The organism is Paenibacillus praedii (assembly GCF_049725345.1).
Lineage (GTDB): Bacteria > Bacillota > Bacilli > Paenibacillales > Paenibacillaceae > Pristimantibacillus.
In genome coordinates this window covers 115,343-172,146 of sequence record NZ_JBMWAM010000008.1, presented here as the reverse complement: position 1 = coordinate 172,146, position 56,804 = coordinate 115,343, and the positions used below count along the sequence as shown (strand labels likewise).

The 56,804-nt window shown below is 46.5% G+C and carries 59 protein-coding genes, 1 pseudogene and 1 riboswitch (2 of these 61 running past the window's edge); of the genes and pseudogenes, 42 read left to right on the top strand and 18 right to left on the bottom strand.

Annotated features, from left to right (window positions below; genetic code table 11):
* Positions 1–1,004, bottom strand: the 5' portion of a protein-coding gene (locus ACO9K6_RS10220) for an FAD-dependent oxidoreductase (protein WP_424767460.1). The gene continues 544 nt to the left of window position 1, outside the view; only the first 1,004 of its 1,548 coding nucleotides appear in the window; the start codon lies at positions 1,002–1,004; its stop codon lies off the left edge, out of view.
* Between the two features lie 266 nt (positions 1,005–1,270).
* On the opposite strand from ACO9K6_RS10220, the gene ACO9K6_RS10215 reads away from it, so the two are divergent.
* Positions 1,271–2,116 carry an MBL fold metallo-hydrolase gene (locus ACO9K6_RS10215; RefSeq protein ID WP_424767459.1) on the top strand — a complete coding sequence of 282 codons (846 nt, stop codon included), beginning with the start codon at positions 1,271–1,273 and terminating at the stop codon, positions 2,114–2,116.
* A 96-nt stretch (positions 2,117–2,212) separates the two neighbouring features.
* Here the strand turns inward: ACO9K6_RS10215 and ACO9K6_RS10210 are convergent, their stop codons facing one another.
* Both ACO9K6_RS10210 and ACO9K6_RS10205 read right to left on the bottom strand, forming a co-directional pair.
* Positions 2,213–2,359, bottom strand: coding sequence for a hypothetical protein (locus tag ACO9K6_RS10210; RefSeq protein WP_424767458.1), 147 nt, complete (start codon positions 2,357–2,359; stop codon positions 2,213–2,215).
* 118 nt (positions 2,360–2,477) lie between these two features.
* On the bottom strand, positions 2,478–3,644 hold the full coding sequence (locus ACO9K6_RS10205; protein WP_424767457.1) for an MFS transporter: 1,167 nt from the start codon (positions 3,642–3,644) through the stop codon (positions 2,478–2,480).
* Between the two features lie 316 nt (positions 3,645–3,960).
* Between ACO9K6_RS10205 and ACO9K6_RS10200 the strand changes: the two genes are divergently transcribed.
* From ACO9K6_RS10200 to ACO9K6_RS10185, 4 genes are all read left to right on the top strand, one after another.
* Positions 3,961–5,733, top strand: coding sequence for a LytS/YhcK type 5TM receptor domain-containing protein (locus tag ACO9K6_RS10200; protein WP_424767456.1), 1,773 nt, complete (start codon positions 3,961–3,963; stop codon positions 5,731–5,733).
* The gene (locus ACO9K6_RS10195; RefSeq protein WP_424767455.1) at positions 5,708–6,469 is read left to right on the top strand and encodes a LytR/AlgR family response regulator transcription factor; all 762 of its coding nucleotides are present in this window, start codon (positions 5,708–5,710) and stop codon (positions 6,467–6,469) included. Before ACO9K6_RS10200 ends, ACO9K6_RS10195 begins: the two co-directional genes overlap by 26 nt.
* 170 nt (positions 6,470–6,639) lie before the next feature.
* Entirely contained in the window at positions 6,640–6,963 is a 324-nt protein-coding gene (locus tag ACO9K6_RS10190) for a DUF485 domain-containing protein (RefSeq protein WP_424767454.1), read from the top strand.
* Positions 6,964–6,966: 3 nt separating this feature from the next.
* Complete coding sequence (locus tag ACO9K6_RS10185) at positions 6,967–8,502, top strand: solute symporter family protein (RefSeq protein ID WP_424767453.1); 1,536 nt, start codon at positions 6,967–6,969, stop codon at positions 8,500–8,502.
* 56 nt (positions 8,503–8,558) lie between these two features.
* Here the strand turns inward: ACO9K6_RS10185 and ACO9K6_RS10180 are convergent, their stop codons facing one another.
* Together ACO9K6_RS10180 and ACO9K6_RS10175 are read right to left on the bottom strand one after the other, a co-directional pair.
* Complete coding sequence (locus tag ACO9K6_RS10180; RefSeq protein WP_424767452.1) at positions 8,559–9,287, bottom strand: hypothetical protein; 729 nt, start codon at positions 9,285–9,287, stop codon at positions 8,559–8,561.
* A 70-nt stretch (positions 9,288–9,357) separates the two neighbouring features.
* Positions 9,358–9,486 (bottom strand): hypothetical protein, encoded by a 129-nt coding sequence (locus tag ACO9K6_RS10175; RefSeq protein ID WP_424767451.1) that lies wholly within the window; start codon positions 9,484–9,486, stop codon positions 9,358–9,360.
* 1,084 nt (positions 9,487–10,570) lie between these two features.
* On the opposite strand from ACO9K6_RS10175, the gene ACO9K6_RS10170 reads away from it, so the two are divergent.
* The 18 genes from ACO9K6_RS10170 (at position 10,571) to ACO9K6_RS10085 (ending at position 30,044) form a co-directional block, all read left to right on the top strand.
* Positions 10,571–10,855 carry a hypothetical protein gene (locus tag ACO9K6_RS10170; RefSeq protein ID WP_424767450.1) on the top strand — a complete coding sequence of 95 codons (285 nt, stop codon included), beginning with the start codon at positions 10,571–10,573 and terminating at the stop codon, positions 10,853–10,855.
* 165 nt (positions 10,856–11,020) lie between these two features.
* Complete coding sequence (locus ACO9K6_RS10165; RefSeq protein ID WP_424767449.1) at positions 11,021–11,776, top strand: YveK family protein; 756 nt, start codon at positions 11,021–11,023, stop codon at positions 11,774–11,776.
* Complete coding sequence (locus tag ACO9K6_RS10160; RefSeq protein ID WP_424767448.1) at positions 11,757–12,449, top strand: CpsD/CapB family tyrosine-protein kinase; 693 nt, start codon at positions 11,757–11,759, stop codon at positions 12,447–12,449. The genes ACO9K6_RS10165 and ACO9K6_RS10160 overlap by 20 nt, the downstream gene beginning before the upstream one ends.
* 213 nt (positions 12,450–12,662) lie before the next feature.
* Positions 12,663–13,565 (top strand): UTP--glucose-1-phosphate uridylyltransferase GalU, encoded by a 903-nt coding sequence (gene galU / locus ACO9K6_RS10155; RefSeq protein ID WP_424767447.1) that lies wholly within the window; start codon positions 12,663–12,665, stop codon positions 13,563–13,565.
* A 2-nt stretch (positions 13,566–13,567) separates the two neighbouring features.
* The gene (locus ACO9K6_RS10150; RefSeq protein WP_424767446.1) at positions 13,568–14,266 is read left to right on the top strand and encodes a sugar transferase; all 699 of its coding nucleotides are present in this window, start codon (positions 13,568–13,570) and stop codon (positions 14,264–14,266) included.
* Between the two features lie 18 nt (positions 14,267–14,284).
* On the top strand, positions 14,285–15,403 hold the full coding sequence (locus ACO9K6_RS10145; RefSeq protein WP_424767445.1) for a glycosyltransferase: 1,119 nt from the start codon (positions 14,285–14,287) through the stop codon (positions 15,401–15,403).
* Between the two features lie 19 nt (positions 15,404–15,422).
* A complete protein-coding gene (locus tag ACO9K6_RS10140) occupies positions 15,423–16,802 on the top strand; it encodes a hypothetical protein (protein ID WP_424767444.1) in 1,380 nt (459 codons plus the stop codon).
* Positions 16,799–17,968 (top strand): glycosyltransferase family 4 protein, encoded by a 1,170-nt coding sequence (locus ACO9K6_RS10135; RefSeq protein WP_424767443.1) that lies wholly within the window; start codon positions 16,799–16,801, stop codon positions 17,966–17,968. Before ACO9K6_RS10140 ends, ACO9K6_RS10135 begins: the two co-directional genes overlap by 4 nt.
* Entirely contained in the window at positions 17,969–19,090 is a 1,122-nt protein-coding gene (locus tag ACO9K6_RS10130) for a glycosyltransferase (protein WP_424767442.1), read from the top strand.
* A 4-nt stretch (positions 19,091–19,094) separates the two neighbouring features.
* Positions 19,095–19,667 carry an LbetaH domain-containing protein gene (locus ACO9K6_RS10125; protein ID WP_424767441.1) on the top strand — a complete coding sequence of 191 codons (573 nt, stop codon included), beginning with the start codon at positions 19,095–19,097 and terminating at the stop codon, positions 19,665–19,667.
* 15 nt (positions 19,668–19,682) lie between these two features.
* Entirely contained in the window at positions 19,683–20,714 is a 1,032-nt protein-coding gene (locus ACO9K6_RS10120; RefSeq protein WP_424767440.1) for a glycosyltransferase family 4 protein, read from the top strand.
* A 3-nt stretch (positions 20,715–20,717) separates the two neighbouring features.
* The gene (locus ACO9K6_RS10115; protein WP_424767439.1) at positions 20,718–21,617 is read left to right on the top strand and encodes a glycosyltransferase; all 900 of its coding nucleotides are present in this window, start codon (positions 20,718–20,720) and stop codon (positions 21,615–21,617) included.
* Between the two features lie 9 nt (positions 21,618–21,626).
* On the top strand, positions 21,627–22,997 hold the full coding sequence (locus tag ACO9K6_RS10110) for a lipopolysaccharide biosynthesis protein (RefSeq protein WP_424767438.1): 1,371 nt from the start codon (positions 21,627–21,629) through the stop codon (positions 22,995–22,997).
* The gene (locus ACO9K6_RS10105) at positions 22,981–23,937 is read left to right on the top strand and encodes a polysaccharide pyruvyl transferase family protein (RefSeq protein WP_424767437.1); all 957 of its coding nucleotides are present in this window, start codon (positions 22,981–22,983) and stop codon (positions 23,935–23,937) included. Before ACO9K6_RS10110 ends, ACO9K6_RS10105 begins: the two co-directional genes overlap by 17 nt.
* An 86-nt stretch (positions 23,938–24,023) precedes the next feature.
* Entirely contained in the window at positions 24,024–25,394 is a 1,371-nt protein-coding gene (locus ACO9K6_RS10100; RefSeq protein ID WP_424767436.1) for a sugar phosphate nucleotidyltransferase, read from the top strand.
* A gap of 32 nt (positions 25,395–25,426) precedes the next feature.
* Positions 25,427–26,770 (top strand): UDP-glucose dehydrogenase family protein, encoded by a 1,344-nt coding sequence (locus ACO9K6_RS10095; protein WP_424767435.1) that lies wholly within the window; start codon positions 25,427–25,429, stop codon positions 26,768–26,770.
* 25 nt (positions 26,771–26,795) lie between these two features.
* Positions 26,796–29,090: a hypothetical protein gene (locus ACO9K6_RS10090; protein WP_424767434.1), complete on the top strand. Its 2,295-nt coding sequence runs from the start codon at positions 26,796–26,798 to the stop codon at positions 29,088–29,090.
* A 93-nt stretch (positions 29,091–29,183) separates the two neighbouring features.
* On the top strand, positions 29,184–30,044 hold the full coding sequence (locus tag ACO9K6_RS10085; RefSeq protein WP_424767433.1) for a hypothetical protein: 861 nt from the start codon (positions 29,184–29,186) through the stop codon (positions 30,042–30,044).
* A gap of 1 nt (position 30,045) precedes the next feature.
* Here ACO9K6_RS10085 and ACO9K6_RS10080 read toward each other — a convergent pair whose 3' ends face one another.
* Together ACO9K6_RS10080 and ACO9K6_RS10075 are read right to left on the bottom strand one after the other, a co-directional pair.
* Positions 30,046–30,402, bottom strand: a complete 357-nt coding sequence (locus ACO9K6_RS10080) for a helix-turn-helix domain-containing protein (protein WP_424767432.1) — start codon at positions 30,400–30,402, stop codon at positions 30,046–30,048.
* Positions 30,403–30,546: 144 nt separating this feature from the next.
* A complete protein-coding gene (locus tag ACO9K6_RS10075; RefSeq protein ID WP_424767431.1) occupies positions 30,547–31,698 on the bottom strand; it encodes a hypothetical protein in 1,152 nt (383 codons plus the stop codon).
* Between the two features lie 140 nt (positions 31,699–31,838).
* Between ACO9K6_RS10075 and ACO9K6_RS10070 the strand changes: the two genes are divergently transcribed.
* On the top strand, positions 31,839–32,771 hold the full coding sequence (locus ACO9K6_RS10070) for a VanW family protein (protein ID WP_424767430.1): 933 nt from the start codon (positions 31,839–31,841) through the stop codon (positions 32,769–32,771).
* A gap of 40 nt (positions 32,772–32,811) precedes the next feature.
* On the opposite strand, the gene ACO9K6_RS10065 is transcribed toward ACO9K6_RS10070, so the two are convergent.
* Together ACO9K6_RS10065 and ACO9K6_RS10060 are read right to left on the bottom strand one after the other, a co-directional pair.
* Positions 32,812–33,549 carry a LytR/AlgR family response regulator transcription factor gene (locus ACO9K6_RS10065; RefSeq protein WP_424767429.1) on the bottom strand — a complete coding sequence of 246 codons (738 nt, stop codon included), beginning with the start codon at positions 33,547–33,549 and terminating at the stop codon, positions 32,812–32,814.
* Between the two features lie 11 nt (positions 33,550–33,560).
* The gene (locus ACO9K6_RS10060) at positions 33,561–35,486 is read right to left on the bottom strand and encodes a GAF domain-containing sensor histidine kinase (protein WP_424767428.1); all 1,926 of its coding nucleotides are present in this window, start codon (positions 35,484–35,486) and stop codon (positions 33,561–33,563) included.
* Positions 35,487–35,974: 488 nt separating this feature from the next.
* Here ACO9K6_RS10060 and ACO9K6_RS10055 point away from each other — a divergent pair, with 488 nt between their 5' ends.
* From ACO9K6_RS10055 to ACO9K6_RS10025, 7 genes and pseudogenes are all read left to right on the top strand, one after another.
* Complete coding sequence (locus ACO9K6_RS10055; protein ID WP_424767427.1) at positions 35,975–36,982, top strand: HD-GYP domain-containing protein; 1,008 nt, start codon at positions 35,975–35,977, stop codon at positions 36,980–36,982.
* Between the two features lie 34 nt (positions 36,983–37,016).
* A pseudogene (locus ACO9K6_RS10050) lies at positions 37,017–38,249 on the top strand (diguanylate cyclase); the annotation flags it as partial.
* Positions 38,248–38,336: riboswitch (cyclic di-GMP riboswitch) on the top strand. It overlaps the preceding pseudogene by 2 nt.
* 83 nt (positions 38,337–38,419) lie before the next feature.
* Positions 38,420–40,510: a flagellar assembly protein A gene (locus ACO9K6_RS10045; RefSeq protein WP_424767426.1), complete on the top strand. Its 2,091-nt coding sequence runs from the start codon at positions 38,420–38,422 to the stop codon at positions 40,508–40,510.
* Positions 40,511–40,527: 17 nt separating this feature from the next.
* Positions 40,528–40,845, top strand: a complete 318-nt coding sequence (locus ACO9K6_RS10040) for an STAS domain-containing protein (RefSeq protein ID WP_424767425.1) — start codon at positions 40,528–40,530, stop codon at positions 40,843–40,845.
* Positions 40,846–41,077: 232 nt separating this feature from the next.
* On the top strand, positions 41,078–41,365 hold the full coding sequence (locus tag ACO9K6_RS10035; RefSeq protein ID WP_424767424.1) for a HesB/YadR/YfhF family protein: 288 nt from the start codon (positions 41,078–41,080) through the stop codon (positions 41,363–41,365).
* A 41-nt stretch (positions 41,366–41,406) separates the two neighbouring features.
* Positions 41,407–41,622: a helix-turn-helix domain-containing protein gene (locus tag ACO9K6_RS10030; protein WP_424767423.1), complete on the top strand. Its 216-nt coding sequence runs from the start codon at positions 41,407–41,409 to the stop codon at positions 41,620–41,622.
* Positions 41,623–41,643: 21 nt separating this feature from the next.
* Entirely contained in the window at positions 41,644–41,772 is a 129-nt protein-coding gene (locus tag ACO9K6_RS10025; protein ID WP_424767422.1) for a 4a-hydroxytetrahydrobiopterin dehydratase, read from the top strand.
* A 76-nt stretch (positions 41,773–41,848) separates the two neighbouring features.
* Here the strand turns inward: ACO9K6_RS10025 and ACO9K6_RS10020 are convergent, their stop codons facing one another.
* The 5 genes from ACO9K6_RS10020 to ACO9K6_RS10000 all read right to left on the bottom strand — a co-directional run bounded on the left by ACO9K6_RS10020 (position 41,849) and on the right by ACO9K6_RS10000 (position 45,757).
* Positions 41,849–41,977, bottom strand: coding sequence for a DUF6254 family protein (locus ACO9K6_RS10020; protein ID WP_424767421.1), 129 nt, complete (start codon positions 41,975–41,977; stop codon positions 41,849–41,851).
* Between the two features lie 87 nt (positions 41,978–42,064).
* Complete coding sequence (locus ACO9K6_RS10015) at positions 42,065–42,919, bottom strand: SDR family oxidoreductase (RefSeq protein ID WP_424767420.1); 855 nt, start codon at positions 42,917–42,919, stop codon at positions 42,065–42,067.
* Positions 42,916–43,998 (bottom strand): mannonate dehydratase, encoded by a 1,083-nt coding sequence (gene uxuA, locus ACO9K6_RS10010; protein WP_424767419.1) that lies wholly within the window; start codon positions 43,996–43,998, stop codon positions 42,916–42,918. The genes ACO9K6_RS10015 and uxuA overlap by 4 nt, the downstream gene beginning before the upstream one ends.
* 21 nt (positions 43,999–44,019) lie before the next feature.
* Entirely contained in the window at positions 44,020–44,697 is a 678-nt protein-coding gene (locus tag ACO9K6_RS10005; protein ID WP_424767418.1) for a GntR family transcriptional regulator, read from the bottom strand.
* Positions 44,698–44,899: 202 nt separating this feature from the next.
* Positions 44,900–45,757, bottom strand: coding sequence for an alpha/beta fold hydrolase (locus tag ACO9K6_RS10000; RefSeq protein WP_424767417.1), 858 nt, complete (start codon positions 45,755–45,757; stop codon positions 44,900–44,902).
* A 217-nt stretch (positions 45,758–45,974) separates the two neighbouring features.
* Between ACO9K6_RS10000 and ACO9K6_RS09995 the strand changes: the two genes are divergently transcribed.
* The 8 genes from ACO9K6_RS09995 (at position 45,975) to ACO9K6_RS09960 (ending at position 50,890) form a co-directional block, all read left to right on the top strand.
* The gene (locus ACO9K6_RS09995) at positions 45,975–46,139 is read left to right on the top strand and encodes a DUF1328 domain-containing protein (protein ID WP_424767416.1); all 165 of its coding nucleotides are present in this window, start codon (positions 45,975–45,977) and stop codon (positions 46,137–46,139) included.
* A gap of 57 nt (positions 46,140–46,196) precedes the next feature.
* Positions 46,197–46,616: a YflT domain-containing protein gene (locus ACO9K6_RS09990; RefSeq protein WP_424767415.1), complete on the top strand. Its 420-nt coding sequence runs from the start codon at positions 46,197–46,199 to the stop codon at positions 46,614–46,616.
* Positions 46,617–46,736: 120 nt separating this feature from the next.
* The gene (locus ACO9K6_RS09985) at positions 46,737–47,873 is read left to right on the top strand and encodes a SpoIIE family protein phosphatase (RefSeq protein ID WP_424767414.1); all 1,137 of its coding nucleotides are present in this window, start codon (positions 46,737–46,739) and stop codon (positions 47,871–47,873) included.
* 131 nt (positions 47,874–48,004) lie between these two features.
* Complete coding sequence (locus tag ACO9K6_RS09980; RefSeq protein WP_424767413.1) at positions 48,005–48,568, top strand: hypothetical protein; 564 nt, start codon at positions 48,005–48,007, stop codon at positions 48,566–48,568.
* A gap of 11 nt (positions 48,569–48,579) precedes the next feature.
* Positions 48,580–48,906, top strand: coding sequence for an STAS domain-containing protein (locus ACO9K6_RS09975; protein WP_424767412.1), 327 nt, complete (start codon positions 48,580–48,582; stop codon positions 48,904–48,906).
* Positions 48,907–48,908: 2 nt separating this feature from the next.
* Positions 48,909–49,331: an anti-sigma B factor RsbW gene (gene rsbW, locus ACO9K6_RS09970; protein ID WP_424767411.1), complete on the top strand. Its 423-nt coding sequence runs from the start codon at positions 48,909–48,911 to the stop codon at positions 49,329–49,331.
* A 225-nt stretch (positions 49,332–49,556) separates the two neighbouring features.
* The gene (locus ACO9K6_RS09965; RefSeq protein WP_424767410.1) at positions 49,557–49,742 is read left to right on the top strand and encodes a hypothetical protein; all 186 of its coding nucleotides are present in this window, start codon (positions 49,557–49,559) and stop codon (positions 49,740–49,742) included.
* Positions 49,743–49,795: 53 nt separating this feature from the next.
* The gene (locus tag ACO9K6_RS09960) at positions 49,796–50,890 is read left to right on the top strand and encodes an LLM class flavin-dependent oxidoreductase (RefSeq protein WP_424767409.1); all 1,095 of its coding nucleotides are present in this window, start codon (positions 49,796–49,798) and stop codon (positions 50,888–50,890) included.
* A 71-nt stretch (positions 50,891–50,961) separates the two neighbouring features.
* Here the strand turns inward: ACO9K6_RS09960 and ACO9K6_RS09955 are convergent, their stop codons facing one another.
* Positions 50,962–51,846 carry a CheR family methyltransferase gene (locus ACO9K6_RS09955; RefSeq protein ID WP_424767408.1) on the bottom strand — a complete coding sequence of 295 codons (885 nt, stop codon included), beginning with the start codon at positions 51,844–51,846 and terminating at the stop codon, positions 50,962–50,964.
* Positions 51,819–54,572 carry a response regulator gene (locus tag ACO9K6_RS09950; protein WP_424767407.1) on the bottom strand — a complete coding sequence of 918 codons (2,754 nt, stop codon included), beginning with the start codon at positions 54,570–54,572 and terminating at the stop codon, positions 51,819–51,821. The genes ACO9K6_RS09955 and ACO9K6_RS09950 overlap by 28 nt, the downstream gene beginning before the upstream one ends.
* 172 nt (positions 54,573–54,744) lie before the next feature.
* Between ACO9K6_RS09950 and ACO9K6_RS09945 the strand changes: the two genes are divergently transcribed.
* Genes ACO9K6_RS09945 through ACO9K6_RS09935 form a run of 3 tightly spaced genes read left to right on the top strand, consistent with a single transcriptional unit; the run spans position 54,745 to position 56,435 of the window.
* On the top strand, positions 54,745–55,173 hold the full coding sequence (locus tag ACO9K6_RS09945; protein WP_424767406.1) for a DUF948 domain-containing protein: 429 nt from the start codon (positions 54,745–54,747) through the stop codon (positions 55,171–55,173).
* Positions 55,174–55,212: 39 nt separating this feature from the next.
* Positions 55,213–55,653 (top strand): anti-sigma B factor RsbW, encoded by a 441-nt coding sequence (rsbW, locus tag ACO9K6_RS09940; protein ID WP_424767405.1) that lies wholly within the window; start codon positions 55,213–55,215, stop codon positions 55,651–55,653.
* Positions 55,650–56,435: a sigma-70 family RNA polymerase sigma factor gene (locus ACO9K6_RS09935; RefSeq protein WP_424767404.1), complete on the top strand. Its 786-nt coding sequence runs from the start codon at positions 55,650–55,652 to the stop codon at positions 56,433–56,435. The genes rsbW (ACO9K6_RS09940) and ACO9K6_RS09935 overlap by 4 nt, the downstream gene beginning before the upstream one ends.
* Before the next feature lie 90 nt (positions 56,436–56,525).
* Here ACO9K6_RS09935 and ACO9K6_RS09930 read toward each other — a convergent pair whose 3' ends face one another.
* Entirely contained in the window at positions 56,526–56,666 is a 141-nt protein-coding gene (locus tag ACO9K6_RS09930) for a hypothetical protein (RefSeq protein ID WP_424767403.1), read from the bottom strand.
* Positions 56,663–56,804, bottom strand: partial view of a YtxH domain-containing protein gene (locus ACO9K6_RS09925; RefSeq protein ID WP_424767402.1) — the end only. 224 nt of this gene lie beyond the right edge of the window; only the last 142 of its 366 coding nucleotides appear in the window; its start codon lies off the right edge, out of view; the stop codon is at positions 56,663–56,665. Before ACO9K6_RS09925 ends, ACO9K6_RS09930 begins: the two co-directional genes overlap by 4 nt.

Genomic DNA, 56,804 nt, shown 5'->3' with positions numbered 1-56,804 from the left:
GACCATCTATACGTGACTTCCTTTAAGTCAAAATGTTCTTTGACATAGTTGTGCAGCTCTTCGTAATGGTTGATCGTACATACCCCTTGTCCTGTCTTGTGGCTTTGCCCGCCAACAAGCAGCAGCTTGTGATGACCCTCCATTTCAGCATAGCGAATGGATCGTTTAGGATCCTCGGCGCTTAAGTACATGCCGCCCGGATAATCCCCCTCGACCTTGATCCCAAGCACATAGGAGCGATCCGCATGCATCCTCGCAAAATAAAAGCCGCCGCCGTCGTGGAAGGGAAAGTGCGTGCAGGACACCACATGCTTGCATGCGATATGGCGCCCCTCGCTCGTAATCACTTTCGCTAACGTTCCGTCGTTCTCAACATCAACAGCAGTCGTGTTCTCGAAAATTTCACCACCAGCTTCCACAAATCCTTTGACGAGAGCAATTAAATAATGAAGAGGATGAAATTGAGCTTGGCCATTCATCTTAATTGCCGCTTTAGCGGGGATTTGTAAAGGGACATGGTCCATATAAGAGCCAGGTATCCCGAGAGTAGAATAAGCAAACATTTCTTTCTCCAAATGATTGATGTAGCTTTCCGAGTTGGTGTACACATAGGCGTCCTGAGTGGAGTAGCCGCAATTAATTTTCAAATGATCGATGGTATGCCGAATAAAACGGAGCGCTTCATCGTTTGCGTTGTAATATAGCGATGCCTTCTCTTTGCCTTCGCGCTTCATGAGCTCATCGTAGATTAAATCATGCTGAGCGGTTATTTTCGCAGTCGTATGACCCGTTGTGCCGTTCAGGAGCTTGCCCGCTTCCAGCAGAACGACTTTGAACCCTGCTTGTGTGAGCAAATAAGCTGATGTTATCCCGGATATTCCTCCGCCAACGACACAAATATCGGCATTTCTATCATTTTCGAGCTTAGGATAAGTGGGGAGGCTTGTTGTTGAATCGGACCAGTAAGACTCTGGAAACCGGGGAAAGGCTTTTGAACTTGTCATGAAATACCTCCTGCTTATAGAGAATCTGCTCCTTTAATTTGTACGAATTCATAAAAAATATTCGAAAATAATGTCAACATCCGACATTCATTAATCATATGGTAGACAAAGCGATTGAGCTTTCAGGCTATTACTTGCTAAAGCTATCCGAAAGCGGTGCGGCTGCACCGCCGAATTGCGATCCTGCAAAGCCGAGAATAGAATAAACGATTTATATTAGGACATTTTATGGGGGAGTGTGATGGAAAATAAGGAGGCGCGTGGCGATGGAAAGCTCATTTGAGCATACGATACTGCCGTTAACTTCGGTCGCGAGCGGAGAGGGTCTTGCTTATCGTCCGGATATTTTTTACTATCCTATACAAATTGTTAATATTTGTTTTGTCGGGAACCCTGATAAGAAAACGGACGGTTGGGTACTGATCGATGCCGGTATGCCAAGATCGGCCAAAAAAATAATCAAAGCGGCGGAAGCGCGCTTCGAGTCAGGGCCTAAGGCGATCATTTTAACCCATGGGCACTTTGATCATGTTGGTGCAATCATTGAATTGGTTGAGCATTGGAATGTACCTGTATATGCGCATGGGCTGGAGCTGCCATACTTAACAGGGAAGGAAGATTATCCGCCTGCAGACCCAACTGTAGATGGTGGTCTCGTATCGGAGCTGTCACGGTTCTTTCCTCATGACGGCATTAATTTAGATCAACGGGTGAAGCCGTTGCCTGCTGACGGGAGCGTGCCGGAGCTGCCTGACTGGAAGTACATTCATACGCCAGGCCATACCCCGGGCCATATTTCGTTGTATAGAGAAGAGGACGGCACGTTAATAGCCGGAGACGCATTTGTAACGGTTAAGCAAGAATCGTTATATAAAGTGATCACACAAGAGCAGGAGATTAGCGGCCCGCCAAAATATTTTACGACGAATTGGGGTTTGGCGGAGCAGTCAGTGAAGAAGCTGGAAGCTCTAAAACCTCATTTAGCTATCACCGGGCATGGTGAACCGATGTTCGGAGAGTCCCTTAAGGAGAACCTGAAGCTGCTTGTCGAGAAATTTCAAGAAATTGCCGTTCCTGAGCATGGACACTATGTGAATCAGAATATTCATTAAGAGAGCGTTTTGAATAAGCTGCCGACATCGTCGACAGCTTTTTTTTGAACAGTACTGTGTGCTATTCGGACAACAACAATCGGGCTTCTGTTATGATTATTTTTGATCTTGCTCGTTTTCTTGCTGCAAATTCTTTTCCTCCGGTTCTTCTTCTTTCAAGTATTGATCTTGGTCGCTTCCCCAGACATAATCATAATTCGTGATATCCGGGCGATAATCAGTTTTATTGTTCTTGTCATCCATTTTGCCCACTCCTTTTTAGGGAAGTATGTGATTTGTCATGGTTCCTTATTCAATAAATAACTATTCTATAGGCTATTCGTACAAATACGGTTGCTGTCAGGATTTTTTTTGTAAGCGCCTAAGTGTTTGCTTGCGCCTGTCGATCCTTCATTCTCCAGAAGAGGAGGCCGAAAATGCCCATACATACAAATGCGATGATGGAATTATACATAAATACGTTTCGCATTCCGAAGGCATGTGTTGCAATACCGCCCGCAAAGCTTCCTATGATCCGCGCGACGCCGAGATTCAGTAGACCGTTAAACGTTTGTCCGCTTGCCTTTAATTCTTTTGGTACAGATCGATTAATATAAGTTGCCATGGTGACGGTAAGGACGATGAAAATAAGCCCGTGCAACGCCTGAACGGGAAGCGCCCAGTACGGGGCATCAATTACAAAAAGCAAATACCAACGGACAGCGGTGGCTGCCGCAGCGCCTAATAAAATATAAGGAATCTTGATCCGTTTGAAGATTTTATCGGCAAACAGCAGAAAAGGAACTTCGCTTAATGACGAGATGACCATTGCCCATCCGAGGAGGATGTTGTCTCCGCCGAGCTCCCTGAAATACATCGGGAAGAAAGCGTAGTAATAGCCCATCGTCGTTTGAAGAATAAAGTTGATGCCCAAATAGAGCATCAGCGTATGATTTCGAAACAAGACGAGAATGGACATTTTGCGCCCTTGCGATTGATGACCCTCAATAACAGGGAACTTTAGAACCAGCAGGAAGCATACAAGCATGATGAAGGCATATACCGGAAATAAAGAGCCAATATGCTTCTGCGCAATAATGCCGAATAGGAGGGACATCACGGCAAAGCCGATCGTGCCTCCCAAGCGGATAAGCCCGAAGCTGCCTTTTTTGTTGCGGTCCAAAACTTCTAGCGTAATCGTATCGCTTATGGCAAAAATGGACGTTTGAAATAAAGTGAATATACAAATCATGAGCAATAAATAAGTATACTGCGTCGAAAGGGGATACAGCAGGGTCGTTAGACCAGTTCCCGTCAGAAGCAGCAGCAGAATAAAATTTTTGGTTCTGGCCCGGTCTCCCAGCGCGCCCCAGAGTGGTTGGGCTAGTATAGCCACTAGTGGACCTAAGCTGAGCAGGGTACCGATTTGGATGGAATGAAAGCCAATATCCTGCAAATAAACGGGGAGGAAAGTGCCATATACGGCATTGCCGGCATAAATGCACACATAAAAGAGCACAAAGTAATGCAGCTTGACTTTCATAGTCATAGGATCGCTTCTTTCACCATTTGCTAGTTGATATGAAATAGAAAAAAGCAGCTGCTCTCTATATCGAGGCGGCTGTATAATCAGAGAAATTGATGCCCTTGGTTGTATGACCTGGAGGTAATATACCATAAATGTCACTTCTATTAAAAGCTATATTCATAGCAATCTTTACAAAAAAGCGGCCATTTCAGAGGAAGGAAACGGTCGCTAGCATAAGTACCCGATTGCTTGGAATCATAGAAGAGGTTATGCTATTAGGATAAAAAAGATAGCGTTTACAGGCGTGCATTTTGGCTGAGCAGTAGGAGGAGTGTGTGTGGAGCAGCTCGCGCTGTTATTGTTCGAACGAATGGGAATGCTGCTCATTCTCATGTTTATTATGACGCGTATTCCGCTGTTTCGAACGATGTTGGATAAGGCGATCGATGCGCGAACGAGTATCTTGTATGCGGTACTATTCGGAATTATTGGCATCATGGGAACCTATGCGGGGGTGATCGTCAGTCCGGATAGAATGGATTCGTCCTTTTGGGTCACATCTCTTGCATCTGACGAAATGATGGCTCATTCCGCGCTTATCGGCGTTGTGATGGCCGGCCTGCTTGGAGGCGCATTTGTTGGTGTCGGTGCTGGATTTTTGACAGGGCTGCATGCATTTTTTCTTGGCGGCCTTGCTGGACCCTCCTATCTTGTTTCCTTCCCGTTGATTGGGCTTTTGGCAGGTCTTGTTGCAAGATTTTTCTACGAGGAGCGTATTATCGCTCCGATTAAAGCGATGTTCATCGGGGTATTTGCCCCTATTTTGCAGCTTGGCATATTGCTGGTATTCACAACATCTTCGGAAAAATCCATCGCCCTTGTCAATCAAGTGGGCGTCCCGATGGTCATCACGACGAGCATCGGGATCGCAATTTTCGTTGCTATGATACAGATTGCTTTCAAAGAGGAGGAGCGCGCGGGTGTGCTGGAAACCCAGCGAGCGCTTACGATCGCAGAGATGGTTCTGCCTCATTTGCAGCAGGGTCTAACCTGCGAGACGGCGGAAGCCACAGCAGTTATTCTCATGCGGGAGCTGCAGGCAGACGCCGTTGCTGTTACCGATACGGAGAGGGTCCTCGCTCACGTGGGGATCGGAGCATACCGTCATGTGCCTGGTGAGGCTGTGGCGGCGGAGATATCCCTCCAAGCAATCCGTACTGGAAAAATACAAACGGCATTGCGACGAGAGCTACTGCAGTCACTGCATGAGGCGCTGGGAGCGGCGATTATTTTGCCCTTTAAGCAATCTGGTCAAACAGCGGGCTTGGTTCAGCTTTATTACCGCAGTCCGAAGCAGATCCGCAAGGTAGAGCAGGAATTTGCGCAGGGCTTCAGTAAATTAGTTTCAAGCCAGCTTACGATTGCGGTGGCGGATAAGCTGGAAGCGTTAATGAAGGAAGCCGAGCTGCGTGCTTTGCAAGCGCAAATTCATCCGCATTTTTTGTTCAATACGCTTAATTCCATCGTGACCCTGATCCGGATTGATCCGAATAATGCCAGGCAGCTTACGGTGAAGCTGGCACAGTACATGCGGATGAGTCTAAAAATGCCGCAATCGCCGCTCATTCCGCTGTATCAGGAAATCGAGCATTTGAATACTTATTTGGCGATTATTCAGGCCAGATTTGAAGAGCAATTGCAGGTAGAGTGCCTAGTCGATCCGAATTTAGAAATGGTGCAAATTCCGCCATCCACGCTGCAGCCGCTTGTGGAAAACAGCATTCAGCACGGTTTTAAAAAAAAAATGAGCGGAGGCCGGGTTTTCATCACATTGAAGCAAGAGGGAGATCGCCTGCAAATTTCGGTAGAGGACAATGGAGCAGGCATTCCAGCTGATTATTTGGATAAGCTTGGCTCAGTCCCGATGAGCGGGAGCGGGAGCACCGGGATTGGCCTGCATAATGTGAATCAAAGATTAATCAACCTGCACGGAGCAGAATCCTCGCTTTCGTTCATGAACCGAACGGAGGGAGGAGCGAGAGTAGCCTTTTCTATACCGATCCAGAATGGGGGCAAGCGTGATCATGAAGCTTCAAGTATTAATCGCTGAGGATGAACGGCTGGCAAGGGAAGAGCTTATTTATTTGCTGTCCAAGGAGCCCGATGTTGAGGTGCTACAAGCTGCCGCAAGTGGCGCAGAAGCGCTTGCGTTGGCGAAGAGGCTTAGTCCGGATGCCGTCTTTCTTGATATTGAAATGCCGGAAATGAATGGTATTCAAGCAGCTCGCCTAATACAGGAGCTGAATCCAAAGCCATTTCTCGTATTTACAACAGCCTACGATCAATATGCCCTGGAAGCCTTCCAGCTGGAAGCGGTCGATTATTTGCTAAAGCCTTACGAGGAGGAACGGCTGCATCAGACATTGAATCGCATTCGCATGCGGAAGAACGAGCCGGGATATGGGTTAAAAGCAAAGGCACAGACGGATCAGCCTGGACCTTTGGCATTCCAGAAGCGCAAGCTTCTCGTTGATGATGGGGATCGTATGGTTGTGCTGGATACAGAATACTTCTTATACGCCGTCAAAGAAGAGAAGGTGACCCGTATCTCTATGGCAGATGGCCGTTCCTATACTACGAAGCAAACCCTGCAGGAGCTGGAGGAAAAGCTAGGCTCGTCATTTTTCCGGCCTCATCGAAGCTATCTCGTCAATTTGGAATACATCAACGAAATCGAGCCTTGGTTTAATGGTGCGTACAACGTCCTTCTTAAGGATGCTAATCGAACGAAAATACCTGTTTCGCGAATTGCCGCCAAGGACATGCTGCGATTATTGCAGGGATAGTATTCCTTCATTGCACCAACAGCCCGTTCAGGGCTGTTTTTTTGTACTTGAGGCATGTTATACGACATTTCGCGCCGCAAATCAATCGAAAAGAAGAGGTTAAGCTATAATAAATAAAGCGCTTTCATTTATGTGGAGCAGCTGAAGCATGTAATTTAGGAGGGATTGCGTTGTCAAAGAAACAGCTGACATACAGCGAGGTTGCAAGGTCGGAGCTCTTTCGTAAGCTGATGACCAAGAAAAAACGGTTTATTGTGCCACTAACCCTATTCTTCCTTGCGTTTTACTTCACCCTTCCCATTTTAACGTCTTTCTCCAATGTACTGAATGAAGCGGCAATCGGCTCGATTACTTGGGCTTGGGTATTTGCTGCGGCCCAATTTATTATGACCTGGGTTTTGTGCTCTATGTACTCCAAAAAGTCCGTCGAGTTTGACGCGATTTGCGAGGAGCTGAAGGACCAAGTGAAAAATAACGATAAAGAGGCGGGATGATCTATGAGCACAGCATTTTTACTTTTTCTTGTCATCGTTCTCGGTACCCTCGTTATTACTTATTATGCATCCAAAAAAACAAAAACAGCGAGCGAGTTTTATACGGCCGGAGGAGGCTTGACTGGTTGGCAGAACGGCCTTGCCATCGCCGGTGATTACATGTCTGCGGCTTCCTTCTTGGGCATTGCGGGAATGATCGCATTATACGGCTTTGATGGATTTTTTTACAGTATCGGATTTCTGGTTGCTTATCTGGTCGTGCTGTATCTGATCGCTGAGCCGCTGCGGAATTTAGGGAAATATACAATGGCAGATATGATCGCCGCCCGCTTTGATAACAACAAAATTCGCGGCGTTGCAGCGCTAAATTCGATCGTTATTTCGATCTTTTACATGATCGCCCAGCTGGTCGGGGCAGGAGCGCTTATCGCGCTGCTGATTCCAAGTCTCGACTACACGACTGCGGTGTTGATTGTAGGCATTCTAATGACAGTGTATGTCGTCTTCGGCGGGATGACGGCGACAAGCTGGGTACAGATTATAAAATGCGTCCTGTTAATAGCGGGGACATTCATTATTTCTCTTATTGTTTTCGCCAAATTTGATTTCAGCATTGGGAATATGTTCAATGAAATGCGGACAGCTACCTCGTTAAAGGAAGCTTTTTTGAATCCAGGCAACAAATTCGTCAATGGACTTGACACGATTTCACTTAATCTGGCGCTCGTGCTTGGAACGGCAGGACTGCCGCATATCCTCATTCGATTTTTTACAGTTAAAGACGCGCCTACTGCACGGAAATCCGTCGTTGTCGCGACTTGGATCATTGGCCTGTTTTATGTGTTGACGGTGTTTCTTGGCTTTGGTGCGGCGGCTTTTGTCGGGGAGAGCGCCATCATTGAAGCGAATGCTGCCGGCAATATGGCGGCGCCGCTTCTTGCCAGAGCTCTTGGCGGCGAGTTTTTATTCGCTTTCGTATCCGCGGTTGCCTTTGCAACGATTTTGGCTGTAGTGGCTGGACTGGTGCTGTCTGCAGCCTCTGCCTTTGCTCATGATTTCTATAACCATATTATCCGCAAAGGAAAAGCAGCAGAGAAGGAGCAGGTGAAAGCGGCTAAGCTCGCTTCTGTCGGTGTTGCGATCATTTCGATCATACTGGCGCTGTTCGCCCAGAAGCTGAATGTTGCGTTTCTTGTGGCGCTTGCCTTTGCTGTAGCAGCCAGCGCAAATCTGCCTGTACTTGTGTTCACTGTATTTTGGAAAAGATTCAATACAGCGGGGGCCATTACTGGGATGCTGCTTGGTTTGTTCAGCGCCCTTATTCTCGTTGCAATCAGTCCTAATGTGTGGAATCCAGTCGAGGGCAAAGCGATTTTAGTCGGCACGCCGCTCATTTCTCTTACCAATCCAGGCATTATATCGATTCCATTAGGCTTCTTGGGCGCATTTATTGGCACGTACTTCTCGTCCAAACGAGATGATGTTAAATATGATGAGATTCTAGTTAAAGCGAATACCGGCATCCGTGATTTAAAATAGGCGAGTAAGAAATAGAGGGGGAGCATGCGATTGCATGCTCCCCCTCTATTGGCTCTTTAAGCGTCTACCTTTGTAATCTTTGATGGATTATTGATTTTATAGGGGACGGGATGCTTGGTCAGTTTCTTGGCTGCGATTTTTGCTTCGAATGTAATTGTGTCCCCGATGGCAAGCTCCAGCTTTTTGATCGTGGCGCTATGGCTGGACCAGGCTGTACCGACCTCGGTTTGCGGCTCGGTAATGACAACCTCCTCATAAATAATGACTTCGTCATCATTATCGGAGAAATGGTTAGGCACCGTCGCAAATTCCTTTACTTTAGCGCTCATTTTAACCTTTTCCTCGGGAAGCTCGAGCTTTTGCGCTTTTGCTTTTTTTGGTTTTTCCTTCGGCGGCTCTGCTGCTTTGCTCTCTTTGCTCTCAATGGTCTCTGTTGCAACCGGAGCTACTCGGGCCTTGATCTCCGTCGCTGCGTCCTCGCGCGCTGCCGGTTTATCCGTTGAAGCCAAAGTCCTTTGGCCGTAGCTTGATGCCTGCATCTCCTTTAGGTAGGAGGGGTGGATACAGTGCAATTGGTTGTTGTCGAGTTGAATGACGGCAGCCATGTCATCGACATAACCTACTATGGTGCAGGATAGATTCATGCCGTTTCCTTTATAGAAAAACGACTTCGTTTTGGAGGCTTTCTCAGAAAGCAAACCCCATTCCTTGCATTTGTCGATCTGTTCCGCCTCGTCTTCGAAGGCGCTATACGTCTTTGGTTCAATGATGAAAGCATGTACCATTTCTTCCCCGCCTTTCTGATTATAAAAATTATTTTATCATATTTCATGAACGCTCTGCTTTCTAAACTGTTCACCGTTCAAGCTGCTGCTCCGGCACCTCATTCCAATAAAACGCGCTGGAATAAACGCGAATGCCGGCTAGCTTCGCTGTCTGCATGAACATTACTTCCGTATGACGCGAGCGTACATGAAGGATCAAGTGAAGTCCTGCGCTATCTCCGCTAACAGCGGCTTTATGAGGGAAGCGATGCTGGATGGACAGAACCAGCTGTTGATTTTTTTGCGGTAAACATTTCTCATTTTTCTGACATGCTTCTCCAAATAACCTGCATGAAATGCTGTAAGGTTTACCTTATGGAAATTGATGCGACGGGGAGATGCTGACAATCGATGCGCCGCTGACTCTTAACGCATTGTAGTTAATGCCTTCACTGTCTATTTGGATAGGTAGGACTGCTTCCGATCCGGTTCTTTTGTCCCAAGAGACTGCCAGTATCTTCTATGACCCTTCGAAATAACTAATGATTAAGCTGCAAGATTATGGTGCCTGAAACCTACTAAGCAGCCAACTTATAAAAGAGCAGAGCTGAGAACACTTCATTTTAATCGATATAAGCTGTTATTTTTAAAGCAAGTCTTGTCTTTTTTGACGGAGAATCTAGATTTTTATTAAAAAGCTGCAGTCTCGCATAATTAATTTATTGTTCATAAGCGGCAGAGGTAATGATGAAGAGCTGCTAAGTCGCATGTTTAAGTAGGACTTTAGTCAATAGTCCCGATTTCGAGCATGCATACGGCATCCTTTTGTAACCTATTTTAAATAATGACATAGGAATAGCCCGACATAATCCTTTATTTTACAAGGCTTGCAGTCAGTATATCTATATACTGACTGAGTATGAATCAGGAAGTCAAGAAAATTTTAAAGCGCTATCATTTTACGAAAAATTTTATAATCATATCTAAATGCCGATAAATAACTAACACTTAGCTCTATCAAGTAGGAGCGTATACTTATGAAGCCTGTTACGAAAATGAGCATGATAGTCTAATCGATTACATGTCTTTCTTCCCTCATGGATTACAAAAATCTGTGGCATACTTAGACTCAAAGTCGAAGAAAACCAAACGCATCGTATTGGATGAAAGACTAGACTTACCTTTTCAAATGGTAATTTCTTAATATGAGAACCTCCTAATTAAGCTTGTATCGAATGTCGAATTATAGCAATCTTATGTTACTGCGTATGAGTCGGCCACTGATTGAGAGGAGGATTACATAGGTGAACGTTTCAAATCAGGAGCAGAAGCGAATAATGCTAAAGCAATTTTTGAAAATATTATCTGAAGATCCTTCTATCACGCATCGAGACGAGCTGAAGCCAGCAAGACCGTTAATGGAGCTTCTTAAATTTACCGGTTATTCGTCCTGGAGCGGATCGATAAACATGGCAGAGCTCGTTACGCTGCTGCTGAAAAAAACGGGATTGGGGGCCTGCTCGGAAGAAATGATGGAATATATCATTAATGGCGGATCAGTCGACGAATTTATGAAAAGAGGAACATGAATAGCTGCATGACGAAACCGGGCTTTCTATGGCTGGTTGCAGCTAGTCATAAAACATGCCCAAAAGGTCGCGAATTGAATAATTTAAATAAAAATAAACCCGTATCGAATAATAAAAACCGAGGTTTCAAGGATAGATAACTTAACGAGTATCGGAGGAAACGATTTGGAACTAAAACAATATTGGATCATCGTCAAAAGAAGGCTATTACTAATCGCATTAATTATCGCAGTAAGCTGCTTGAGCGTTGGCATCTACTCGAACTACTTCATAGAGCCGCAGTATCAAGCATCCGCAAAGCTGGTCGTTAACCAATTTAAGGACAGCAGCTCTTTAATTCCAAGCATAGATGTGGGAGCCATTAATTCCACGATCGGGCTTATTAAAACCTATAAAGAAATTATTAAAACGCCCCGCATGATGAAGAGGGTCGTCAAGACTTACCCCGAGCTGGACGTAACGTATAACGAGCTCATCGGCAAGGTAAGTGTAAGCTCGGTTAATGAAACGCAGGTGATGTCTATATCCGTCCGTGATGAATCCTATGCGAAGGCGGCTAATATTGCGAACGCCGTTGCGATCGTTTTTCAAAAATCGGTTCCCGAGCTGATGAAGGTTGACAATGTCTCTGTGTTGGACCAGGCCGATCCGAATGAGCAGCACGGTCCGGTAGCCCCTAATCCCAAGCTGAACATTACCATCGCTTTTATTATGGCTTTAATGATAGGAGTGGGCATTTCCTTTTTGCTGGATTATTTGGATGACACGGTTAAAACCGAGGAAGATATCGAGGCGCTGCTTCAAGTTCCGATACTGACTTCGATTCCAAGATTCAGAGAGAGCGATGCCGCCGAGCGTAGCAGCATCGTTCCGCTAACCGACAAGGCTGGGAGGGGAAAAAATGTCTCGCTTGATTCCTAAATGGAACCTGATTACACAACGAAATCCGAAATCGCCGATTTCAGAGAGCTATCGGATGCTCCGGACGAACATTGAGTTTTCAACGATTAACCAAAAGCTGCAAATCATTATGGTCACCTCCTCCAAACCCAGCGAGGGAAAAAGCACAACCTGCGCCAATTTGGCCGTCGCGTTTGCTCAAGCAAGCAAACGGGTGCTGCTGATCGATGCCGATCTTCGGAAGCCATCACAGCATCATATATTTGGTACATCGAACCGTAACGGCTTGACGACCGCTTTGTTTAACCAAAATAGGCTTGAAGATGTCGTCCAGCATACGAGCACAGACAATCTGTTCATCGTGCATGCCGGCCCCACGCCGCCTAATCCGTCAGAACTGCTTTCCTCGGAGCAAATGGCTAATCTGCTCGATGAAGCAAGAAAGAAATACGATGTGATCCTCGTCGATACACCGCCGATTATGTCTGTAACGGATGCTCAAATCGTAGCTACCAAAAGTGATGGCGTCGTTCTTGTGATCGACTCGGGACAAGTGAAGAAAGAGTTGGTGCTTAAAGCAAAGGCAGCTCTGGAGCATGTAAATGCCAAGCTGCTCGGCGTCGTGCTTAATAATATTAATCGAAGAAACTCGGATTCCTATTCCTACTATTACGGAGCGGCAAACGACGAATAGCAACGTTCTTTCAATTAGAAAGAAAGGTAATGTCTCCTGTACCTTTACCACTGGAGGCACTCGGTCATGCTGTGGGCTAAACAGCCTTAGACGTTTATCGTCAAGGGTATGACGTGAGGCAGGGTTCGATGCCCTTGATCACAATACAGTACGACTCGCATTTTTGCATCTCGGTACAATGCGAACAAAAAACATAGGATAGGGTGAACGAAAATGAAAAAAGTGACAAAAGCCATTATCCCGGCCGCAGGACTCGGAACCCGTTTTTTGCCGGCAACAAAAGCAATGCCGAAAGAGATGCTTCCCATCGTGGATAAGCCAACCATACAGTACATCGTGGAAGAAGCGATTGAGTCTGGGGTTGAAGACATTATCGTCGTTACTGGAAAAGGAAAACGGGCAATTGAAGACCATTTCGATATTGCATTCGAGCTGGAGCATACGTTAGCGGAAAAAGGGAAATTCGACATTTTGGAAAAGGTTAGGAAATCATCTAATGTAAATCTTCATTATATAAGACAGAAGGAACCGAAGGGTCTCGGACATGCCGTATGGTGCGCACGTAATTTTATCGGCAACGAGCCATTTGCCGTTCTGCTGGGAGATGATATCGTAGAGTCCGAAGTGCCGTGCACCAGACAGCTGATCGAGCAATATGAGCGGACTGGACGCTCGGTCATTGGCGTGCAGACGGTATGCGTGGATCAGACGCACCGGTACGGAATCGTAGATCCGGGCAGCCGGATCGACAATTTGTACGAGGTCAATCGTTTTGTAGAGAAGCCGCAGCAAGGACAAGCGCCATCCAATTTGGCGATTATGGGCCGCTATGTTCTTACGCCCGAAATATTCGAATATTTGGGTAGGCATGAGCTTGGTGCAGGCGGTGAAATTCAACTTACCGATGCGATTCAGAAGCTGAATATGGAGCAGGGCGTTTATGCGTATGATTTCCAAGGCATACGTTATGACGTAGGGGAGAGGCTGGGCTTTATTTTGACGACGATCGACTTCGCGCTGCGAAATAATGAGCTCAAGTACGAGCTTATGTCGGAGCTTGAGGAACTAATGGAACGCGAGCTCCGCAAAAAATTAATTACTGGAAGGACGGAGTGAGCATGACACCTCCACAATATCGGGATGAAGCGGTAGTCGGTATTTCGGATTATTATACGAACGTTTTGACGCAGCAAGAGCTGCGTCGCGGTTTCTCGATATATTCGGTATTGAAACGCGCGATTGATATTGTCGGTTCGCTTATTGGCTTAGTTTTGCTTAGCCCGCTGCTCGCTTTCCTGGCACTCCTCATCAAGCTGGAGGATCCGAAAGGTCCGGTCTTCTTCTATCAGACGAGAATCGGCAAAAATGAAAAACAGTTTCAAATGTTCAAGCTTCGTTCTATGACCACTAACGCCGAAGAGAAGCTGAAGGAGCTTCTCGGACAGAATGAAATCAGCGGAGCGATGTTCAAGATGAAGAACGATCCGCGCATTACAAAGGTAGGAAGGTTCATTCGCAAGACGAGTCTCGACGAGCTTCCGCAGTTGCTAAATGTTCTTAGAGGCGAAATGTCCTTGGTCGGTCCAAGGCCTCCCCTTACGAGGGAAGTGGCCGAATATACGGAATACGATAAACTGCGCTTGACCGTTACGCCAGGCTGCACAGGTCTATGGCAGGTAAGCGGCAGAAACCGTCTTAGCTTTAAGCAGATGGTGGAGCTGGACATTGCATATATTGAGAAACGATGCATATGGTTGGACATCAAAATCATGCTGAGAACGGTGAAAGCCGTCGTTGCTTCTCACGATGCATTCTAGCGAACGGAGGAGGATAGGATGAGAAGGGTCCTTCATCTATCGGAGTTTACTAAGGGCGGTATTGAAACCCATCTGAATGAAGTATTGAAATACCAAATGGAGAGATACGATATCTTCCTGATGGTATCGGAGCAGAATTCCAGCAAGGAATCGCTGCATATCAGTCCGGAGCGCTTGTACATATACCCTTACAAGAGGAAGCTCTCCTATTTCTTTAAAGCAATGAGGTCGATCTGGCAGACGGTCAAGGAGGTTCATCCGGATATCGTTCATGTCCATGGAACGTTCGCTGGTTTCTTCCTGCGGACGTTGTTTTTTTTCAAGCGGCAGCGTCCCATCATCATTTATTGCGCTCACGGCTGGGCTTTTCTGATGGACACAGCTGCTTGGAAAAGGAAGATTTTCGCTATGGTGGAGAGGATGTTGTCGCTGCGCAGCGATTTCATTATCAACATTTCCAAGCATGAATATGAGATGGCGGTAAAATACGGCTTATCGTCCGAAAAATCGGTAGTCGTGTATAACGGAGTTTCGGATACGCCGCCAACGAAGCATCTGCCGTTCGCTACTGACGAAACAAAGATTAACCTGCTTTATGTAGGCCGGTTTGACAGGCAGAAGGGCTTTGATCTGCTGCTTGAGGTGTTCATCGGGCACGAGTTCCCAAACGTCAATCTGTATTTGGTCGGCGACACGGTATTGGAGGAAGCTGCTTCCTATGAGTATCCAGCCAATGCAGTCAAAATCGGGTGGGTGGATCATTCGGAAATTGACCGTTATATGGAAGCGTGCGACGCCGTTATCGTTCCCTCACGCTGGGAGGGCTTCGGTATCGTCGCCATCGAGGCGCTGCGGAACAAAAAACCCGTCATTGCCAGCAATCGGGGCGCGCTTCCAGAAATTATCCGGCACGGCGTCAACGGTTATATTTTTGATTTTGACCATAAGGAGGAGCTTGTGGGCATTGTTCAAGAGCTGGACAAAGACAGGCTGAGAGCTATGGGACAGACGGGAGAGCAAATATTTCATGAGAAATTCCATTCCGAACAGATGAACAAGCAAATTGAACGGCTGTACGAGGCTGCGATGAATAAACAAAGCACCCGGTATGCGGTCACTTCAAAAAAATATGTCTAGCTTCAAAGGATGAAAGATGATGAACGTTAGCCTGCATGGCAACTCAGAAGAAAAGATGACGAGAAAAACTGCTATGGAGCAGTCCTTTCTGGCACTGTATCTCATCATGCTGCTGGTGCTCACCGTCTATCAGGATTTTCCCTTGGTTAGAATGATCGGTGAAATAGGCAGATCGCCGATCATCCTACTGTTCCCGATTTTTATTTTTTGTGAAATCGCCATGCTTGTGAAGCACAAGCGGATTTTGAATGGCTCGATGCTGCAGAGGTACTTGTTCGCTTTTATTGTTTATCTGAGCTTTGTCAGCATCGCATACATTCTTTATCAATACCTGCAGGGCAACTACAGCTTCGGCTCGGAGAGCCTGCTTGGCAAAGCGGTGAAGGTGCTGATCTATTTTATATTAATTTTGTTCTACATTCGGCATATGCAGCTCGTATTCTCGAAAATCAATAGCTTTAAAGTGCTTTACGTCTGCTTTCTCACCGTGGTCACGCTGCTTGCGGCTATTATGATCGTGGAGCTGGCGAGTATGCCGAGCGCGCTCACCTTCCTGCACTCCGGCAGCAATCCCTATTGGAGAGTAAGGCTGCTTACCTCCGAGAGCAGTACGACCGGGTCGATTATCGTCGTCTATTCTTCGATTCTCGTTTATCTGACTCGTTATTTGAGCGGTATCGCTAAGACGCTGTCAATTTCCTATGCTGCTTCTTTTTTTCTATTTTATTTGCTCGTTACAGGCTCGAAGGGCTTTCTGATCGTAAGCCTGTTGACACTTGTCGTGACGATGCTCAAGTTTTTAGATTTTCGGAAAAAGAAAAATTTCGTTTTGCTTTTCGCGGTTGTTCTGGCCATGTACATGTTCATTACGAATTTTTCGACAGGACTGGTCAGCTCGTTCAGCAATGACATCGACAACTATACGTCGTCCTACACACGGATGGGAACGATCATTATCGCGATCATGACCGTCTTTCACCATCCGCTGGGAGTCGGTACAGGAGCTTTCTTATTGTATTTCGATCAATATGTGGGCGACTCGATCAGCCTGATGTCCGATTTCTATTACAAAACGTTTGGCGTTAGCCAAATTAATGCGGGAGAGCTGATGCAATACTCGGGCACGGATAAAAATGTGGGTGTCAAATCAGGTTTTTTCCAATGGTACATGTTCGGCGGCCTGTTCTCGGTCGTATTCTTCTACCTGTTGGCTAAAAATTTGATCGTGAAAGTGAAATCCAGCTCTATTCTGTTTCTGGCACTCGTATTCATTCTGTTCTCCCTGCTCTTTGTTGCGCTCGAAATCAAATATGAGGTTTGGCTGCTGTTCGCCTTTATCAGTCTGTATTTAGGCAAGAACCAAACGAATCATACCAAAATGACGGAGGCAGTCAAATGAAGATACTCGTTGTTTGCAGTGATTTTCCTTACCCTGCCGATCATGGCGGGAGGGTCGATACTTGGGGAAGAATCAAGGTGCTCGCCGAGCTCGGCTGGAGAATCCATCTCCTCGTGTGCGGCAAGCAGATGCCTGCCGAAGCGGACTTGAAGGTCGTAAACGAATATGTCGAGGATATTAAGTTGTGCGACCGCAGAAGCAGGCTATCGGATCTGCTGCATGCCTTTCCGCTGCAAGCCCGGTCGAGAAACGAGCTGAGCCGCGTCAGCCTCGAGGACGATTACGATTATGTGCTGCTCGAGGGCGACTATGTATACCCTATCCTGAATAATCCGAAGATCAGGCCTGACAACGTCATCCTGCGGGTCCATAACGATGAGGCGGTCTATTTTAAGGCGCTGGCCAGAAGCGCCAAAAATATTTTCCATAAAATGTACTATCAGATGGAAAGCAGCAAATTCGCATCATTACAGAAAAAAATGGTCGAAAGAGTAGACAAGTATTTGTTCATTTCAAGCAAGGAATTTGAAGCCTTCAAAAGTCAGCATCCAGCTGCCAAAAGCTTATTCCTGCCGCCGCCGGTCACCAAGGAGACGTTCGGAGCGAGCTCATTTCGAAGCAAAAATGTCGTATTTATCGGATCGTTGTTCATGCCCAATAACCGGGAAGCGATCGAGTGGTATCTCGGGCATATACACCCTAAGCTGCTGAAGGAGCCCGGTTACCAATTCATCGTTGCGGGCAACAGCAGGAAGCAGAGCTTAAGCTGGCTTGACCCTTACGATCTGACTAATGTCATCGTCTATGATACGCCGAAGAGCCTGGATGATATTTATAAGCAGGGTTATCTGTTCGTGAACCCGATGCAAAATGGCGCAGGCGTAAAGCTCAAGACGATCGAAGCGATTCAGAACGGGCTTCCAGTCATCTCGACCTCCATCGGCTATGAAGGGACAGGGCTTCTTGACAACGAGCATATTCTAATCGCCGACCGGCCGGAGCAGTTTTACCGGAAAATAAAGCAGTTGTTCGACGATCCCGCAGCTGCCAAAACGCTGCTCGAATGTTCGCAGCATTTCATACGCACGCATTACAACCATAAAGAGGTATTGAAAGGGTTCATGCATTCATTAAACCCAAGCTATCCGATGAAGCAGGTGCTGTAAATGAACAATAGAAAAATTAACGTCTTATTTGTGACCCACGCGGACAAGAAGGGCGGCGCCGAACAAAGCCTGATTCATTTGATTAATTATTTGGATACGTCGAGCTACCGCATTTTCTTATTATGCCCGGGCGATGCTTCGTATTTGAACGAAGTCAGAACGGAGTATACGCATTTTCCACTGCGCCTTAACAGCATAAAGAAGAAACTCGGTTTCGGTTATGTGGAAACCGTTATGCGGATTAAGGCGTTCGTCAAGAGAAATCGTATCGATATCGTTCACGCGAACGGTTGGCGCGCGCCGTGGTATACGGCACCGCTCAAGCTCATGACCGGCTGCAAGCTGGTCTGGCATCACCGGGACTATACACACCTCCGGATGTTCAATCAGGTGCTGCCGCGGTTTTTCGACCAGGTCATTTGCATCTCGCATTTCGTGGCGGACTCCATACGGGGCAGCAACAAAACGATCATTTATAACGGCGTAGATCCGGAGCTCGCTTTGACGATGAAAAGCCGGAGCTTCATGGAGGACGAAATGCTCGTCATCGGGACGTTCGGGCGGATCGTGGAGTGGAAGAGATATCATCTCGTCATTGAGGCAGTCAAGAAGCTGGCCGACAATCAGAAATACAATTGGAGGCTGCTCATTGTGGGCGACGCGTCCATCGACGGATCAGAGGCTTATTTCAACGACATGATTGAGAAGGTTATCTCTTACGGCTTAGAGCAGAACGTCATTTTCTACGGGTACAGCAAGAGGCCGCTCGACGTCATGAAGGAGTGCGACCTGACGATCAATTTCTCGCTGAACGAGCCGTTCGGCAGAGTCATTATCGAGTCGCTGCTCGTTCAGACGCCCGTCATTGTTTCGAATTCGGGCGGAGCGCCGGAGATCATTCATCAGACGAAAGGCGGCTTTATTGTGAAGGATGGCGATGTGGAGGACCTTTATGAGACCATTCAGCGCGTGTACGACAAGGCTGTCAACCATCAGGAGCTGTCGAATCAGGGCTATGCCAGCGTCATGAACGACTTCAACATGAGCACGATCGCAAGGAAGGTAGAGTCTACCTATTATTTGTTATTAGCCAAAAATATGAAGTCGGAAGCGGCGGGATGAGGTCATGAGCAGCCAATACAACGGAGTGAGCTTTAGCAAGCTGCTGGCCGTCCTGAAAGGAGCCGCGGTGCTGCCGGTAAAAACGAGCTCCGTCGGAAGGCTGGGCCGGATAGCGGGCAAGCTGCTTGTGAAAAACAAAGGTGAGTTCGTCGTCGGAAGGAATGTCTCCTTTCATGCAATGCCTTTTCCGTCGTCGATTTCCGTCAGCAGGCAAGCCAAGCTTTGGGTAGGCGATAATGTGTTTTTCAACTATGGCTTAGATATCGGCTGCACGAAGTCGATCCGCATCGGCAGCAATACGATTATTGGCCCTATGGTTAACATTATCGATTCAAATTTTCACCCTGTAGACGCGGATGACCGGTCCCACAGCAAAAACATCGTCGTTTCGGACAATGTGTGGATTGGCAGAGGGTCCGTTATTCTGCCCGGCGTAACGATAGGTCCCAATTCCGTTATCGCTTCCGGCAGTATCGTCACGCGGGACATTCCAGCGAATGTGCTGGCTGGCGGCACTCCCGCCAAAGTCATTCGCGACATTCATGTTCCGGATGACTGGATTCGCAGATACAACTGACGGGAGAGTAAAGCGATGAAAGTATGGATGTGGCCGAAATCCAGCGAATTGAATTATTACAATGATTTGCTGTCGAACGCTCTAAGCGGTGCAGGCATGGACATTATGGATTTAAAGCATGGCAGGGTGATGCTGCAGATTGGCGGAGCTAAACCAGGGGACATTGTTCATATTCATTGGATTCATCATGCGTATCAGAACGATAATCTGCTGTTCTTTATCGTAAAGTCCTTCATCTTTATTCTGACCATGCTTTATTTAAAAGTGCGGAATATACAGCTGATTTGGACGATTCATAACCTGTATCCGCATAACGCGAAGTACCGCCTCATGGAGCGCTTTATGCGCTCGCTCATCTGCCGGTTTTGCAGCAAGCTGATTGTCGCCTCCGAATCGATAAAACGTAAAGTGATGAAGGAGTTTGGTGTTCCGGCAGGCAAGCTGTCCGTTGTGAAGCACGGTCATTATTTGGGCGTGTATAAACCGCAGGGCATAAATTTCAGAAAGCATTACGGCATTAGCGCGGACGCGGACATTTATTTGTTTCTCGGAGCGATCAAGGCTTACAAGGGCGTCGAGGATTTAGTCGAAGCGTTCAACGCGATGAAGAAGAAACAATCGTACCTGATAATAGCGGGTAAAGCGGACAAAAAGATGGAGGCTTATCTGAAGCATGTGGAGGATACCGAAAACATCATTTTGGACTTGCGATTCATTCCTAATGAAGAGGTTGCCGATCTAATCAGCGCGGTAGACGTCATGGTGATGCCCTACAAGGAAATCACGACCTCGGGCTCCGCGATTCTTGGGCTATCGTTCAAAAAGCTGATCGTCATGCCGGACAATGAATTCATCGGTGAATATTTTAAGGAAAACATGGTTGTCAGGTATGATCCGAACGTTAACAACGGACTAGAAAATGCATTGAAGGCCGCCTTGAACGTGAAAAACGGGCAAATAGCACCAAGGTATGAAGAGGTGCTGAAGGAATTGGAATGGAGCGCAATCGCGCAGAAGATCAAAAAAGTTTATCAAGGATGGGGATGAACCATGAAGGTAACGGTGGCCATCTGCACCCATAACCGGGCGAAGGATACCGAAGAGGCGGTAGAGAGCGTCCTCGTCCAAAACTATTCCAAGGAAGAAATTGAAATTATCGTCGTGGACAACCGGTCAACGGACGATACCGCTTTTGTGGTAAAAGACCTGCAGCTTCTGCATGGTCCAAGGTTGCGCTACATATTCGAGAATAAGCTCGGATTATCGAATGCCCGAAACCGTGCGATTCGCGAAGCGAGGGGCGAATATATTTTGTTCTTGGACGATGATGCGATTGCCTCCCGAGATTGGGTGAGTAACATCGTCGACGTTTTTGCAATGGGCGCGGATATAGGCTGCGTCGGCGGGCGAATCGATCCGGTGTGGGAAGCGGCAGAGCCGGATTGGATTCCAGAGGAACATCGTTCCGTATTCACGATTCTCGATTATGCAAGCCGGGTGACGGAAATGCCGGCTCCGGCGATTCCTTATGGCGCGAATGTCGCGTTCCGGACAAACCTGTTCCGGCATATGAAGCCTTTTCGCGAGGATTTGGGCAGGGTGGGCAAAAACCTGCTGTCGAGCGAGGAAAGCGAGCTGATTGCGAGAATGCGGGAAACCAGCAAAGTGTATTATACGCCGCATGCGGCGGTCAAGCACAAAATCACGAAGGAGCGCACGACAAAGAAGTGGTTCCTGAAACGGATTTTCTGGCAGGGGGTGAGTGATGCGGTGAAGCGGCAGGATAAGAGCGTACTGGCAGTCGCGAAGCATACGATTCGTTTGCTGCAGGCGGTCGGAGCGTCGCTGCTTTCGATTTTCCACTTCAAGAGGTTTATCCGGCAGATTGTAAATATTTGTTATCGCAATGGATCGATTGTCGGCATCCTGCGCTATAACGGCAGGGGTTGATGCATAGCTATGGCACAATTGGCTATTCATAAAGCATGGAAGGAAAACGGGCTTGCCCAAACGATTTTTCGGACCAGCGCAGCTAATCTTCTGGTCATGATTTTCAGCACGCTGACCTCGATTGTGACGGCCCGCATGTTCGGGGTTGTCGGGAAAGGGGAATTCTCGGCTATTCTGTTCTGGCCGACGCTGCTCGCCGGACTCGTCTCGTTCGGACTGCCGACCTCGCTCATTTACAACATAAAGCAAAACAAAGGCAGCGGGGCTGCTTTTGTGAAGGCGGGCTTCCTGTTCCAAATACCGGTCAGTGTAATCGTCGGCGTCGTCGCCTGGAGCTGGATGCCGGCTTGGCTCGGCAATTATCCGGAAGCCGTCATTCAAACGGCCAGGTGGTATGCAGTGCTCATGCTGCCGGTTTATCTCGCTATTAATCTATTATCCGCGCTCGCGCAGAGCATGGGCAAATTCAACGTGTATAACGGCGTGCGGTTATACGTTCCGCTGTTCAATCTGGCTGGACTTCTAGTGCTTTGGGGAGCAGACGATCATAGCCTACGCTCTGCGGCGATCGTATTTTTGGCGACGAGCTTACTGGTCGTGACTTGGTCCTTTCATAGTCTAAGAGAGGTTCTTCGAATCGATTGGCTGAGGGACATCGGCAACCGGCTAGAGGCAAAAGCGCTGTTCGGCTACGGAAGCAAAGTATTCGGGGTCGAGCTGCTCGGCACCGTGTACGCTCAGTTCGATAAAATCATTATTCTCTCCATGTTGTCCGCAAGGGAGCTGGGGCTGTATACCGTCGTCTATGCGCTCTCCCGCGTGTTCAATGTCGTACAGATGGCGATAACGAATGTTGTGTTTCCGAAGATAACCGGCATGGAGAAGTCCGTCATTCTCGCTACGGTCGGCAGAGCTTTCCGGCTGTCTATGCTTTTGATGACGATTGTCGTGATTCCGAGCATCTTCATCGGCCGGTTCCTGATGGGCATTCTGTTCGGAGCGTCCTTCCTGGAAGCGAGCGGAGCCTTCTATTTATTATCCATCGAGTGCATTATCGGTGGGGGCTCATGGATATTGGCCTCTTCGTTCAACGCTATGGGGCGGCCGGGTCTAGTGCTCATTCGCCAGCTCATTGCGCTTGCGGCTACGATTGGGTTGTTTTTTATGCTCACTCCGCCGTACGGATTGAACGGCATTGCGCTGGCTTTATTGATTGGATCGGTGATCCGCTTAGCGGTAACGCTTGCGGCGATGCGGATCGTCTTTCAGACAGCGCTCGGAGGGATGCTGTTTGATAAAAACGATTACCGTTTTCTGATCGAGCGGCTAAAAGAAAAAAAACGACGCAAAGGAGCGGGCAAACATGCAAATGAAAGCTAACGTTCACCCGATGGACGTTTTGAAAGAGCAGCTTCGCCAAATTTTGAATGTGATCCCGCCGGGCTCAACCATTCAATATATCGATTATCCTGTGTACAACAACGGCGGGGATCTGCTGATCATGAAGGGTGCGGAGGCATTTTTCAAAGATAACCATATTCGTGTTGAGGCGCGTTACAGCGTCCACGATTTTCCCGACTCGTTGATCATCCCGAAGGATCAGATTATCGTTCTGCAGGGTGGAGGCAACTTCGGAGATTTGTATCCCGTGCACCAGAAGCTGCGCGAGAGGATCGTTGCCGGATATCCGCATCATCGGATCGTCATATTGCCGCAGACGATTTTTTATAAGAAGGAATCGGAATTCGACCGGACGGCTCAAATTTTTAACAAGCACAGCGACGTGCATCTATATGTTCGAGATCCGCTGTCTTATGAGCTTGCAGCGAGGAAGTTTCACAAGTGCTCTGTCTACCTCTCCCCTGACATGGCTCATCAGCTGTGGCCGATTGTGCCGAAGAGCAGCCCGGGAAAGGAGCTGCTCTGCTTCTTCCGCACAGACATTGAGAAGACGGGAGAGCAGGAGCAGCTTGAAACGGAGGGACGAGGCGATTTCTTGGATTGGGGCTCCCTCTATAACCGGTTCGAGAGGAAGTCGATCAGCATGATCGGCAAATGGATGAAGAGAGGAAGCGGACCGCTGCCAATGCAGGCGATTTGGAACAAATACAGCGATTACCTGGTAAACAAAGCGATCAAGCGCTTCAGCAGCTACAGGAGCGTGCAAACCTCCAGGCTGCATGGCCATATCTTATCCTGCTTGATGGACAAGCCCAATACGCTGCTCGATAATTCGTACGGCAAAAACTCCAACTACTATAACACCTGGACAAGAGAAATCCATTCGGCTCAATTAGTCGTCACGAACGAAGGGAGGTAGCCGGGCTCGAACGTTTCACAAATCAGCTAAGCCGACTTTGCTTGCGAAGTGATGATAGCTTCGACCAACTATTAGGAGGGATATTGATGAAAATGGTTCTTTTGTCCGGAGGCTCGGGCAAGCGCCTATGGCCGTTGTCGAACGAAACGCGGTCGAAGCAGTTTTTAAAGGTGCTGCAAAATACCGAGGGTGAGCGGGAGTCGATGGTTAAACGGGTTTGGGAGCAAATTTCCAATGCCGGTTTACGGGAGCATGCCTATATCGCGACCAGCAAAGCACAGGTGGAAATGCTTCAAAGCCAGCTCGGTAACGAAATTGAGATCATTGTCGAGCCGGAAAGAAGAGATACCTTTCCCGCCATTGCGCTCGCAGCCACGTACTTGTATTCGGTGCAGGGAGTGAGCTTGAACGAAACGGTCGTCGTCATGCCGGTCGATCCGTACGTCGAGGAATCCTTCTTCCATAAAACGAAGGAGCTGGAGCATGTGCTGAACGATTCCGGCGCAAGTTTGGCGCTTATGGGCGTGAAGCCGACATATCCATCGGAAAAATACGGATATATCATCCCGGATGCCGAAGCCGTAACGGGCGCTGCTTATGTCAACGTGCACAGCTTTAGGGAAAAGCCGCAGGAGAAAGAAGCGGCAGCCATGATTAAGCAGGCTGCACTTTGGAATTGCGGCGTGTTTGCCTTCAAGCTTGATTTTCTGATCAATATTTTGATCGCAAACGATTTCCCGATTCAATACGACGAAATGCTGAAGCAGTACGGCAGGCTTCCGAAAATCAGCTTTGACTATGAAATCGTGGAGAAATCGAATCATATCGCAGCGCTGCCGTACGAGGGAGATTGGAAGGATCTTGGAACGTGGAACACATTAACCGAGGAAATGGAAAGCTCCTTAATCGGGAGAGGAATTATTGCGGGAGATTCACATAATACGCATGTCATTAATGAGCTGGATATTCCGATAACGCTGCTTAATTTATCCAACGTTGTCGTAGCGGCCAGTCCTGACGGCATTCTCGTATCAGATAAATCGTTCAGCCCGATGATCAAGGAGGTCATGAAGCATTCCGATCAGCGTCCGATGTACGAGGAAAGGCGGTGGGGCCGTTACCGGGTGCTTGATTATTTGAAATACCCGGACGGCAAGGAAGTGCTGACGAAACGAATCTGCGTCATGCCCGGTCAAAATTTAAGCTACCAATATCATCAGCTTAGGAAAGAAGTATGGACGATCGTCTCCGGCCAAGGAACGATGGTGCTGAACGACCAAGTGTTCAAGGTGAAAGCAGGAGACGTCCTGTCGATTTCGAAGGAGAGCAGGCACAGTCTGCTGGCGGAATCGGAAATGGACATTATCGAGGTGCAGACCGGATCGGAGCTCATCGAAGAGGATATCGTAAGGCTCTCCTTCGATTGGAACGAAATTTTGCAAATTTGTACCGCTTAAAGGATAGGTAATTCATGCGAGGAGAGATGAGAATGAACATTACGGTAATCGGAACCGGCTACGTCGGACTCGTATCGGGCGTCTGTTATGCGGAGCTCGGAAACCAGGTCATCTGCGTGGATAAGGATCCCGGCAAGATTGACCTATTGAACGCCGGTGGCATTCCCATTTATGAGCCGGGACTGAAGGAGCTGGCTGCGGAGGCGCAGCTTAAGGGCAAGCTTTCGTTCACGACCGATTTGGCCGGCGCCGTCCGTCAATCAGACATTATTATTTTAGCGGTCGGAACACCTCCTCTTCCAAACGGCGAAGCCAATCTGGCTTATATCGATCAAGCGGCGCTGGAAATCGCGGATGCGATGAACGGCTACAAGATCATCGTCGTGAAGAGCACAGTGCCGGTCGGAACGAACGAGCGGCTTGCCGTGCTCATACGTTCCCGGACGGATATGTGGTTCGACAGCATTTCGCTGCCGGAGTTTTTGCGGGAGGGCTCGGCGATATACGATACGCTCAATCCGGACCGTATCGTGATCGGGGCCGATTCCAAGAGCGCGGCCGATACGATTGTCGAGCTGCATGATCGCTTGACCAACCACATTGTGGTAACGGATATACGCAGCGCCGAGATGATTAAATACGCATCCAATGCGTTTCTCGCCACGAAAATATCGTTTATTAACGAGATTGCCAACATTTGCGAGAAGGTAGGCGCGGATGTCTCTCAGGTTGCGGCAGGGATGGGCTACGACAGAAGAATTGGCCCGTCGTTTCTGAAAGCGGGGATCGGCTATGGGGGATCCTGCTTTCCGAAGGATACGCATGCCTTAATTCAAATCGCCGGTCATGTGGACTATGAATTCAAGCTGCTGCGTTCGGTCGTGGAGGTCAATCAAGACCAGCGCTTTAATATCATACGAATGCTGGAGACGATATTCGACGGCAGCCTGAAAGGGAAGACGGTTGCGATCTGGGGCTTATCGTTTAAGCCGAATACCGATGATGTGCGTGATTCGCCGGCTCTTGAAATTATGCATCATTTGATCGATAACGGCGTGAGCTTAAGAGCCTATGATCCTATCGCGACAGACAACTTCCGCACCTTGTTCGGAAGAGAAGGAGTCGCATGGTGCGATGAGGCGATGGAAACGGCAAGAGGCGCGGATGCGCTTTGCTTGCTGACGGAATGGGATGAATTTTCTCGAATTGATCTTGCAAAGCTGCAAAGCGTATTGAATCGCCCGATTCTTATAGACGGACGTAATGTCTTTGATGAGGAACATTTGCTGGGAACAGATTTTATTTATTATTCGGTAGGCCGACCCCGCTTGAATCAAGGCGTAAAGCAGCAAATTCCAGTCTCGTTTTCTAATTAAAATTAGTTATGCAGAGGTGACAATAATGACGTTTAGAAAAAAAATGACCGCTTCCGTACTTGTGTATTCCATGCTTGCCGCATCGCTAGGCGTCCTGCCGATCAGCCAGAAAGGGCTGCAGGATAAGCTTGGTTTTGTAAGCGTGGCGAACGCCGCGGATTCGGGACTTCCGTCAAGCGTTTTTCTGCAGCGCATGAACGCGCTGCATGCCGCGCTTGCGGCAGGCGACCCGGCAGATGTGGAGGATGTAAGAAAGCTGCGCGATGAGATCGCCGGTCTCGACGAAGCCGCAAATTTGCAGCTGCTAGATCCAGTTTGGAATAAGATTAGCGCCAAGCTGCCGGAATCCGTTGATCAAGCCAAGCTGAAAACCAATTTGTTTCGAATGGTCAAAGCGGTTTTTTCGATCCGCTACGATGTTGCGGCATCCGATCTTGAGGCGATCCGGATGAATTCGGAATTCCGGGTAACGCTGAAGACGATCTCGGCGGCCGGCGGTGACGCGAATATTGTGATGGACGATTTTCTGGTGTTCCTCCTTGGCGACGGCGGCGATCGGAAGGGCGTGGAAGGAACGATCAGCGCGGAGCTGACAGGTATGTCTTCTATGCAATTATTGAGCCTGCTTGGAAATAAGCAGGGTATTACCGCGGTCCTGCTCCAGGCTTCGGAGAAGCTGCTCAAAGAGACAGACGCGTACAAGTTTAGCTCAATATTACACGAGCTTGGCGTTACGCCGCAGGACGTAAGAGCGACGGTGCTTAATTTCCAGATCAAGCTGCAGAAGGACGAGCCGGCCATTAACGCGATGACGGTTTCCTATGTCCGTACGGCCGCGAGCGCCTCTGCGAAGATGAGCGAGGACGGACGTCGTCATGACTACAGCCTGAAGGTGTTCGGTGTGGATGTGCCAAGTGCTGCGCTGAAGTGGGAGAAGGTGTCGGGAAGCGAGGCCGTAAATGTCACGCCAAGCGGAATCGTTACAATCCCTGCAGGCGTTGCCGGTGCTTCGGCGGTTATTCAGGCCAAGCTGGTCAACCCTTACGGGGGATCGAACAAATTGATCTTTGAGAAGGAAGTTACCTTGACCGCGAAAGAGGAACAGCCCGGAGATGTTTTTCCGGCTGAGCAGTTCCTTGAGCGAATGAACAAGCTGTATGCAGCGCTCGTAGCCGGCGACCCTGGCGATGCAAGGGATGTCCGCAGCCTGCGGGATGAGATTGCGGGGCTTGATGCCTCCAAAGATCAAGCGTTACTCGATCCTCTATGGAACGCAATCGCTCTCAATCTTGCGTCATCTGCCGATCAAGCGCAGCTGAAGACAAGCTTGTTTGAAATGATTAAAGCGTTGGGCTCTTTCCAGTACGACCCTAATGCATCCGATTTGGAAGCGATTCGGACGAATCCTGAGTTTCGGGCGACGCTGAAGACGCTTGCTGCAGCAGGCGGCGTTTCGAATATAACGATGGACGATTTTCTTATTGTGCTGTTCGGCGACGGCGGAGAGCGCAAAGGTATAGAAGGAGCGATTCTTGATATTGTCGCGGATATGAAGCCGAAAGAGATTGCCCAACTATTTGGCGATAAGCAGAAAATTAATGCGGTCGTCATCGAAGCGATGATTGAAGTTTTAGCCGAAAGCGATGACTATGCGTTAAGCAAAGCGCTGCAAAATCTAGGCGTCAAATCGGAAGTTATACGGTCCACGGTTCTAAACTTTCAGGCGAAGCTGAAGTATGATGAGCCGGCGATGAGTGCATTGGCTGTAGCTTTTATCCGATCCGAAGTGAAGCCGAGTGTAAAAATAACGGAAGACGGACGGCAGCATGAATATCAATTAATGGTGTTAGGAGTAGAAATTCCTTCTTCGGTTTTGAAATGGACGAAGCTATCCGGAAGCAAGGATGTCAAGGTGGAAGCAAACGGCAAATTTTCGATTCCGAAAAAAGTACCTTCAGCGGCAGCTGTCATTCAGGCCGCTATCGTGAATCCTCACGGAGGCGAGATGAAGGTGATTTTCAAACAGGAGGTCACGCTTGTTAATGACAAAGGCCAAATTGAAATCGACAAAAAGATCGGAGAAATTTTTCACACACTGGATGATCAGCTGGTGAAGCTTCAAACCAAGCTGAAAAGTGCCAAAAATGATAAGCAAAAGGTAAGCTTGATTTTGGAAGCTGTTCGGGCCGGCAATAATGCCGTCAAAAAAATTGAAAAAGTGGATGCTTCTAAATCAGTCGAAGACAAAGCCATTAATGAAGTGAAGGACAAGGTTAATCGCTTGATTATGCTTATTGTACGCGACTTACTCGATTACTGAAGCTTAAAGGGCTGTCCTGCAGCGGCTTTGCCGTCCAAGGGACAGCCTAGCTGTTTCATTTGTTCTTATTATGGGTGGGAGGTTTCTTAAGAGATGGGGAAAAATAGGATATTCGGAAAGCGGCGGCGGCAATCCCGGAAACCGAATACTGCAATCATGATCTTAGCTTCAATAACGATTATTTTGTTATTTGTATGGGGTGGATTGTATTGGAAGGGGAAATCAGAACAGGCGCTGCTCACGCAAGCAGACGAAGAAACAGAGAGCTGGATCGTACTGCAGGACTTGGATGAGATTCAGACATCGGAGGATAAAAAGACGAAAATTGCTGTGGATGAACAAACTGGAAGGGCGGCGGGCGAAACGGCGGCTCCTGTCGGGCACAACGATAGCAAATTGAGCAAGGACGGAGGATTAACGCAAGTGATTCAAGCTGAGGTTACGGACATAAAAAGCGTGAATAAACCGGAAACTCAAAAACCGGATAAATCAGTTCCGCAAAAAACAACGAAGCCGGCAACGCAGAGTGAAGCGAAACCTGATACCAAAAGCAACGGGAAAACAATACCGGGTGAAACAAGACCTGAATCGACCGACAACCCGATACAGGATCCAACAATGACAGCTGCACAGCTGCACGAGGAACAATTCATTCTTGTTCAAGCGAAGTGCGCGCAGGACATGAAAGATGTGCTGATAGGGGCTGAAGCAAGCATAGCGGCGCTTGATAAAACGAATTTGGCTGCCATTCAGGAATTGAATACGAAGCTGGCAAACGGGGTTGGGGAGGTGGCATCCGCCTGTGACATTCAATTTAAACAGCTTGCCCAAAACGCCAAGCAGGATGATGTATCGCCGGATATGATCACGGAGTGGGAACAGACGTTTAATAATATGCTCACGGAGCTTCAAAACGAAACGGAAATGAGGCTGCAGCAACTCATGCAGTTCTGATTTATTCATTCTTGGTTACGATACGGTCGCGGAGGACGTGTTCAAGCAAATTGCGAATTAATGCAATATCGTCCTTCTCCAATGGAACCCCGTCCCAATGAAGCTGTTCGACATTCAAATATTCTTTTGCATTATGATTTAATTCAGCAGGAGGATCCGGATATTCGGTAAGTCCCAAAAGGTAGTCCGCCGAAGTACGCAGCTTTCGGGCGATCGTCTGAATGGATTCAATTGTCGGCTGCCGGTATCCGGATTCATAGCCCGCATACGTGCTTTTCGCAACGCCAACGAAATCCGCTACTTCCTGCATCGTGAATTTTCTCTTCTTTCGCAGCTGCTTAAGTCGTTTTGCGAACATCCTCTTTCCTCCCCCCGAGCTTATAGCATAAACAAATCCTTATTGCTAGCAGCACATTTATTAACATCTTGTTGACATACACATAATTATAGCATGTTTACCAGTTGCTTGCACAAGGCAACGGCTATAGCAAGTGTACGGATGTCAATATGAAATATCGGATATGCGCCAAGGCGATTGTACGGAAGAACGGTTAAATGCAAATGAATAAACGATATGCTGTCTGGGCTTGTTTTGCTTGTGGACGGAAACCGGCAATTTAATCTCAGCCGATAATTGACCATCAAGCTCTGGGGGAGAGCTGCTGATTATTGTTTTATTATTTTTCTGCTTTTCTTCACGGATCGAGACGAGCGTCGACATTTCTTCCGCGAAATATTTTTGTTTTTCCTTCGGCATACCTGTTGAGATTGCATGTAGAAGCGCTGCGTCCTGATGATACATTATATCGATGAAGCTTCTCGCTAAGACTAGCGGAGCTGCGGATTCAAAGTAGGGCTGCAGCCGGCCTGCCGCTTTATGCACCATCATCTGATGAGCCGGATCAGGCTGATCGGACTTGTGTGTGCTGCTAAGATAGAAATGGATGCAGAAATGGCCTGAAAAGCCATTCTCCGGAATACCATCCCCGCCATGCGGCATACCGTTCATGGACGCGGCAATCCATTCATTTCCAGCGTGAATGAGCACCGCTTTTCTTTTCCAGCTCCATTTATCATTATAGATTTGCTTCATGATTCTCGAATCGGCCTTCGTCATCGGCTGTACATCCGCATGATCCTTTCCGGCGCGTCTCTGCACCTGAAAGGTAAGCCCGCTCTCCAAATCGGTTATGGAAAATATACTTTTATTTGGAATCCTTTGTTGAGCCTCCTGCCAGGATAATTGTTTTCCATAATGCTGTGAGCGAAGCGTGTCCGCCAGCCGCAATAATCGATCGGCAGCTTGTCTTGGCAAAACCAGGCGTTCTGCCGCTTCTTCACGCCACAAGCTTCCCGAACTTTCTAAACGGTAATGGGTAATTTGGTTAGCCTCAGATATGGCAATATCAATATCAGGCAGGAAAGACGCATCAACGGCGTGCTCAACCTTGGCACGACTTACCGCGCGAGTCATTTCCTTGCTGGCGATATCAAGCTCGCTGACAAATGCTGCGGTTGTACTGGCTTGTACAGTCATCGTCATTTCGAGTGTCTTTTCTTGTTTTACTGCGAAAGCATACGGCTGCTGTCCGATCATCAAAACTATAAGTGCCGCTGCTCCTATCAAAGTCCATTTCTTCCCTATACGATTCATCGTATTCCCTCCGGTTATATTTCAGCTTCTTTTAATTTCAGCTATTGCATCATGAATTATGTGTCATTGGATTTGCGTATAGGGAATTGATTTTCGAATCATACTATCCAAGTTCTTATTGTATAGGAAGGTGAATGAATATGGGCTTCCAATGGCTATTAGCAATATTGTTACTATTTCAACAAGCTGAGCTGCCTGCGTCTTTAATTGTAGAGCATCAAGGGAATCCAATTGTCAAAATGAATCGAACTGATTTTATGTACCGATTATCTGGCATTCCGCTTATTGATCATGAAGCTTTGTATCAACAAATGGAAGATTTGGACAAGCGTGTGAAAAAGGCTCCTGTTAACGCCACGCTTGATGGAGCGGGACGGATTATTTCTGAGCAGGAGGGCAGCAAGCTTGATCGTCTGAAATTCGAGGAAAGGTTTTATAGCTTTATTTTTGAAGGAGGTTTCTCAAGACTCGAAGCACCGATGCAGACAACGTATCCGAAGGTGGACAGCGAGCTATTATCAATGATCAAGGTGAAGAGAATCGGGCAATATGTTACATATTACAATAGTCATAATAAGAATCGCTCTTACAATATCAGTCTCGCTGCCTTAGCCATTAATAACTATGTTGTGTTTCCCGGGGAGATATTTTCGTTTAACAAGATTGTTGGAAAGCGGACGAAGGAAAAGGGGTATTTACGGGCGCCGGTTATTGTTAGAGGAGAAGTGTCCGAAGATATTGGAGGAGGGATATGCCAAATTTCATCAACGCTCTTCAATGCGGTAGACCGTGCAGGGCTGCAAATTATCGAGCGCTACTCTCACAGCAGAAATGTTCCTTATGTTCCGTCCGGCCGTGATGCGACAGTAAGCTGGTATGGACCTGATTTTGTGTTCCAAAATAAATACAACCAACCGATACTAATCCGGGCTTATGCGAATGCAGGTCAAGTTATCATTATGATCTGCTCGTCGGAAATGGTGAATGATAAGCAGCGGAACGTGCCTAGCGCCTCAAAAAAACTTCCTGCAGAGATCAAAGCCGAAATAAACGCAAACCAATTGGAGCCATAATGAAAACTAACTATCACAGACCTTCTGGCAAAAGGTCTGTTTAAATTACGGTTTTCATTTTTTTTTGCAATTCATCGAATTTTAGCTTCGAGATATGAGCATGCTTTTCGATGTTGGAGAAATATGCAAGATAAGTCTGGTTATTAGCGGAAATATGCGTAATTTTGCTCAGATTAACAATATAGGAACGATGCGATAAGAAAAATAAATCTTCAGGCAGATGTTTTGAAACATCACCGATGTTTTCAGTGGTTGTATACTTTTTATCCTGCGTATAGATTTCACATTTTCCCCCAACCTTTTCGATCATAATGATATCCTGCAAAGGGATATAATAATAATCGCTGTTATCTTTAATATAGATGCGCTGGAGCTTGTCGTTCCTCTGCTGAACCTGACGCTGGGCGCTGCTTCTTATTTTCTTGACCTTCTCTAATGCCGTGTAAAGTCTCATCTTCTCAATGGGCTTAACGATATAGTCCACGGCCGACAGCTCAAAGGCTTGTACAGCGTATTCATCATAGCTTGTAATGAAAATAAACAGCAGATCGCTTTTAATTTTCAGACAGCTGCGAATCGCATCCATGCCGTTAAGCTTAGGCATATTGATGTCGAGCAGGACGACGTCAGGCTCATTTGCCATAATGGAGTCGATAAGCTCCTCTCCGTTCTTGCATTTATCGACAATTAAAAAGTCAGGAAGCTGTTCGATATAAAATTGTATAATATTCAAAGAATCTTCATTATCATCTACAACGATAACTCGGGCTTTATCCATGACTTATAACCTCACATTCTAGTGTTCACGAGCGGAAGCGCGAACCAGAAGCTGCTTCCTTCATTTTTTTGACTGCTTACCCCAACGGATCCTCCCATCATGGCAATAAAGTTTTTCATAAGCGTTAATCCGATGCCCGTTCCTTCAATATTATGCTCGGGATGGAAGATCCGATAAAAGGGCTCGAAAATTTGTTGAAGCTCTTCCGGATTCATACCAATTCCAGTGTCATCAACGAATATCTTTATTTGATCATGGAGGATTTGATAGTGAACCGTTACTTTCCCCCCATTCCTATTATATTTGATGGCATTGGAGAGTAGATTAATCATGACTTGTTTTAACCTTGTTGTGTCGCCATTTACATGGAAATCAAACGCGCTGCCCGTTTGACTTTCAATTATAACACCTTTTGCTTCAGCGATTGGATGCATCAGACGAACTGTTTCTTCAATAATATCGGTCAGCTCTATAATTTCCAGGTTAAGGCTGGCAGTTCCAGATTCAAATTGTGTATGATCCAAAATCTCATTGATAAGGGCGATAAGATGGCGTCCAGCCTTTAAAATTTTGGATGCTCGTTCTTTTTGGATGTCATTTAGTAAATTGTTTTTATCATCGAGCATGATTTGTGAATAGCCTAGGATGGAGTTCAGCGGCGTACGCAGCTCATGACTCATCATCGACAAAAATTCGGACTTCGCATTATTGGCTTTTTCAGCCTGTTCTTTGGCTTCAAATAACGCGTTTGTTATTTTGTTTTTAGAAGTAATATCCCGAAAAATAATAAGCTTATTGCCGGGAATGATCTCTGCAGTAGCCGTGTATTCATATATTCTTTCAGTACCATTCTTTAACTGTATAGTAACCTCGCGATTTTCTTTGTTGAGCTGCACGATGTCGAAAAAATCATATACATTTCTCGATATGAAATTTTCTCGCGATACGCCCAATCTGTTGTACGCAGCAGGGTTCGCATCTACGATTGTGTTCTCATCATCAATTAAAATCATGCCGTCAAGAGCGCCGTCAAATAGTGCCCGCAGCTTGCTTTCCTTTTCCCATAACATTTGGTTGTTCAATGTTAGCTCTGTATTTTTATTTTTGAGCTCTGTAATTAGAATGGATCGTTCAAGCGTCATGGCCGTCAGATTGCAAATCGTTTCCATTAAAGCGACCTCAAGATGCGTGAATCTAGAACGCTTCGAAGATCCAAAGGACAGTGTACCAATCAGCCTCCCATAAGAGAATAGAGGATGACAGGCGTAGGCTTGAATGCCTAGTCCCTTCACCAGCTTTGCACGCGGATCAACCGATTGTTGAATTTCCTCTACGATGATTTTGGTCTGATCCTTTGCAGCGCTTCCACAAATAGCTTCGCCAAATTCAAGATACCGAATCTGCTTGGCCGTTCCCTCATTAATCCCAGAGTAGTTCATTAGTTGAAGCATTCCGGTTGTTTTATCAAAGATGTAGTTGAAGTATAAGTCCAGCTCCAAATAGTCGGAAAGATCATTTAATAAGGAATCCAATATATTTCGCGGCTCTTCATTTGTAATGATATGATTGGCTAAGTCTGTATTAAGCGATAATATTTCTGAGAAGCTGAATCCGCTGTGCTCCGGTTCTTTTCCAGGCGAGATCTCCCGAAAAAGCACAGCTATGCCATCCGCTTTGAGCTGCACGCTAATATCAAGGAATCTGGAGTAAGGCTGCTGGACGCGTGCTTCAAAATGGATGTCAGTATCCGATGGCTGGGCGTTGCTAAGCTCTTCTTGAATGAGATGAATAAACCACCTCGGCAGGGCTTTATTTGTTCCGATCAAGCTGCGCGCCAGCCTATTGGCATATCGAATGTGATACAGATTGTCCATAATGAAATAACCGGCCGGGAGCTCTTCTAACAGGTCATTTTTACTATTGTCGGATAAGAGCATAAGGATTCCCCTTCTATATATACATAATGATAAGTAGACGTATTTACATATCAAATAGTACACAGAAATGAAGCAAAATTCTTGTGGTAAATTCGTGCAGCATACGTCTTTTCAGCATGAAAGCTTAGAAATCCAGAATAAATCATAAGTATAGAACAATTTGAAGAGGATTAGAGAGAATAGATTCCAAATGTTTCTTATAGGACATGAATGGATGTTTTTTAATGGCGAGAGGATGTTAGCTGGTATTGACAGAAGAATCAGAGAAACCCGTTTTTTATTTTGTCGAAAAGATACTTCCAGCCGCTGAAACATAGTAAAAATATAGGTTGAATGCTGAAAATGCATGGCGAAATCAATCGACAAGATTCGACTGAAATGCACGTGTGAGTTATGATTCACAATAGATATAACAATATGATTCAGCGTGTTCATCAGGAATAAATAACCATATTCATTATAACTTGTTTCCAGGAAGTGGGGATATAATGAGAAAGGAACATTCTGAGGCTTATCAATTCAGCGGTATGAGACTGAATAAAAATATATATAACCAATATGGCGTTTTAGTGCTCCCCGCTCAAGCGCGGCTGACTCAAAAGGATATTGAGCTGGTCATTCATCAGAAAATCAGCTTGCGTCATGAAGATATGGAGCATGCTTCCATACTTTATCTTGTAAATTCCGCTATAAAGGAAATCAAAGATGCCTTTCATAAGATTCGCCACTCCCATGTGATCCCTTATGAGGATGTTCGCGAGAGGATCATTCCGATTATTGAGGAAATGAGCAGTGATGCACATTTTAGCGACGTGTTCGCACATTTGGAGCTGCGTGATGAATATACATACCGTCATAGCATAGGCGTAGCCCTAATCAGTCGATTAATCGGCGTTTCCCAAGGCATGCAAGAAGAGGAATTGCTGCAGCTCACAACAGCCGGCTTCCTGCATGACGTAGGCAAGGTGAAAATACCTATCGAGATTATCAATAAGCCGGGGAAGCTGACCAATGAAGAATACGCTGAGGTGAAAAATCATACGGTATATGGCTTTGACATAATTCGGGGCACATCGGAAGTTTCTTATCGTTATGCGCTAGTTGCGCTTCAGCATCATGAACGCGAGGATGGGAGCGGCTATCCCTACGGATTGCAAAAACAAGAAATTGATCTCCACAGTAAAATTGTAGCCGTTGCGGATGTGTTTCATGCAATGATTTCAAAGCGTGCGTATAAAAATCCCATTCCTTTTTATCATGTTCTTAAGGATATGTCGCAAAATGCTTTTGGGAGCCTAGAGCCGGAAATTACGCTTCGATTTCTAAAAAAAATTATGAATCTATTAATCGGCAACCATGTTGTCATGTCCGATGGGAGTGAAGGGAAAATTATTATGATCAATTCTAATGATCCTGTTCATCCACTCGTTGCAATAGATGGCCAGTATGTGGATTTAAGCAAAAACCGAACGCTTCATATCCACCAAATTATTTAAACTAAGAAAGAATCTGATAAACAAGGTGAATTGTATGGAACGTATGCTTCATACTCAAGGCTTCAATCAATTGCTGCTTGACTCCATGATTGAACCGATCGTAATTATTAATCCACAAGGTATAATTACAGCTGTTAATCAGGCCTGGCTTTATTCACCCCTTCACAACGGTGGTCAACTGGGTGAATATAAGGGTATTTATTATCCGAAATTATATGCGGAAAATAATAAGCTTGTCACAGCTATGAACCAAGTTCTGGCCGGCGAGCTGAAGCTGCACGAGCAGGAAATCATGAATGCTGCGCCTGCGGTTGAGGAAGCTCAATTTTACAGGCTTCGAATAGCTCCGATCAAGCAGCCGGACGATAGCATTTCAGGCGCACTTCTAGTTTATTGCAATATTACGGATCAGAAAAAGCAGCTGCGAGAGCTGAAGGACCAAGCGGAGCAGTATAGGCTCATTGCAGAATATTCCCAAGATATGATCAAGATAACGGACATTAACGGCACGATAGAATATACATCACCTTCACTGCTTAGCATATTCGACCATTTGGAAGAAAAAACGAAAATATTTGAATATATTCATCCCGAGGATGTTAGAAAAACTAGAGATATTTACCAGAACATGATCGAAACCAAGGGCACCTATGTGATGGAGCTGCGGAAAAAGCATAAGGATGGAAGCTGGCTATGGTTAGAAACCGCTTTCTCACCCGTATGTGCGAAGGATGGCAGCATCTACAAGGTCATCGTTGTGTCCAGAGACAACAGGGAAAGAAAAAATTACGAGCTATCGCTGGAAAAAATGGCTTATCATGATTTTTTAACAGGTCTCTACAACCGAAGAAAGCTGATTACCCTTGCCGAGGAGGCGCTTGAAGAAGCAGCGGCCAGTGGCGAGATGCTGGGGTTCCTCGTCATGGATCTCGACAAATTCAAGCTCATTAACGATACGTACGGCCATGACATTGGTGATATGGTTTTGAAGGAATTTTCTAAGCGGTTGCTGCTTAATAAGAGAGCCGGTGATATTGTTGGACGCTTAAGCGGTGATGAGTTTGCCCTGGTCATGAGAGACATTCATGAAAAAGAGGATATTCATGCGTATATCGGGCATGTTCAGGAAGTGTTTCGAGCCCCCTGTCATTTTCCCAATATAGATCAACCTATTTTTTTGAATCCGAGTATTGGGTACTCCTTGTATCCGAAGCATGGCAGGACGATAAAGCAGCTTTTTAAGTATTCAGACAAGGAACTATATAAAAAGAAAAAGGCAAACCTATTGAAAGATAGGGACGCAAAGCCACGGGTCTAAAGCGGTAATTGCTGCTATGACAGCCGGGCTGCCGGAAATGGAAGGATTTTATTAAATCCAGTCTTTCGGGCTGGGTTTATTTGTATGCTCCAATTATATGACTGTAAGGCGGTGATAGAATGGGGAAAAGTATAATTGCCAAAGGAAAAGACGTCCAGGAAGCTTTGCAGACGGGATTGCGATTATTAAAAGCGGAACGGGAAGAGTTCGATGTCGAGATCATTAACAAAGAAACAAAGGGCATATTCGGCATCGGTGCTAAGCAAGCTATTGTGCGGGTAAGTGTTCGGGATAGGGTGGAGGCTGTGGATAGGAAAGGGATGTCAAGTCCAGAAGAAGCGGAGCTCGAAGACATGATTCAAGCTCTGCAAATCGCCGATCTGGATCCTCTGCAGGCTCCTATTATAGATGATAATTCAATAATCATTTCGGATATGGAATTAAGCATAGAGGAATGCCTTGGCAAAGCATGGGCGGACAATGGCCAAATTTTCTTTCTGAATGCGCCGGAGCAATACCCGGTTATTGCTCCGGGCAAAGGTCTGAGGCTGTATGTTAATGACGTTGAAAAAGTAGGAAATACAGCTCTCAAGGAAGGAGATCGCGTAGAGGCTGTTATTGAGGATGAAAGCATTGAACCGGTTTGGGATGTGCAAATAAATGACCGCAAAACGGAAGTAAAGCTTGTCATCATAAAATCTGGCATGAAGATATTTAGAAAACTAAAAAATGCAAGTCCAAGGTCTTATTTGGAGTTAAAGGTTGAAGAAACGAGGATACCAAATCCTATTGACCAAGCATTGCTGTTGGATAAACTTCTTGCTATGCAAGTTCTCTACGGCATTAAGTATGACGAAATAGCTAGAGCTTGCCAGAGCGATAAGAGCGGTTCATTCTTGATTGCGTGCGGCGATGAACCAAAGCCGGGCAAGGATGGCTATTTCAGTTCTTATATGAACGTAGATGTGAAGAAGGAGTTTAAAGAGCGCTCTAACGGAACGATCGATTTTAGGGAAACGCAGCAATTCCCTGAAGCTGAGCCGGGGCAGGTGCTTGGTATGTTTCTGCCGCCTGTTCAAGGAACGCCGGGAAAAACGGTTTCAGGTGAAATTATTCTTCCGCCAGAGTCATTTCCGATTCAGGTCGCAACCGGTAAAGGCGTTGTATTAATTGATGACAATAAAGTCGTTGCTTTGGAAGCCGGTCAGCCTCAGCTCAAGATAACAGGAAGAATAGCGAAAATATCAGTTATTCCTAAGCTGGTCATCAACAAGGACGTCACGCTTGAGATTGGAAATATTCATTATATCGGCGATGTTGAAATTAATGGGTCAATAGAAGACGCGATGCTGGTGGATGCTCAGGGCAATGTGCATGTTCATGGAAATGTCAACAAGGCTAGAATATTCACAGGGCAATCGATTACGGTCGGACGAAACATCATTTCAAGTGAGTTATCCGCTGGCGGAGATACGATGCTGGTTGCGGAGCTTTCACAGAAGCTTGCTGAAATAGTAGACCTCATCAAAAAAATGATAATCGCTATTCATCAATTGGGCTTAGTCTCTGCCTTCAAAATCAGTACCCTGTCCAGAACGGGGCTAGGACCCTTAATTAAAATTTTATGCGATGGAAAGTTTAAGACGCTAACCCCTTTAATTCTTGCATTCATTAATAAAGTAAAAAACGGCGGAAATACGCTGGACGAGGACTGGCACAAGCTCTCTGATGAGCTGAGTAGAGGTTTTATTATGGTGTTAAATTCTCATCTAAGCAGTGAGCAGGATATTTTGGATGTCATTGGTAAAGGGGAACGATTAATTGAAAGCTCGAAAATCACGAAGGAAGCGAAGCAAAATTTCATTCAAATTGGATTTGCTCATCACAGTACCCTTTATTCGAGCGGTGATATTTATATTGTAGGTCAGGGCTGCTATAACACGAAGCTGTTCGCAGAGGGCTTTGTGCAGGTTAACGGATTCGTTCGCGGCGGCGAGATCATTAGCAAAACAGGGGTAAAGGTTGATGAGGCAGGCACGAAAGGCGGCAGTATGACAAAAATCAGTGTGCCAGCGAATCAATCTATCCAAATCAAACTCGCTCTTGCAGATACGTTTCTGCAAATAGGTCCGGTTTCACATCGATTCTTGCAGGAGACCTCGAATGTTCGGGCTAGACTGGATCATAACGGAATTTTACAGCTTCATTAAGACAAGGAGGTAATTTGTTGTTTACCTATGAGCTCAAGCAGGATTTCAAGAAAATCGCAGTGGTTTTAAAAGGCGATATGGATATTGATGTGACGGAAATAATAGCAGATGAAGTAGCGCCTCAGCTAATGGCATGCGAGCAGGTAGAAATCGATTTTTCCCAGGTGCCCTTTATGGACTCGTCAGGGATCGGACTGCTGATTATGCTTATTAATGATCTCAAGGAGCGGGATATCGAGGTTGCGATTGTGAATATCCAAGAGGATGTGAAGCAGGTATTCTCTCTCCTGCAGCTTCCGGAAATTTTGGGGCGTGACGTTTGTGGTGATTTTTAATGGTATTTCAATATTGGACCAGAAGTGAGCGATCCTTCTGGCCCCCGCGATCTCCGAATTGAAACATTGCGCATAGGCTCAAATGCTTTGCAGGTCATGGTTGACAGTTCCGGTGTAATTCGTAATGATGGAAGAGCAAGCGATTAATATGCAACACGGACTAGGATGAGGTTATCTGTTGACAGTACGCTGCTCATAATCATACGAAAGATAAAACAAGGAGCTGACAGCGATGAAATTAGTGGTGGAGCAGCCGGCGGCGCGTTGGTATAAGACGGAGATGGGTTTGGCGGATGGGGATGCGATTCGGATTTATGTGCGACTAGGCGGCTGCGGCAGTGTTCATCCGGGGCTGTCGCTCGGCGTGATCAAGGATATCCCGAGGAGTATCGGAGTTAGCGATGTTGTTGAAGGCGTCACGTATTATATGGAAGAAGATAATTTGTGGTACTTGGAAAACAAGACGCTTCACATCTCCTTTGACGAGAAGTATGAGGAGATTAAGATGGAGGTAGAATAATATTTATATTATTTAACAGTCTCGACTTAGGAGGCGAAATCATGAAAATCGAGCTGGGCCGCTGCCTGCTGGAGCAGCGATTAATCGATTGCGGCATGACCAAGGAGCAGCTGGCACAAGCGTTACTCGTTAGGCCGGAGCGGATTGATGATTATATGGAGAATAAGAGAGTCATGCCGTTAAAAACAGCCATATCGATTGCTGATTCGGTTAAATGCGATGTGCGCGAGTTATATGAGCTGCAAACAAAGCTATAGGATGAATAAGGAGTGCTGATCATGAAGCTGACCGAGGAGCAAATCGTACAATACTTGGCTGCAAGCAAAGGATGGAAGCGCGAGGATGGCAAGTGGATTGTGAAAAACTACCGGTTTGCCGCGTTCATGGATGGCATAACGAACAAATAAGAAACGAACCTCCATCCGCGTATCCGCTGCAGATGGAGGTTTGTTTGTCACTTCGTCCTAATCACAAGTTTTTTCGTTATTGCTTCGATTTGGAGCCGTCGTCTTCTTGGCTCAATTCTTCAAAGGACTTTACTTTGCCATGCGGGTGTTGGTTTTCCTTCCGCTGCTTCCATACATTTTCACGGCGGTTTTTGGGTGATGTCATTGCTGCTTCCCCTCCTTTCATCCTGTAGGGTGGCAAAATGCCAGCTATCTCATACAGAGGAAAGGATGGGGCAGCATCCTGCCTGCTCTAAACGCCGGAATAAGCCAAAAATCCTCCGTCTACAGAAATTGTCGTGCCGGTAACGAAGCCGGCTGTCGTCTCATCGGCCAGCCAAAGCAGGGCGCCGAGCAGATCCTCCGGCTTCCCGAAGCGACGCATCGGCGTGTGGGAAATGATTTTGCCCGAGCGCTCGGTCAAGCTTCCATCCTCTTTAAGCAGCAGCGTGCGGTTTTGTTCGGTAAGGAAAAAGCCGGGCGCGATCGCGTTCACCCGGATGCCGGATTCCGCGAGATGAACGGCCAGCCACTGCGTGAAGTTGACGATCGCCGCTTTTGCCGCGCTGTAGGCGGGAACCTTCGTCATTGGCGACGGGGCGCTCATTGATGAGATGTTAATGATGACGGCGCCCTGCTTCCCAAGCATTTGCTCCGCAAAAATTTGCGTCGGAATGAGTGTTCCGACAAAATTCAAATCCATCACGCTGCGGAAGCCGTCAACACTCAGATTGAATAATGTAGTCACATTTTCCGCATTCAAATGCTCAGGCTTGAAAATTTCATTTGTCGTGTTCGCGCTCGGATGATTTCCGCCAGCTCCATTGACCAATATATCGCAGGCCCCAAGCTGTTCGAGCACTGCTTGACCGGCAGCCCGCGTGCTTTCCGCGTTTGTGACGTCGCAAGCAACAGCGATGGCAGTTCCGCCAGCGGCCCGAATTTCTTCGGCAACGACGGCGCCTTTCTCAGCTGTACGATTCAGAATCGCGACCTTCGCGCCTTGACGAGCAAGCTCCAGTGCCATGAAGCGGCAGAGCACGCCTGCCCCGCCAGTAATGACCGCTACTTTGCCTGACAATGAATCATGAATAGGCAGCTGTGTCATAGGCCGGACACCTTCTCTCCAGAGGCAAGGCGATAAGCATCCCACAATCCCCACAAGTACATAATACCAAGAGCGCGGTCATATAATCCGTAGCCAGGCCGGCATTTCTCATCCCAAATATGACGGCCATGGTCAGGTCTCGCATAGCCAGTAAATCCGATCTCATGATAGGCACGCACAATACCTGCAATATCGACCGACCCGTCTTGCGTGCGGTGCGACGTTTCGATAAAATCGCCATTCTCGTACACGCGAACATTGCGAATATGAGCAAACGGAATACGATCGGCAAATTCATAAATCATGGATACGATATCATTGCTTGGATTCGCGCCAAGCGATCCGCTGCACAGCGTAATGCCATTGTTAGGACTGTCATAAAGCTTCAAAAACTTTCGGAAGTTTTCCTGACAGGTCATGATGCGCGGAAGCCCGAATACGGACCAAGGCGGATCATCCGGGTGAATCGCCATTCGGATTCCGCTGCGCTCGGCCACGGGAATGATCTCTTTCAGAAAATATTGAAGATTGTCCCACAGTTTCTCCTCCGTCACGCCTTGATAGGCCTCGAATAGCTTCGTTAGATGCTGCAGCCGCTCCGGCTCCCAGCCTGGCATCGTCAGCGCAGAATTCGCGTTGATTTCATCGACCAATTGGAATGGATCGGCATTCGCTATACGGCTGTTCTCATAAAATAACGCCGTAGCGCCATCTTCCATCGGCTTATGCAGATCAGTGCGCAGCCAGTCGAAGATCGGCATGAAGTTATAGCAAATAACCTTGACGCCGACGCTTCCCAGCTTCTCGATGGTTTTCTTATAATTATCGATATACAAGTCACGCGATGGGAGACCAAGCTTAATGTCCTCATGCACGTTAACGCTTTCAACAACGTCGATATGTAAGCCTTCCTGCTCAGCCTGCCGCTTCACTTTCAATATTCGTTCCATCGGCCATTCCTCGCCAGCCGCCACATCATGCAGCGACCAGACGATACCTTCGGTTGCCGGGATTTGTTTAATATAGCTCAGCGGAACGGTATCGTTCCCCTCCCCGAACCATCTGAATGTCATACGCATACCAATCGAGACCTCCCATTGTCATTTGTAATAATTCGGATATTTTTCTTTCAGCAGTGCCTGATCCGCGATGTTCAGACTAAGATGCTCCTTCATCAGCCGTTCGGCGCGCGTTGTATCCTTCGCTTTCATGGCTTCAAGCATCGAGCAATGCTGCTCATACAGATGCTCCCAATTGTGGTCGTCGACCAACCGGAGCATGCGGCTGCGGTTCAGATGAGCGTTCATCTGCTGCATGACTGCCCACATATTGCTCTTGCTGCAGCCGTCGAACAAGATGCGGTGGAATGCCTCGTCCAGCTCGAACATGCTTTTGTCGTCCTGCGCTCGCACGCAAGCCTCTTGCCGCTGCAGATTAAGCTCAAGCTCCGACATCTGCTGGTCCGGAAAATGCTGGCATGCTAGCACAATGACGGCTTTCTCCAGCTGTTCTCGCATAAACCGCGCTTCCTCGACCAGCGCCGTATCGATTAGCGCTACGAATGTGCCGCGCTGCGGAAGCACATGTACAAGTCCCTCCTGCGCTAGCCGGACAAAGCTCTCTCTTACCGGCGTTCGGCTTACCTTGAATAACACAGAGGTCTCGTTCTCGGACAAGGGTGTTCCCGGTGGCAGCTCAAGCTTTAATATTTGTTCTCTAAGCTGCATATAGACCGCATCCCGCGTCGATATGGGCTGCGTGCGTAAGCTGAAGTCCATGCGATTGCCCCTTTCCTCATTTTACTTCCATACTACCATACAAGTATGGTAGTGAAAAGTGGGAATGGAGAAAACACAAAAAGGGCAGTCCCAGCAGCAGTAATCTGCGTTTGAGACAGCCCGTTATCCGCTAAATATTATTATTTTATTACGAGATCGCAGCAGAGCGTGCTCAGCATGAAGACTTCATGCTGGCCGCTTGCTAGGCTTCAGCTCTCGTACTCTCCCGCTCATAAAGCGTCTTCAAATAAGTGGACATCACTCTAGCTAACTGATCGGATACCTCTACGAAGCTCATATGCGCGACATCCTCAAAGGTCGTTTCTAGAATGTGCGGGAAATGATAGGTCTCCAGCGGCGTTTCGAGGCTCGTGACGGTAAAGCTGTCATCCGGCTTAATGACAGCATCCGCAGCGCCGGCAACGATTAATACCGGATATTGAGCTTCAGCCAGCACATGGCTGCGATCCGGGCGAAGCTTCATGCCTTCAAGGGTAGCGATAGCCGCTTCTGGCTTTATCTCCTGTCCGATCTTAATGAACTGATCCACCTCATCGCGCATTTCGCTTAGTTTCTCTTCATTAAATAAGTTGGGAATAAGTCCTCGAACGTAGGGACCGATGCCTTTATCGCGAATAGCCTCGATATCCATGATACGTTTCTTCTTCCCGTCATCCGAATCGGGCATTATGGTGGAATGGATCAACGCTAAGCCGTTAAGCATATTAGAATATTTATCAGCGAAGGCTGCCGTTACATAACCGCCTAGCGAATGTCCGAACATGGTAACCTTCTGAATATCGAGCGCCTCGAGCAGCTTCATGACATCCTCGGCCATCGTCTCCATCGTATAGATGCCCTCAGGACTAGAGGTGCCGCCGTGACCGCGCAGATTCGGAGCAATAACACGGTATTGCTCATTAAGCATAGGACAAATGTTGTGCCAGTATAGGGATGAGCCGCAAAAGCCATGCAGCAATACAATTACTTTTTTATTGCGGCTACCGCATTCTTCATAGACTAAATCGATGCCATTCACGTCAATACGCTTCTTTTCCATCGATCTTCACCAGCCTTTTCTATTAGCAATATTGTTTCGTGTAGTCTCTTAACCGATTCTACTATTTCTGAAACATTTGCAAATCTCTATTTTTATTTCTTCTTTACTAGCTTTAATTTGGCTGGGCTGCGCGAAAAAATCATTGTTTCAAACGGGAAGAGGGAGGTTAATAACATGTCAAGCTAGCAAAAACACTTTAGAAGGGCGGGTGATTCCGATGTTAGGATGGGCATTAATGTTTTTCATTCTCGCGATTATAGCTGGTGTCTTCGGCTTTTTAGGAATTGCTTCTGCATTAGCCGGAATTGCAAAAGTACTATTCTTCGTATTCATTGTACTGCTTATTGTCTCGCTGATTGCTGGTCGAAGACGAGTCAGTTAGCAATATTCATTGTATGACGTGACCCTAATAAAACAATTTGATGAGGAGGCGTTGAATATGAATGATTTTAACCAAACAAAGGTGCACACGGTTGACAATATTGCTGAGGTACAGGAGCAAGTATACAAATTCCGCAATGACGGCTATGGAGATGAACGGATTTTTGTACTGACTCATGATAAGGACCGGACAAAGCGGATTGCCGACAATACCGATGCCAAGAAAATTGGTGTTGTGGAAGAAGGCCTGGGAACCGCGATCGCGAATATATTCCGATCCAATGGTGACGAGCTGCGTGCTAAAATGAGGTCGCTGGGCATTTCAAAACAGGATGCGGAACGGCTTGAGCGCGAGATGGATCAGGATAAAATTTTGGTCATCGCATGGAGCGGTCAGGAATATAATTACGAAGACGACCATTATGATTCGGCCGTATACTATTATCCTCCTTTTATTCATTCGAACACACGATTCTAATCGACTTATATCGTATAAAAGGACCTACCCGCGGGTAGGTCCTTTAGGCGTCCTTGTTGACTCCACTATAAATTTTCTTCACAATAGAAGAAGAATACACGATTTAAAAGGAGCCAATACATGAGTATCATAATCGTTGACGACAATGCTACAAATCAGCTTATAATCAAGGCTATTTTAAATAAAGCAGGATACGAGGATTTGAAGGTTGTTTCTTCGGCTATAGAACTGTACGAGCTTCTGGATATCGAATCGATGGCGGCAGCAGAGACAAACATTGATTTGATTCTTATGGATATGATGATGCCTGAGATAGATGGTCTTGAGGCATGCAAAACGATACAAAAGGTGGAACGTTACAAGGATGTGCCCATTATATTCGTAACCGCATTAGGCGATTCCAGCAAAATGGCGGAGGCGCTTGATGCCGGTGCCAGCGATTATGTCATGAAGCCGATCAATAAGATGGAGCTGCTTGCACGAATCCGTTCCGCGCTGCGGCTTAAGCAGGAGATCGATTGGCACAAGGAGCGTGACAAACAGATGAAGGTCAAGCTGGAGCTTGCTAAGAAGGTGCAACGGAATGTGCTGAGCCAACCGATTGAAGATGACAAAATAAAAATCAGTGCGGTATATCAGCCCTCTTCTGAGCTTGCAGGTGATTTTTACGCGTGGTACCATATCGATCAACATCGTTATGGCGTTATTTTGCTCGATATGATGGGACACGGTATTTCATCTTCACTGGTTTGTATGTATATTTCCTCTGTGCTGCGGGATACGATTATTCGAATCACCGACCCGGAGCTCGTCATGCAAGAGTTGAATGGTTATATGATGCAGCTATATAAGGAGGAAGAGCTGCTTAATTATTATTTTACGGCTATTTATCTCGTAGTAGATACAGAGAAACGAACAATTGAATATGTAAATGCGGGCCATCCCGCTGGCAAGTTGCTGTTGGGAGATCAAGTGACGCTCCTCACAGAAGGATGCGGTGCGATTGGTTTATTTGAGAGCATCGATATTCGCAAGGGCATCATCCCCTATGATGAGCCTATGAAGATCATTCTTTATACGGACGGGCTATTGGATTCATTGGGAGAGGGTGAGGAGGATAAGCTGGATCAGATGATTGAGCACTTGAATTTGAGATTTGAGGACAAGCCGGAAGATATCGTGAAAAACATGTTGGCCGAGTATAATAGCGACTATCAGCGCGACGATATTTGTTTGGTGATGATTGCTGCTTCATGATATCGGAAGATGATGAAGGCAGACTGATTTTTTCCATAAACAAGTCTAAATCTGTTTCAGTAAGGGGAGAACAGTGTATATGTAACTATAAGCTAGTTTCATGAAGGCCTGACGATTTGGAGGGATTACATATGAAGAACATGATTTTAATCGGTTGTTTGATTGGCAGCATGCTCTTGGTCTCCGGTGATCTAGGATCATTAGATTCTATATCTGTGGTCATGCAGGAAGCAAGTCTTGAAGAGCAGGCCAAGCCAATTCACTCAATGGGTGAAATATCAACAGCTTCTATGTCCCTTTCGACAGCTTCTAAGGAGCAGCTTATATCCGTTAACGATATTACACTATACGATAATACAAGCAGCATTGTTGAGAAGCTAGGGGAGCCTGAGCTTATCTCGGAGGACGAGTATTTTCCGGACTTTATTATTTATGAGTACCCAGGAATGAATGTTATCTTCCGCGACGACGTCGTTAGTTTTGTTGAGATTTTAGAAGGAGCGCAGTCGCTGCTTATCAATGGAAGACCGCTTCCTGCAACGATTGAGGATATAACCAAAATGCTCGGGGAGCCTGAGCATATAACAGAGGATGGTCTTGTTTTTGAGCGAAATGAAGCATTGCTAAAGCTATTTATCGATCCAGACACCAAGCAGCTGAATACTATAAATTTTTTTCATATATCATCAATGTAGGAGTGAAAAGAATGAACGCTGAACAATTTCAAATTTTAGAAGAAGAAACGAATGAACAATTTATTCTTCATGTTAGCGGAGAACTCGATTTGTCTGTTGTACCGCAGCTTAGAGCGGCACTTGAGCCTGTAATGAACCGCGAGGACAAGGCATTAGTTTTAAATCTCAAGCATTTGAAATACATTGACAGTACCGGAATCGGCATTATTGTTTCGGTGCTGAAGCTGCGCGATCAAATAAAATCGCCGTTTTTTGTGCGAGAAATACCGCCATCTATTAAGCGCTTGTTTGACATGACGGGGATATCCAAATATTTGACAGAAGGGACAGAGGCTTAAGCATGAATGCCATTCGTCTACAAATACCTGCCCATGCGGATTATATGGATATGGTCAGAATCTGTCTCTTTGGCATTGCTTCAAAAATGAATTTTCCGTTCGAGGATATTGAGGATATGAAGGTAGCGGTATCGGAGGCTTGCAATAACGCCGTGCTTCATGGCGCTCAGGAAAAAGAGCTCGCCGTGATTGATATCAACTTTGAATGCGAGGACACCTCCCTTACGATTAAAGTGAAAAATAATGGACCTACATTTACATATTCGGATGCACTGGCTACAGCTTCACCGCTGCAGGATGGCGATGTGAGTGAATTAAAGGTCGGAGGTCTTGGCATTTACCTCATGCAGGCTCTTATGGACGAAGTCAACGTCAACATAGCAGACGGGTTGACAGAGGTTGTCATGACAAAGCATATCGTATGAAGCATATCATTTAGAAATGAAAGAGCACTCCATGTATGTGGAGTGTTCTTTTGCGTCAATTAATCAGCCAATCCCCTAGCTGAAGATGAAGAGACAGGGGACGAGAGAATGAAATATCATCATAGCGGACAATGTTCAAAATTCGGTGTTTGGAGAAGGCTCTGGCTCAGGGAAGCTCGTCAGCCGCGAGGATATAAAGCATGATGTGGAGGAAATAAAAATTCATTGAACGAATCTCCGAAGACTGCTATCGTTAATTTGAAAAGCGAAGCTGGAGAAGTAACGGCTAATTTGGAAGAAGTCCAGTATGATGTTAATTCCTCAAACGAAAAAATGGGGACAATTGGGTCCGGAGGTTTTCGATTAGAGGCACTTACGAATGTGGGCGCGATATCTGTTGATGCGAAATAATGATGTACAGGATGGTGCTCGAAATAGATTAGAATGAAGGGGAAATGGTCTCTATGAGCAACGAAACGAGTAAAGAGCATGAATCCGATTTTCAGTTTGGCGTATATACGTTCGGAGATTTGTTTGCCGATCCGCAAACTGGCCGTACGGTTACTGCACGACAAAGATTGGAAGAAATCGTCGCGGCGGCCAAGCTGGCCGATGAGGCTGGATTAGATGTATTCGGCTTCGGCGAGCATCATCGGTTGGATTTTGCTGCATCATCTCCACCCGTTGTTCTGGCGGCCATCGCTCAGGCAACGAAGCGAATTCGACTGACTAGCGCAACGACGGTACTCAGCACCTCGGACCCTGTACAGGTGTTTGAGGATTTCGCGACACTGGATTTGATTTCTAATGGTCGCGCCGAGATTATTGCTGGTCGTGGAGCGTTTGTCGAATCCTTTCCGCTCTTTGGTTATAATCTCAACGATTATGAAGAGCTATTCATTGAGAAGATTGGATTGCTGCTCAAACTGAACGAAAATGAAAGAATTACCTGGAACGGGAATTTTCGTCCGTCACTGGACAATGCTGAAATTTCACCACGTCCTATCCAAGGAGCCATACCGGTCTGGATTGGCGTTGGGGGAACCAGGGAGAGCGCGCTTAGAGCCGGCACATTAGGTCAAGGGATGGCACTAGCACTGCTGAGCGGCGATCCGGCCTATTATAAGACAGTGGTTGATCTCTACAGGAAAGCCTATTTGGCAGCAGGCCACAACCCCGCGGGCCTTCAAATATCTGTTAACAGTCATGGTTATATTGCGCCAACATCGAAGCAAGCGCTTGATGAATTTTATCCATATTACGTGAACTACTGGAAACCGCTTATGCGGGAGAGAGGGCGCAGATTCGAATTAACAAGACCGGATTTTGAACAATTTGTTCGATCTGATGAAGGACTGGCGGTTGGAAGTCCAGAGCAAATCGTTGAGAAGATTCTTTATCAATATGAGCTGTTCGGACATCATCGCTTCGTAGCCCAGATGGATATCGGCGGACAGCCCTTCTCCAGAGTCGCCAAGGCTATTGAGCTGTTGGCAACGGAGGTTGCCCCTGCTGTGAGGCGTGAGATTCGGCGAAGAAAGTCCAATAGGGTGGGTTGAGCTGTAGAAAAACACTCGAATCCACGAAATAAGATGGAGCAAGGATTGTCCCAGCTCCATCTTATTCATGTTTATTTTTTGCGAAATATACGCTCCGTCGCATTAAAATCATGGTACTCAGGCCTGTGAACGGAGATGAGCGACTCCATACTGCCCAGGCAGAGAAAGGCGTAAGAAGACAAGCTGTCAAAAAACAGGTTATGCACACGGCACTGGAGATCGGAGTCAAAGTAGATGAGCACGTTACGGCATAAGATAACGTGGAATTCATTAAAGGAAACGTCGGTTGCCAGATTATGCTGCGCAAACATCATATTTTGTTTGATTGAATCATGGAAGTAGGCGTGCTTATTGTCAGTATGATAGTAGGAGGAGAACTCCTTCGTGCCGCCTGCCTTCAAATAGTTTTTCGTAAAGCTCTGCATACGCTTGAGCGGAAATTTCCCCAGCTTGGCCTCGTCGATGACAAGCTGATTCATATCGGTAGCATATATTTTGCTTTTACTGAGTAAGTCTTCCTCGAGAAGCAGGATAGCCATCGAGTAAGCCTCTTCTCCGGTGGCACAGCCTGCATGCCAAATTCGAATTTCGGGCTGCTGCTTAAGCAGCGGCACAACATCCCTCCGAAAGGCAAGAAAGAAGCTAGGGTCCCGATACATTTCCGTCACTTTTATAGAAAAATCATTTATCAGTCTGTCAATAAACAGCGGCTCATGCAGCACTTTGTTTAACAATTCTGTAATTGTTTGCAAGCCTTCTTCATTCATACGGTAATGAATACGTCTGCGAAGAGATGAGCGTAAGTAATGCCGAAAATCGAAACCATAGGCACGATATATACCCTCGAGAAGCAAATCGGTTTCGATTTGCTCTCGTTCATCCGGCGATACGCAATCCAGGTCTGTTTGATCATCTTCCCAGTAGCCGCTCAATGCTTCACCTGTTTCGTCAGCCATACTCGCATGAGCGAGAATAGCTGATCCATATCTAATGGCTTGCTAATATAATCGGAAGCTCCGGCCTCCAAGCATTTTTCACGATCGCTCTTCATCGCTTTAGCCGTGAGCGCAATAATTGGAGTGTCGAGCATTCTCTGATCCTGACGGAGAATCTTCATGGTCTCGAAGCCATCCATAATCGGCATCATAATATCCATAAGGACCAGGTCGAAATCTGACTGCTGTTGGACGATCTCCAGACAATGTTTTCCATTATTTGCGACAGTGACGATAAAATCCTTGCTTTTAAGCGCTTTGACAAGGGCGAATACGTTACGTGAATCATCCTCTACAAGCAGCAGCTTCTTGCCTTTAAATACAGATAATTCTGAGTCCTCGGATTGGCTAATTGGTTGCTCTATAGCATCGGAAGCCACATCAGCAGTCGAAGCGGCGACAGATGCGGCAGCAACTTCCTCATTAAGGCTGACGTACTGCTCCTTCTCCATATGAGGCCTGCTCGGTATGTAGAGGGTGAAAGTACTTCCTTTCTGTTCTTCACTTTCTAGAACAATGCGTCCTCCTAACAGTCTCGTAAACTCATTACATATTGATAAGCCAAGTCCGGTCCCGCCATATTGACGGTTAGTTTCGCCATCTACCTGCTGGAAGGCTTCGAAGATAAGCTCCTGCTTGCTGTGCGGGATGCCGATTCCTGTATCAATAACTGAAATAGCTAAAACGGGCTCGTTATTATGCTCCGGAACATATGCTTCAATGAGCTGTGGGTCAGCGTTCTTAATTTTCAATGTGACGGAGCCTGTTTCAGTAAACTTGAACGCGTTAGACAATAGGTTCTTCAAAATTTGCTGCAGCCGCTGACCATCCGTATAGAGGACAGAGGGGACGTCATCATCCACATCGACAAGGAACGCGATCCCTTTCTTCTCGGCTGCAGAGTTGAAGCTGAGCGTCATGTAATCCGGAATTTCGGTTACATTTACTTCATCCATTACCAATAGGACCTTACCAGCTTCTACCTTCGTTAAATCCAAAATATCATCAATAAGTGCCAATAAATCGTTACCAGAGGTGTGAATAACTTTAGCATAGTTTGTTTCCTCCAACGTAAGTGTCTCATTTTCGTTTTCGGAAAGAATTTGTGACAAAATCAGAATGCTGTTTAGTGGGGTTCGAAGCTCATGCGACATATTGGCTAGGAAATTGCTTTTATACTGCGAGCTTTGTTTCAGCCGCTCAGAGTAAAGCTCAAGCTCGGCCTTCGCCTTTTCCAGCTCCTTCGTTTTTAGGGCAGCATATAAATATTGCTCCTCCAGATGCTCGGTTGTCATGCGCATTTCCTCTTGCTGCATCTGCAGCTCCTCCGACTGTGCCTGCAGCTCCTCGGTTTGTGCTTGAAGCTCCTCTGTCAGCACTTGCGATTCGCTAAGCAGTCTCTCTACTTCCATACGTCCCGCCACATTATTGATAGCAACGCCCAGGGATTCTTCGATTTGCTCCATCAGCTTCATATGCTGTGAAGTAAACGGTTCTAATGAGGCAAATTCTACGACTGCAATTACTTTGCCTTCAAACGCTACCGGCACGACGAGAATGCTGTGCGGCAATGCCTCACCCAGACCGGATCTCATTCTGATCGGATGATCGGGAGTCGAGTTCAGGAGAAAGGCGCGATTGTCCAGTGCAGCTTGGCCGACAAGGCCTTCGCCTAAACGGAAGCTTGGTACCCCGTCCTCCTCGCCAGAGCCAGCATAGGCAGATAGCTTGATGAGCCGTTCTTGCCTCCCAGCTCCCTTGCGAATATAAAATATTCCGTAGGTAGCGTTGAGCATTGGAGCGACCGATGATAAGAAGGATTGAGCTAAAGTCGTTATGTCGTTAATTCCTTGATTCGAGGTCGCGACATCGGCGATCTTCGTTTGAATCCAATTTTGACGATGAACATTATCGAGCAAAGCATTTGTGGCTTCTGCCAGCTCCTTGATTTCGTCTCGGCTCTTGACGTCGATGCGCGTGGACAAATCGCCTCCAGAGGATGCGATGTTTTTGATCGTGCCAACAACCTGGTTGATTGTTTTAACAATTGAACCGGATACGAAAGTTATGATTGCAAAAGCAACGATAGAGAGCAGAAGCAGCATCGCATATAGGCTTATAATGAGCATATCATTTCGGTTTTCCAATTTTAAAATATAGTTTTTCGTTTCTTGGATTTGATTTTGATGCAAAGCCTCGAAATTTACGCGCAGTTTGTCAATATCCTGCTTGCCGCTATCTTCATTAAAGAAGTCGATAATTTCTTGCGTCCTATTATCTCGTCTCAGTGCAATAGAAGGTTCTCCGGCTGTTTCGATCCAGTTCTCAATGGTATGTTTAATTTCCTCCAAATCTCTACGCGTATCAGGATTGTCGGAAATAAACGCATAGAGCGTGTTGTAGTTAGACTCCCAATCGTCTTTCCCGGAATAATAAGGCTCCAAGTATGTCTCGTCTCCCGTAATGATGTAGCCGCGCTGGCTTGTTTCCATACTTATGGCATTATAACGAATCGTCGTTATGAGGTTATGAATTTCAATATCACGGCTTGTAATGGTTTCAATTTCATTCTGAAGGGAAGCTATTCTGCCGCTCACGATAAGAATGGACACGCCCAGGCAGCAAAGGATGAGAAAATAGCCGATGGATATTTTGGTGCGAATCGTTAATCTCATATCTCGCAGCATGATAAGCTCCTTTTTCAAAAAAATGATAGTTTGTAACTAGTTGTCTCTATTATAACATGATTGTAACAAACGACAATTTTGACGCATGATTTGGGGAAAATCGCAGAAGTCATCGCTGTTTCAAGATAAGCCTCACAGGGTAATTATTGAATAAAAGGAAGTGGTGTCTGAGATGGATATGATCATTCAGATTTGTATTGTTATTATAGCGGTTGCCTTTGTCATACTAACATATGCTCTAGTTCAAACCCTAAAGTCATTGCGGGGAACGCTAGAAGAAACGAAGCATGCGATCGGACAGCTAAGGACTGAAGTTACGCAAATCAGTGCCGATGTCAAGGAGGCTGTTCATCATACGAATGCGATGACGCTCGATGTCCGCACGAAGCTAAGCGCATTGGATTCTGTATTTGCTTCTGTCAGCGATATCGGCCATGCCATCCACTCCTTCACGGGGGCAGCCAAACAAACGGCATCCAGCATTGCAGTATCAATGAAAAAAGAGAGTGCTCGGCCTGTGAAAGAGCCGGGGATAGTAAGCATGATCTTAGACGGAATAATTTCCGGCGTAAAGGTATGGAACAAAATAAAAACAAGATAGGCTATAATATAACCTATACAAGAGAGGATATGGAAAAATATGGAACAATACATCAGCTTAACGGTTCCGGCAAGACCGGAATATGTCGATATTGTCAGACTTACTTTATTTGGTATTGCCAATAAAGCGGGGTTTACTTATGAAGAAATAGAAGATATGAAGGTTGCGGTTACGGAGGCATGCACGAATGTCATTCTTCATGCATACAGCAATCAGCACAATGGAATGATCGAGCTTCGGTTTGAGCTTGAATCGGAAGGGATTACGATTCGCATAAAGGATGAGGGAAGCAGCTTTAAGTATGAATATGCCGAGCATAAAGCGGCGGCGCTTCACGATAAAGAGCTTAGCGAAGTAACTGCAGGCGGTCTGGGCATTTTTATGATGCATGCCCTGATGGATCGTGTTGAAGTATTTTCTGAAAGAGGTACCGAGGTGATTCTAACCAAGCTCTTTGGTAGGAAAGAGGAGATGGCATGAATTTGAATCCGTCCTACTTAGATCCGAAAGAAATGATTATGAAAATGAAGCTTTACCAGGAAACGAATTGCAATGAGACGGCAACTCTGCTGCTGCAGCATTTTGAACCCATTGTCAAAATGGCTGCCTCGAAAATGTCTCGAAGCCGGCCTGACCTCTATGAGGATCTTTATCAGGTTGGCCAGCTTTCTTTGCTTCGTTTGTTTAAAAATTATGACAGCTCACGGGAAATTCCATTTGAAGGCTATGCGATGAAGAGTATTATTGGACATCTTAAAAATTATTTGCGCGATAAATCCTGGTATATCCAAGTGCCTAGACGAATCAAGGAGAAGGGGCTGCTCATCCAGCAAGCGATCGATCATTTAACCGTTGAGCTTGGGCATTCCCCGAAAATCGAGGAGATCGCAGCCCATCTTGAGCTTTCGGTGGAGGAGACGATCGAGGTGTTGTCCTGCCGTGAATCGTATCACTATGTATCGCTTGATACGCCGCTGTCCAGCGAAGGAGAGAGCGCTGCTACAATTGGTGATTTGATCCGTTCGGATAAGGACGAGTATCAGTCTGTCGATAACCGTCTGGATTTAGAGGAAGCGCTGGATCAATTGAAGGAAGAAGAGAAGAAGGTGCTGTTTTTAGCTTATCATAGCGGACAATCGCAACGAGATATCGCTGAGCAGCTGGGCGTATCGCAGATGAGTGTCTCTCGTATCCAGAAAAGAGCTATAGAGAAGCTTAAGCAGCTGCTAGCCGAACGAGAGCCCGATCCTGAGGCATTGTAATTATTTTTCAGTTTATAACGGAGTGAATGAAAAACCCCCTTTCCACCTATGAAGTGGAAAGGGGTTGCTTTGTGTGTATGATGTAAATTATTATTGCTTGGGATCAGGGATCAGACCCTTCTCAATGATTTCCGTATTGGTTTTCATTTTATCCATATCCTCACCGTGCTTTATCATTTCCTTCTCGGTTGGCGCCATGGAATTTGTTTTATTGTTTAATTTTTCTTTCATATTGAAGACCCGCTGGTGTCAGTGAGATCTTTTTTCACATCTTCCTTACTGGAGGATGCAGCGCTCATAATATTTTGGTTAGATTGTTTTGCGTGGTCAACGAGATCTGCAGCCTCTTCCTTCACAGTAGTGGCAAGG

Excerpts from the sequence above, each read along its gene's own strand:
- ACO9K6_RS10215 (WP_424767459.1), top strand. The coding sequence starts at position 1,271 with ATGGAAAGCTCATTTGAGCATACGATACTGCCGTTAACTTCGGTCGCG.
- ACO9K6_RS10210 (WP_424767458.1), bottom strand. The coding sequence starts at position 2,359 with ATGGATGACAAGAACAATAAAACTGATTATCGCCCGGATATCACGAAT.
- ACO9K6_RS10205 (WP_424767457.1), bottom strand. The coding sequence starts at position 3,644 with ATGACTATGAAAGTCAAGCTGCATTACTTTGTGCTCTTTTATGTGTGC.
- ACO9K6_RS10195 (WP_424767455.1), top strand. The coding sequence starts at position 5,708 with ATGAAGCTTCAAGTATTAATCGCTGAGGATGAACGGCTGGCAAGGGAA.
- ACO9K6_RS10185 (WP_424767453.1), top strand. The coding sequence starts at position 6,967 with ATGAGCACAGCATTTTTACTTTTTCTTGTCATCGTTCTCGGTACCCTC.
- ACO9K6_RS10180 (WP_424767452.1), bottom strand. The coding sequence starts at position 9,287 with ATGGTACATGCTTTCATCATTGAACCAAAGACGTATAGCGCCTTCGAA.
- ACO9K6_RS10160 (WP_424767448.1), top strand. The coding sequence starts at position 11,757 with ATGTCTCGCTTGATTCCTAAATGGAACCTGATTACACAACGAAATCCG.
- galU (WP_424767447.1), top strand. The coding sequence starts at position 12,663 with ATGAAAAAAGTGACAAAAGCCATTATCCCGGCCGCAGGACTCGGAACC.
- ACO9K6_RS10150 (WP_424767446.1), top strand. The coding sequence starts at position 13,568 with ATGACACCTCCACAATATCGGGATGAAGCGGTAGTCGGTATTTCGGAT.
- ACO9K6_RS10145 (WP_424767445.1), top strand. The coding sequence starts at position 14,285 with ATGAGAAGGGTCCTTCATCTATCGGAGTTTACTAAGGGCGGTATTGAA.
- ACO9K6_RS10140 (WP_424767444.1), top strand. The coding sequence starts at position 15,423 with ATGAACGTTAGCCTGCATGGCAACTCAGAAGAAAAGATGACGAGAAAA.
- ACO9K6_RS10135 (WP_424767443.1), top strand. The coding sequence starts at position 16,799 with ATGAAGATACTCGTTGTTTGCAGTGATTTTCCTTACCCTGCCGATCAT.
- ACO9K6_RS10130 (WP_424767442.1), top strand. The coding sequence starts at position 17,969 with ATGAACAATAGAAAAATTAACGTCTTATTTGTGACCCACGCGGACAAG.
- ACO9K6_RS10125 (WP_424767441.1), top strand. The coding sequence starts at position 19,095 with ATGAGCAGCCAATACAACGGAGTGAGCTTTAGCAAGCTGCTGGCCGTC.
- ACO9K6_RS10120 (WP_424767440.1), top strand. The coding sequence starts at position 19,683 with ATGAAAGTATGGATGTGGCCGAAATCCAGCGAATTGAATTATTACAAT.
- ACO9K6_RS10115 (WP_424767439.1), top strand. The coding sequence starts at position 20,718 with ATGAAGGTAACGGTGGCCATCTGCACCCATAACCGGGCGAAGGATACC.
- ACO9K6_RS10110 (WP_424767438.1), top strand. The coding sequence starts at position 21,627 with ATGGCACAATTGGCTATTCATAAAGCATGGAAGGAAAACGGGCTTGCC.
- ACO9K6_RS10105 (WP_424767437.1), top strand. The coding sequence starts at position 22,981 with ATGCAAATGAAAGCTAACGTTCACCCGATGGACGTTTTGAAAGAGCAG.
- ACO9K6_RS10100 (WP_424767436.1), top strand. The coding sequence starts at position 24,024 with ATGAAAATGGTTCTTTTGTCCGGAGGCTCGGGCAAGCGCCTATGGCCG.
- ACO9K6_RS10095 (WP_424767435.1), top strand. The coding sequence starts at position 25,427 with ATGAACATTACGGTAATCGGAACCGGCTACGTCGGACTCGTATCGGGC.
- ACO9K6_RS10090 (WP_424767434.1), top strand. The coding sequence starts at position 26,796 with ATGACGTTTAGAAAAAAAATGACCGCTTCCGTACTTGTGTATTCCATG.
- ACO9K6_RS10085 (WP_424767433.1), top strand. The coding sequence starts at position 29,184 with ATGGGGAAAAATAGGATATTCGGAAAGCGGCGGCGGCAATCCCGGAAA.
- ACO9K6_RS10080 (WP_424767432.1), bottom strand. The coding sequence starts at position 30,402 with ATGTTCGCAAAACGACTTAAGCAGCTGCGAAAGAAGAGAAAATTCACG.
- ACO9K6_RS10075 (WP_424767431.1), bottom strand. The coding sequence starts at position 31,698 with ATGAATCGTATAGGGAAGAAATGGACTTTGATAGGAGCAGCGGCACTT.
- ACO9K6_RS10070 (WP_424767430.1), top strand. The coding sequence starts at position 31,839 with ATGGGCTTCCAATGGCTATTAGCAATATTGTTACTATTTCAACAAGCT.
- ACO9K6_RS10065 (WP_424767429.1), bottom strand. The coding sequence starts at position 33,549 with ATGGATAAAGCCCGAGTTATCGTTGTAGATGATAATGAAGATTCTTTG.
- ACO9K6_RS10060 (WP_424767428.1), bottom strand. The coding sequence starts at position 35,486 with ATGCTCTTATCCGACAATAGTAAAAATGACCTGTTAGAAGAGCTCCCG.
- ACO9K6_RS10055 (WP_424767427.1), top strand. The coding sequence starts at position 35,975 with ATGAGAAAGGAACATTCTGAGGCTTATCAATTCAGCGGTATGAGACTG.
- ACO9K6_RS10045 (WP_424767426.1), top strand. The coding sequence starts at position 38,420 with ATGGGGAAAAGTATAATTGCCAAAGGAAAAGACGTCCAGGAAGCTTTG.
- ACO9K6_RS10035 (WP_424767424.1), top strand. The coding sequence starts at position 41,078 with ATGAAATTAGTGGTGGAGCAGCCGGCGGCGCGTTGGTATAAGACGGAG.
- ACO9K6_RS10030 (WP_424767423.1), top strand. The coding sequence starts at position 41,407 with ATGAAAATCGAGCTGGGCCGCTGCCTGCTGGAGCAGCGATTAATCGAT.
- ACO9K6_RS10025 (WP_424767422.1), top strand. The coding sequence starts at position 41,644 with ATGAAGCTGACCGAGGAGCAAATCGTACAATACTTGGCTGCAAGCAAA.
- ACO9K6_RS10020 (WP_424767421.1), bottom strand. The coding sequence starts at position 41,977 with ATGACATCACCCAAAAACCGCCGTGAAAATGTATGGAAGCAGCGGAAG.
- ACO9K6_RS10015 (WP_424767420.1), bottom strand. The coding sequence starts at position 42,919 with ATGACACAGCTGCCTATTCATGATTCATTGTCAGGCAAAGTAGCGGTC.
- uxuA (WP_424767419.1), bottom strand. The coding sequence starts at position 43,998 with ATGCGTATGACATTCAGATGGTTCGGGGAGGGGAACGATACCGTTCCG.
- ACO9K6_RS10005 (WP_424767418.1), bottom strand. The coding sequence starts at position 44,697 with ATGGACTTCAGCTTACGCACGCAGCCCATATCGACGCGGGATGCGGTC.
- ACO9K6_RS10000 (WP_424767417.1), bottom strand. The coding sequence starts at position 45,757 with ATGGAAAAGAAGCGTATTGACGTGAATGGCATCGATTTAGTCTATGAA.
- ACO9K6_RS09995 (WP_424767416.1), top strand. The coding sequence starts at position 45,975 with ATGTTAGGATGGGCATTAATGTTTTTCATTCTCGCGATTATAGCTGGT.
- ACO9K6_RS09990 (WP_424767415.1), top strand. The coding sequence starts at position 46,197 with ATGAATGATTTTAACCAAACAAAGGTGCACACGGTTGACAATATTGCT.
- ACO9K6_RS09985 (WP_424767414.1), top strand. The coding sequence starts at position 46,737 with ATGAGTATCATAATCGTTGACGACAATGCTACAAATCAGCTTATAATC.
- ACO9K6_RS09980 (WP_424767413.1), top strand. The coding sequence starts at position 48,005 with ATGAAGAACATGATTTTAATCGGTTGTTTGATTGGCAGCATGCTCTTG.
- ACO9K6_RS09975 (WP_424767412.1), top strand. The coding sequence starts at position 48,580 with ATGAACGCTGAACAATTTCAAATTTTAGAAGAAGAAACGAATGAACAA.
- rsbW (WP_424767411.1), top strand. The coding sequence starts at position 48,909 with ATGAATGCCATTCGTCTACAAATACCTGCCCATGCGGATTATATGGAT.
- ACO9K6_RS09960 (WP_424767409.1), top strand. The coding sequence starts at position 49,796 with ATGAGCAACGAAACGAGTAAAGAGCATGAATCCGATTTTCAGTTTGGC.
- ACO9K6_RS09955 (WP_424767408.1), bottom strand. The coding sequence starts at position 51,846 with ATGGCTGACGAAACAGGTGAAGCATTGAGCGGCTACTGGGAAGATGAT.
- ACO9K6_RS09950 (WP_424767407.1), bottom strand. The coding sequence starts at position 54,572 with ATGCTGCGAGATATGAGATTAACGATTCGCACCAAAATATCCATCGGC.
- ACO9K6_RS09945 (WP_424767406.1), top strand. The coding sequence starts at position 54,745 with ATGGATATGATCATTCAGATTTGTATTGTTATTATAGCGGTTGCCTTT.
- rsbW (WP_424767405.1), top strand. The coding sequence starts at position 55,213 with ATGGAACAATACATCAGCTTAACGGTTCCGGCAAGACCGGAATATGTC.
- ACO9K6_RS09935 (WP_424767404.1), top strand. The coding sequence starts at position 55,650 with ATGAATTTGAATCCGTCCTACTTAGATCCGAAAGAAATGATTATGAAA.
- ACO9K6_RS09930 (WP_424767403.1), bottom strand. The coding sequence starts at position 56,666 with ATGAAAGAAAAATTAAACAATAAAACAAATTCCATGGCGCCAACCGAG.